The 57,671-nt window shown below is 57.8% G+C and carries 57 protein-coding genes (1 of these 57 running past the window's edge); 8 read left to right on the top strand and 49 right to left on the bottom strand.

All coding sequences use genetic code 11. The annotated features are described in order from the left end of the window. From NMK_RS18380 to NMK_RS16865, 19 genes are all read right to left on the bottom strand, one after another. On the bottom strand, positions 1–1,205 hold a 1,205-nt coding region (locus NMK_RS18380), incomplete at its 3' end, for a M10 family metallopeptidase (protein WP_181376324.1). Between the two features lie 360 nt (positions 1,206–1,565). Continuing rightward, on the bottom strand, positions 1,566–2,285 hold the full coding sequence (fabG, locus tag NMK_RS16780; protein WP_109016930.1) for a 3-oxoacyl-ACP reductase FabG: 720 nt from the start codon (positions 2,283–2,285) through the stop codon (positions 1,566–1,568). A gap of 3 nt (positions 2,286–2,288) precedes the next feature. After that, the gene (locus NMK_RS16785; protein ID WP_109016931.1) at positions 2,289–2,741 is read right to left on the bottom strand and encodes a hotdog family protein; all 453 of its coding nucleotides are present in this window, start codon (positions 2,739–2,741) and stop codon (positions 2,289–2,291) included. Beyond that, positions 2,735–3,538, bottom strand: a complete 804-nt coding sequence (locus NMK_RS16790) for a beta-ketoacyl synthase chain length factor (protein WP_306419353.1) — start codon at positions 3,536–3,538, stop codon at positions 2,735–2,737. The genes NMK_RS16785 and NMK_RS16790 overlap by 7 nt, the downstream gene beginning before the upstream one ends. Continuing rightward, positions 3,535–4,728, bottom strand: coding sequence for a beta-ketoacyl-[acyl-carrier-protein] synthase family protein (locus tag NMK_RS16795; protein WP_109016932.1), 1,194 nt, complete (start codon positions 4,726–4,728; stop codon positions 3,535–3,537). Before NMK_RS16795 ends, NMK_RS16790 begins: the two co-directional genes overlap by 4 nt. Positions 4,729–4,803: 75 nt before the next feature. Beyond that, positions 4,804–5,661 (bottom strand): polysaccharide deacetylase family protein, encoded by an 858-nt coding sequence (locus NMK_RS16800; RefSeq protein WP_109016933.1) that lies wholly within the window; start codon positions 5,659–5,661, stop codon positions 4,804–4,806. Continuing rightward, positions 5,651–7,969, bottom strand: coding sequence for an MMPL family transporter (locus NMK_RS16805; protein ID WP_109016934.1), 2,319 nt, complete (start codon positions 7,967–7,969; stop codon positions 5,651–5,653). The genes NMK_RS16800 and NMK_RS16805 overlap by 11 nt, the downstream gene beginning before the upstream one ends. Continuing rightward, entirely contained in the window at positions 7,966–8,538 is a 573-nt protein-coding gene (locus NMK_RS16810; protein ID WP_109016935.1) for a LolA-related protein, read from the bottom strand. The genes NMK_RS16805 and NMK_RS16810 overlap by 4 nt, the downstream gene beginning before the upstream one ends. Before the next feature lie 8 nt (positions 8,539–8,546). Next, positions 8,547–9,512, bottom strand: coding sequence for a lysophospholipid acyltransferase family protein (locus tag NMK_RS16815; RefSeq protein WP_109016936.1), 966 nt, complete (start codon positions 9,510–9,512; stop codon positions 8,547–8,549). Further along, complete coding sequence (locus tag NMK_RS16820; RefSeq protein ID WP_109016937.1) at positions 9,509–9,808, bottom strand: ApeI family dehydratase; 300 nt, start codon at positions 9,806–9,808, stop codon at positions 9,509–9,511. The genes NMK_RS16815 and NMK_RS16820 overlap by 4 nt, the downstream gene beginning before the upstream one ends. Continuing rightward, positions 9,805–11,148, bottom strand: a complete 1,344-nt coding sequence (locus NMK_RS16825) for an AMP-binding protein (protein ID WP_109016938.1) — start codon at positions 11,146–11,148, stop codon at positions 9,805–9,807. The genes NMK_RS16820 and NMK_RS16825 overlap by 4 nt, the downstream gene beginning before the upstream one ends. A 10-nt stretch (positions 11,149–11,158) precedes the next feature. Beyond that, positions 11,159–11,794 (bottom strand): COG4648 family protein, encoded by a 636-nt coding sequence (locus tag NMK_RS16830; RefSeq protein ID WP_109016939.1) that lies wholly within the window; start codon positions 11,792–11,794, stop codon positions 11,159–11,161. Next, a complete protein-coding gene (locus NMK_RS16835) occupies positions 11,794–12,075 on the bottom strand; it encodes a phosphopantetheine-binding protein (RefSeq protein WP_181376325.1) in 282 nt (93 codons plus the stop codon). Before NMK_RS16835 ends, NMK_RS16830 begins: the two co-directional genes overlap by 1 nt. Before the next feature lie 121 nt (positions 12,076–12,196). Further along, positions 12,197–13,156, bottom strand: a complete 960-nt coding sequence (locus NMK_RS16840; protein WP_109016940.1) for an alpha/beta hydrolase — start codon at positions 13,154–13,156, stop codon at positions 12,197–12,199. 20 nt (positions 13,157–13,176) lie between these two features. Beyond that, positions 13,177–14,154 carry a cysteine synthase A gene (gene cysK / locus NMK_RS16845; protein WP_109016941.1) on the bottom strand — a complete coding sequence of 326 codons (978 nt, stop codon included), beginning with the start codon at positions 14,152–14,154 and terminating at the stop codon, positions 13,177–13,179. A 374-nt stretch (positions 14,155–14,528) separates the two neighbouring features. After that, positions 14,529–14,903, bottom strand: a complete 375-nt coding sequence (locus NMK_RS16850) for an MliC family protein (protein ID WP_109016942.1) — start codon at positions 14,901–14,903, stop codon at positions 14,529–14,531. A gap of 82 nt (positions 14,904–14,985) precedes the next feature. Then, a complete protein-coding gene (locus NMK_RS16855; RefSeq protein ID WP_181376326.1) occupies positions 14,986–15,288 on the bottom strand; it encodes an STAS domain-containing protein in 303 nt (100 codons plus the stop codon). 130 nt (positions 15,289–15,418) lie between these two features. Next, positions 15,419–16,054, bottom strand: coding sequence for a response regulator (locus NMK_RS16860; protein WP_109016944.1), 636 nt, complete (start codon positions 16,052–16,054; stop codon positions 15,419–15,421). 31 nt (positions 16,055–16,085) lie between these two features. After that, on the bottom strand, positions 16,086–17,720 hold the full coding sequence (locus tag NMK_RS16865) for a histidine kinase (protein ID WP_109016945.1): 1,635 nt from the start codon (positions 17,718–17,720) through the stop codon (positions 16,086–16,088). A 96-nt stretch (positions 17,721–17,816) separates the two neighbouring features. Here NMK_RS16865 and ald point away from each other — a divergent pair, with 96 nt between their 5' ends. From ald to NMK_RS16890, 4 genes are all read left to right on the top strand, one after another. Next, positions 17,817–18,938, top strand: a complete 1,122-nt coding sequence (gene ald, locus NMK_RS16870) for an alanine dehydrogenase (RefSeq protein WP_109016946.1) — start codon at positions 17,817–17,819, stop codon at positions 18,936–18,938. 458 nt (positions 18,939–19,396) lie between these two features. Then, positions 19,397–19,585, top strand: coding sequence for a hypothetical protein (locus tag NMK_RS16875; RefSeq protein ID WP_109016947.1), 189 nt, complete (start codon positions 19,397–19,399; stop codon positions 19,583–19,585). 245 nt (positions 19,586–19,830) lie between these two features. Next, a complete protein-coding gene (locus tag NMK_RS16885; RefSeq protein WP_109016949.1) occupies positions 19,831–21,753 on the top strand; it encodes a peptidase U32 family protein in 1,923 nt (640 codons plus the stop codon). 115 nt (positions 21,754–21,868) lie between these two features. Beyond that, on the top strand, positions 21,869–23,728 hold the full coding sequence (locus NMK_RS16890) for an ABC transporter ATP-binding protein (RefSeq protein WP_181376327.1): 1,860 nt from the start codon (positions 21,869–21,871) through the stop codon (positions 23,726–23,728). 2 nt (positions 23,729–23,730) lie between these two features. On the opposite strand, the gene NMK_RS16895 is transcribed toward NMK_RS16890, so the two are convergent. From NMK_RS16895 to NMK_RS16905, 3 genes are all read right to left on the bottom strand, one after another. Continuing rightward, positions 23,731–24,033, bottom strand: a complete 303-nt coding sequence (locus NMK_RS16895; RefSeq protein WP_109016950.1) for a DUF2325 domain-containing protein — start codon at positions 24,031–24,033, stop codon at positions 23,731–23,733. 90 nt (positions 24,034–24,123) lie between these two features. Beyond that, positions 24,124–25,131, bottom strand: coding sequence for a sulfate ABC transporter substrate-binding protein (locus NMK_RS16900; protein WP_109016951.1), 1,008 nt, complete (start codon positions 25,129–25,131; stop codon positions 24,124–24,126). 27 nt (positions 25,132–25,158) lie between these two features. After that, positions 25,159–26,697 (bottom strand): OprO/OprP family phosphate-selective porin, encoded by a 1,539-nt coding sequence (locus NMK_RS16905; RefSeq protein WP_109016952.1) that lies wholly within the window; start codon positions 26,695–26,697, stop codon positions 25,159–25,161. A 189-nt stretch (positions 26,698–26,886) separates the two neighbouring features. On the opposite strand from NMK_RS16905, the gene tldD reads away from it, so the two are divergent. The 3 genes from tldD to NMK_RS16920 all read left to right on the top strand — a co-directional run bounded on the left by tldD (position 26,887) and on the right by NMK_RS16920 (position 29,450). Continuing rightward, the gene (gene tldD, locus NMK_RS16910; RefSeq protein WP_109017014.1) at positions 26,887–28,368 is read left to right on the top strand and encodes a metalloprotease TldD; all 1,482 of its coding nucleotides are present in this window, start codon (positions 26,887–26,889) and stop codon (positions 28,366–28,368) included. 109 nt (positions 28,369–28,477) lie between these two features. After that, a complete protein-coding gene (locus NMK_RS16915; RefSeq protein ID WP_109016953.1) occupies positions 28,478–28,822 on the top strand; it encodes a DUF2934 domain-containing protein in 345 nt (114 codons plus the stop codon). Between the two features lie 61 nt (positions 28,823–28,883). Next, positions 28,884–29,450: a hypothetical protein gene (locus NMK_RS16920; RefSeq protein ID WP_181376328.1), complete on the top strand. Its 567-nt coding sequence runs from the start codon at positions 28,884–28,886 to the stop codon at positions 29,448–29,450. Positions 29,451–29,815: 365 nt separating this feature from the next. Here NMK_RS16920 and NMK_RS16925 read toward each other — a convergent pair whose 3' ends face one another. The 24 genes from NMK_RS16925 to NMK_RS17040 form a co-directional block, all read right to left on the bottom strand. Next, positions 29,816–30,874, bottom strand: coding sequence for an acetate/propionate family kinase (locus NMK_RS16925; protein ID WP_109016955.1), 1,059 nt, complete (start codon positions 30,872–30,874; stop codon positions 29,816–29,818). A 63-nt stretch (positions 30,875–30,937) separates the two neighbouring features. Further along, positions 30,938–33,310, bottom strand: coding sequence for a phosphoketolase family protein (locus tag NMK_RS16930; RefSeq protein ID WP_109016956.1), 2,373 nt, complete (start codon positions 33,308–33,310; stop codon positions 30,938–30,940). 239 nt (positions 33,311–33,549) lie between these two features. Next, entirely contained in the window at positions 33,550–33,873 is a 324-nt protein-coding gene (locus NMK_RS16935; protein WP_109016957.1) for a hypothetical protein, read from the bottom strand. 100 nt (positions 33,874–33,973) lie between these two features. Continuing rightward, positions 33,974–35,878 (bottom strand): molecular chaperone HtpG, encoded by a 1,905-nt coding sequence (gene htpG, locus NMK_RS16940; RefSeq protein ID WP_109016958.1) that lies wholly within the window; start codon positions 35,876–35,878, stop codon positions 33,974–33,976. A 97-nt stretch (positions 35,879–35,975) separates the two neighbouring features. Then, positions 35,976–36,353: a holo-ACP synthase gene (gene acpS, locus NMK_RS16945; RefSeq protein ID WP_109016959.1), complete on the bottom strand. Its 378-nt coding sequence runs from the start codon at positions 36,351–36,353 to the stop codon at positions 35,976–35,978. Next, complete coding sequence (pdxJ, locus tag NMK_RS16950) at positions 36,350–37,120, bottom strand: pyridoxine 5'-phosphate synthase (protein ID WP_109016960.1); 771 nt, start codon at positions 37,118–37,120, stop codon at positions 36,350–36,352. Before pdxJ ends, acpS begins: the two co-directional genes overlap by 4 nt. After that, complete coding sequence (gene recO / locus NMK_RS16955) at positions 37,117–37,833, bottom strand: DNA repair protein RecO (protein WP_109016961.1); 717 nt, start codon at positions 37,831–37,833, stop codon at positions 37,117–37,119. The genes pdxJ and recO overlap by 4 nt, the downstream gene beginning before the upstream one ends. Positions 37,834–37,970: 137 nt before the next feature. Further along, positions 37,971–38,858 (bottom strand): GTPase Era, encoded by an 888-nt coding sequence (gene era, locus NMK_RS16960; protein WP_109016962.1) that lies wholly within the window; start codon positions 38,856–38,858, stop codon positions 37,971–37,973. Continuing rightward, positions 38,851–39,525, bottom strand: a complete 675-nt coding sequence (gene rnc / locus NMK_RS16965; protein WP_109016963.1) for a ribonuclease III — start codon at positions 39,523–39,525, stop codon at positions 38,851–38,853. The genes era and rnc overlap by 8 nt, the downstream gene beginning before the upstream one ends. Before the next feature lie 28 nt (positions 39,526–39,553). After that, positions 39,554–39,931 (bottom strand): DUF4845 domain-containing protein, encoded by a 378-nt coding sequence (locus NMK_RS16970; RefSeq protein WP_109016964.1) that lies wholly within the window; start codon positions 39,929–39,931, stop codon positions 39,554–39,556. Between the two features lie 11 nt (positions 39,932–39,942). Continuing rightward, on the bottom strand, positions 39,943–40,689 hold the full coding sequence (gene lepB / locus NMK_RS16975; RefSeq protein ID WP_109016965.1) for a signal peptidase I: 747 nt from the start codon (positions 40,687–40,689) through the stop codon (positions 39,943–39,945). Further along, entirely contained in the window at positions 40,689–42,482 is a 1,794-nt protein-coding gene (gene lepA / locus NMK_RS16980; protein ID WP_109017015.1) for a translation elongation factor 4, read from the bottom strand. The genes lepB and lepA overlap by 1 nt, the downstream gene beginning before the upstream one ends. Before the next feature lie 109 nt (positions 42,483–42,591). Continuing rightward, complete coding sequence (gene flgL / locus NMK_RS16985; RefSeq protein WP_109016966.1) at positions 42,592–43,905, bottom strand: flagellar hook-associated protein FlgL; 1,314 nt, start codon at positions 43,903–43,905, stop codon at positions 42,592–42,594. A 2-nt stretch (positions 43,906–43,907) separates the two neighbouring features. Continuing rightward, positions 43,908–45,842, bottom strand: a complete 1,935-nt coding sequence (flgK, locus tag NMK_RS16990; RefSeq protein ID WP_109016967.1) for a flagellar hook-associated protein FlgK — start codon at positions 45,840–45,842, stop codon at positions 43,908–43,910. 67 nt (positions 45,843–45,909) lie between these two features. Next, the gene (gene flgJ / locus NMK_RS16995) at positions 45,910–46,800 is read right to left on the bottom strand and encodes a flagellar assembly peptidoglycan hydrolase FlgJ (protein ID WP_109016968.1); all 891 of its coding nucleotides are present in this window, start codon (positions 46,798–46,800) and stop codon (positions 45,910–45,912) included. 3 nt (positions 46,801–46,803) lie between these two features. Then, positions 46,804–47,907 carry a flagellar basal body P-ring protein FlgI gene (locus NMK_RS17000; protein WP_109016969.1) on the bottom strand — a complete coding sequence of 368 codons (1,104 nt, stop codon included), beginning with the start codon at positions 47,905–47,907 and terminating at the stop codon, positions 46,804–46,806. Positions 47,908–47,917: 10 nt separating this feature from the next. Continuing rightward, entirely contained in the window at positions 47,918–48,646 is a 729-nt protein-coding gene (locus NMK_RS17005) for a flagellar basal body L-ring protein FlgH (protein ID WP_109016970.1), read from the bottom strand. Between the two features lie 36 nt (positions 48,647–48,682). Then, entirely contained in the window at positions 48,683–49,462 is a 780-nt protein-coding gene (flgG, locus tag NMK_RS17010; protein ID WP_109016971.1) for a flagellar basal-body rod protein FlgG, read from the bottom strand. Positions 49,463–49,481: 19 nt separating this feature from the next. After that, on the bottom strand, positions 49,482–50,222 hold the full coding sequence (gene flgF / locus NMK_RS17015; protein ID WP_109016972.1) for a flagellar basal-body rod protein FlgF: 741 nt from the start codon (positions 50,220–50,222) through the stop codon (positions 49,482–49,484). A gap of 21 nt (positions 50,223–50,243) precedes the next feature. Beyond that, entirely contained in the window at positions 50,244–51,515 is a 1,272-nt protein-coding gene (gene flgE, locus NMK_RS17020) for a flagellar hook protein FlgE (RefSeq protein WP_109016973.1), read from the bottom strand. A gap of 15 nt (positions 51,516–51,530) precedes the next feature. Next, positions 51,531–52,178 carry a flagellar hook assembly protein FlgD gene (locus tag NMK_RS17025; protein WP_109016974.1) on the bottom strand — a complete coding sequence of 216 codons (648 nt, stop codon included), beginning with the start codon at positions 52,176–52,178 and terminating at the stop codon, positions 51,531–51,533. A gap of 23 nt (positions 52,179–52,201) precedes the next feature. Continuing rightward, positions 52,202–52,615, bottom strand: coding sequence for a flagellar basal body rod protein FlgC (gene flgC, locus NMK_RS17030; protein WP_109016975.1), 414 nt, complete (start codon positions 52,613–52,615; stop codon positions 52,202–52,204). Then, a complete protein-coding gene (gene flgB / locus NMK_RS17035) occupies positions 52,615–53,028 on the bottom strand; it encodes a flagellar basal body rod protein FlgB (protein WP_227871548.1) in 414 nt (137 codons plus the stop codon). Before flgB ends, flgC begins: the two co-directional genes overlap by 1 nt. Before the next feature lie 147 nt (positions 53,029–53,175). Continuing rightward, positions 53,176–54,942: a GGDEF domain-containing protein gene (locus NMK_RS17040; RefSeq protein WP_109016976.1), complete on the bottom strand. Its 1,767-nt coding sequence runs from the start codon at positions 54,940–54,942 to the stop codon at positions 53,176–53,178. A 106-nt stretch (positions 54,943–55,048) separates the two neighbouring features. On the opposite strand from NMK_RS17040, the gene flgA reads away from it, so the two are divergent. Then, positions 55,049–55,741 carry a flagellar basal body P-ring formation chaperone FlgA gene (gene flgA / locus NMK_RS17045; protein ID WP_109016977.1) on the top strand — a complete coding sequence of 231 codons (693 nt, stop codon included), beginning with the start codon at positions 55,049–55,051 and terminating at the stop codon, positions 55,739–55,741. A gap of 3 nt (positions 55,742–55,744) precedes the next feature. Here flgA and NMK_RS17050 read toward each other — a convergent pair whose 3' ends face one another. The 3 genes in view from NMK_RS17050 to NMK_RS17060 are tightly spaced (at most 21 nt apart) and all read right to left on the bottom strand, a layout consistent with a single transcriptional unit that may run on beyond the window. After that, entirely contained in the window at positions 55,745–56,590 is an 846-nt protein-coding gene (locus NMK_RS17050) for an SMP-30/gluconolactonase/LRE family protein (RefSeq protein WP_109016978.1), read from the bottom strand. A gap of 21 nt (positions 56,591–56,611) precedes the next feature. Then, on the bottom strand, positions 56,612–57,175 hold the full coding sequence (locus NMK_RS17055) for a hypothetical protein (RefSeq protein WP_109016979.1): 564 nt from the start codon (positions 57,173–57,175) through the stop codon (positions 56,612–56,614). Further along, on the bottom strand, positions 57,172–57,671 hold the 3' portion of the coding sequence (locus tag NMK_RS17060; RefSeq protein WP_109016980.1) for a PQQ-dependent sugar dehydrogenase. 724 nt of this gene lie beyond the right edge of the window; the window shows 500 of its 1,224 coding nt (coding positions 725–1,224); the start codon falls outside the window, past its right edge; its stop codon occupies positions 57,172–57,174. Before NMK_RS17060 ends, NMK_RS17055 begins: the two co-directional genes overlap by 4 nt.

Genomic DNA, 57,671 nt, shown 5'->3' on the forward strand with positions numbered 1-57,671 from the left:
AGGTTGGCCCCCAGCGTGAAGCTGACGCTGGATTTGACGAGGTCGATCCCGCCGCCCTGGGCGTAGGTGTAGGCCTCCGTCACGGTGTCTCCGGCGTTATCGACGATGTAGACGTCGTTGCCAAGACCGCCGTTCATGCTGTCGGCACCTAGGCCGCCGTCCAGAAGGTTGGCGGCGGCGTTGCCGATGAGGGTGTTGTCGAGTTCGTTACCGGTGCCGTTAAGGGCGGCGCCTATGAGGGTGAGGTTCTCGACGTTAGTCCCCTGGATGGCCAAATTGAAGCTGATGCTGGAGAGGATCTTGTCCGTGCCTTCGGCCGCGTTCTCGGTGACTACGTCGAGGACGTTGTCTACGTAGTAGGTGTCGTCGCCTACTCCGCCTGCCATGCTGTCCGCACCGGTGCCGCCGTTCAGGGTGTCGTTGCCTAACCCTCCCGACAATGTGTCCACACCACTACCGCCGTTGAGAACATTGGCTACATCATTGCCGATGATCTTATCGTTTCCGCTACCGCCAATGGCATTCTCAATAATTGCACCATCTGCAATCCAAACGTTGCCTACCGAATAAAGATTGTGACCGTTTGAGTCCTGCACATAGACGGCATTCCCCATTCTGCTCCCGCCATTGACGCCGGACCGGAGATCGATGGTTCCACCCGTGGTGGAGGTATATTGAATAGTGTCGTTACCGCCAGCATCCCAAATGGTTTGATGATAATTACCCGTGCCGCCAAAGGAATAAAGATTATCGCCAGCATGAAACTGCGTATTCACCCCGTATAGGGATTGAATGGCAGCGATATCCAGAATCATCGGTGTCGTAGGCTCATACGAGAAATAGGTCGATGAGTTTCCGGGCTGTGCCGAATAACTCATGACTGTGAATGAGCGGGAGTCAAGTGATGGATCGATGGTTTGGCTGTTAAGTGTCGAAGCCTCGAAAGGATGCTTGAGCCCTAATGCGTGGCCGATCTCATGGATAGCAGTTTGATATTCGTATGAGCCAAGGGTCCAAGGATAGATATAGGAAGTCGTGTAGCGCCCGAACCATACGTCTCCGGCATATGCCGCATTATCAGGGGTGTAGGCCCAGGCCTGAGCGCTAGGAGTATCCGTATAGGCGAATCTCAAATCGCCTACATTCGTAGCACTTTCTGTCACCTGAGTGAAATGCAGGTTGGCGACATTAGCCCAAGACGTCAAGGCTTGCCTGACATAGGATTGATCAGAGCTAGTAAGGGGCTGATATACGCTTGACCAAGGCTCGCCCGAGCCAAGTACCGATCCGTAACCGGTAAATGGATCCGTCGACCATACCGAGGAATAGGTAGGAAAACTGAACGTTAAATTACCTAACGCCCAGTTCATGCCCTCAATCAACGAGTTTGCTGCAGTATCTCCAGTATTGAGATTGCTAAGAACCGCCGTGCTCGATCCGGTAGGCGTAGGCATGATGAATTCTTGTTATTCCTGTTATCTAATCATGGCTATATTGACACTACAACTCACTCGTTTCAATCAGGAAAAACTTTGCTTTGATCCTTGTATGAGAGCTCAGCATTATCACAACATCCCCCCATTCACCGAAATCACCTGCCCGCTGATGTAAGCAGCTTCTTCGGAACACAAATAAGCCACCAAACTCGCCACTTCTTCCGGCTTGCCGGCGCGTTTCATGGGCACCATGTTGGCGATGGCTTCCTGGTTGAAAGTATTCTCGGTCATACTCGTTTCGATGATGCCGGGGGCGACGGCGTTGACGGTGATGCCTCGGCTGGCGACTTCTTGCGAGAGCGATTTGGTTGCGGCGTTGAGTGCGCCCTTGGCAGCGGAGTAATTGGTCTGACCGCGGTTGCCGGCAATGCCGGAGATGGAAGAGATGTTGACGATACGGCCCCAGCGGCTGCGGATCATGGGCATCATCAAGGGCTGGGTGACATTGAAAAAGCCGTTGAGCGAGACATCGATGACGCGATGCCATTGCTCCGGCCGCATGCCGGGGAAGACCGCGTCGTCGTGGATCCCGGCGTTGTTCACGACAATCTGGATCGGCTCGTTTTCGATCAGCGGTTGCAGCGCGGCGTTGACGGCCGCGGCATCGGTGACGTCGAAGGCAATCGCCTCGGCGCTGCCGCCTTCTGCCCGAATTTCCTCCACCAGCCGCTGCGCGGCTTCCAGGCCCCGATTGGCATGCACGTAGACATGGCAGCCGTTTGCCGCGAGACGATGGCAAATCGCCGCGCCGATACCGCCGCTGCCGCCGGTAACCAAAGCTCTTTTCATGATTTATTGCGCTCCGGGGATCAGGCCTTCGGCATTGGTCACCACCGCGGCGCGACCGGCCAGCAGCAGGCGTCCGCCGGCACTGATGTTGAATTGATAGAGGATATTGTTTTCGTTGCGCATGACGCATTCGGCCTCGACGTCGAGGTCATCGGCAATATCGTCCAGCCGGTCAGCGTGCATTTCCACGCCGCGCACGCTGACCAGGAACCCGGCCTTGGACTGGGGTTGGTCGCTGGAAGCTTGCACCGCGCCGTGCACCGCCATCGCTTGCGCGGCATATTCGATACCGCAAGCGATGCCAAGACGACCATGCGCTCGCAGCGGATTGGCCGCATCGCGATGACTCGCGGCACGGCAGCGGATGCGCTCGGCATCCCATGCTTCCACCGTCTCCAACAAACACATGCTGCCTTGGTGCGGAATGCGGCTCGCAATCCAGGCGCGGTCTAGCATGGCGTCACCTCCGCCGCGATGTGCGTCCCGTCGAGATAATCCAACACCACACGCCCGGATTGCCCCAGGGCGACTTGCCGCAGCAGCGGCAGCCCGCGTGCCGAAGCGATGTTCAAGCGGAGTTGTTCGAGCACCGCATCAGTAAAACGATCTGCAGCCTCATGGGTCAGCCCGATGTCGATTCGGGCGACAGATTGCGGCCTGGGTTGCGGCGACAATACCAGCGCGATGCCCAGCAGGCCGTCCTTGGGCCGGATATCCTTGATCAATTCCGGCCCTTCGGTGTCGATGGCCATCAGCAGGCAGCGCGTGCCGTCTACCGCCACTTGCGTCATTGCTTCCAGCAGTCCAGCGCCGAAACTGGCGTCGAAACCGCACAGCACCGAAGCCGGCGCCATGGCACGGGTAGCGATGCTCCAGTAGCCGGACGCCGCGTTATGTACCGAATTGTGGAAGCGCGTAGGCGAGATCAACTTGTCGTCAGTGGCCAGCTGATCGCAAATCGCATGGCAGTTTTCCGCATCTCCGTGGGACGAGGTGAATACGCTGGGCAAGGTCGATGCATCCGCTTGCGCCATCGCCACGGCTTCAGACGAAACTGCCAGGGTCAGCTTGACGATGTTGCCGCAGCGGCGGCGTTCGGCGGGGGGCAGCAACTGCGGGGCCGGCACGACGGCAGGCTGCAGCTCATAAGGCATGCGGCCTGCGAGCACTTCGCGGGCGATAGTCCAATCGGGCAACCCCCGGCCGATCAGGCCGATGCCTTCGATGTAGGCGGTTAAAGCCTTGCTCATCATGCAGCCCTCCCGAACACCAAACTGCAATTGGTGCCGCCGAAGCCGAAGGAATTGCTGAGCACGTACCGTACCGGCACTTTGCGGTTGTCCAGCAGGTAATCCAGCGAAATGGCCGGATCCAGCGTTTGCGTATTGGCGCCGGCTGGCATCAAGCCATGTTGCAACGCAAGGGCGCTGACGACGGCTTCTATCGCCCCCGCGGCGCCTAGGGTATGGCCCGTCAGCCCCTTGGTCGAGCTGCATGGCGTATGGCTGCCGAAAAGGTCCAGCACGGCCTTACCCTCTGCTGCGTCATTACTCGGCGTGGCGGTCCCGTGCAGGTTGATGTAATCGATGTCCTGCGGTCGCAGCCCGGCACTGCCGAGCGCCTGCTCCATCGCCATGCGCGCGCCCAACCCCTCGGGATGGGGCGAGGACATATGGTAGGCATCGCTGGATTCGCCGATTCCCGCCAGCAGCACGGCATCCTTCGGCAATTCACCTTGCGGCCACTCCAGGAGCGCGAAGGCCCCCGCCTCGCCGATGCTGATCCCGTCGCGCCGCGCGTCGAACGGACGGCAGGCTTGCGGCGAGCACAGTCCCAGCGAATTGAAACCGTACAGCGTGGTGAGGCACAAGCTGTCCACGCCGCCTACCACAGCCGCGTCAATCAATCCGGCTTCCATCATGCGGCGAGCCGAGGCGAACACCTTGGCGCTGGACGAACAGGCGGAGGAAATGGCCACGGCCGGGCCTTGAATCCCGAAGAAGTGGCGCGTGAAATCGGCGACAGAGAAGGTGTTTTGCGTGCGGTCGTAATCAAAGTCGTGCGGGAGTTCGCCGCTTGATGAATCCCTGCGGCGGTAGGCCAACTCGGTCTGCAAGATGCCGGAAGTACTGGTTCCGACGAACACGCCCACCCGCTCCGTCCCGTATTTCGCCACCGCAGTGCGCACAGCATCGGCAAATCCGTCCTGCTCCAGCGCCAGCTGGGCGAGACGGTTGTTGCGGCAGTCATAGACCTTGAGGGCCGGTGCCAATTGGACTTCTTCCAAGCCCGACACCTCGCCGATATAGGTCGGCAAATCCACGATGTCGAAATCGCAAGGTTTAAGTCCCGACTTGCGTTCCCGCAACGCTTGCAAGGTAGCTTCAAGACCACGGCCGAGGCAGCTCGTTGCGGTGAAATGGGAAAGATGTAGCGGCTTCAAGAGAGATAGGTTCGATTCAAAATTTGATTATAGCTGGCGTTCTATTGGACTGTAGCGCAGGCGGCCTCGCTTGCATCAAAGGCCAGTTGATTCGGTTAATGCAGGCGCGGCCGCCTGCGCTACGGGCCTGGCATCTCGCAACCGGATGAAATGAAGTCCTCGTCGACCAGCCTCATCGATGATGCGTGGCAGCACGTCGAGAATAACCGGCCGACCTTGCGCCGTTCTCGCAGCATGGCCGTCGTGCAGCAGCAGGATGGCACCCGGCCGCAGCTTCGCGAGCAGTCGTGTCGTCACCTTTCCGGCATCGCCCGTTTGCGTGTCGAAGCCGCGCACCGTCCAGCTTGCAAGCTGCAACCCCAGCTTCACCAACACCGGCGCCAGGAAAGGATTGCGCAAACCGGCCGGCGCCCGGAAAAACTGCGGGGGCTGCCCGGTAATATCGGTCAAGGTTTGCTGCGCCGCCCGGATTTCGCGCATGACCCCGGCCGGTCCCAGCAGCGAAAAATGGTGGCGATGATACTGGCTGTGGTTTTCCACCGCGTGGCCGCGCCGCACAATGTCGCGGCAGAGCTCCGCATGCCGTTCAGCGAGCACCCCTATGCAGAAAAAAGTCGCTTTGACCCCGTATCGATCCAGCACGTCCAGCACTTGCGGCGTGACTTCAGGGTCAGGGCCGTCGTCGATAGTCAGGGCGATTTGATTGCGCGGCGCGGCGTCCTCGGGAAGTTCCACCCAATTGGCGCCCAGCCACCGGCTCCGCGGCCATAGGCCGACGGCGGTGATGAGCAGGTGATTGGCGATGACAATGCCCAAGGCCCACGGCCAAATACTCGGTCGAATCAGCACCGCGACCAGGGCAAGCAGGTGCAAGGCCAGCGAGGCCTGCACAAAGCGTGTCGGACGCCAGGCGTATTCCGAACTACCGTGCATCGTCCCGTCTCGCAAACACCGCCGAAAACACCAGCGCCAGTACCACGCCCGGCGCCACCGTCATACCCATGGCGCGCAGGACGGGCACGGTGGAAAACGCGAGCAGGCCGAAACCCAGCACGGTCGCCGCATTGGCAAAGACCAGCGAGGCCAGCGTGCGCGGCGTCACTGTTCCATTGAAGAACAAGGCGTAATTGGAACCGATGGCGACGATGAGCAGCATGCCGATCAAATGCAAAATAATGAGCTGTTGCCCCGCCAAGGCCAAGCCTGCGGTCACCACCAGCACGGCTGCGCCGAGCGGCAGGATCACCGCTGCCACCTGCCGCGGCGAACGCAGCGCGGCGAACAGCAAGGCCACGATGGCTCCGACACCAGCGAGCGACAGGCCGATGGCTTCCGACAAATAGCCCGAATACAGCTTGTCCGATTCATGCTTCAGGTCGATAAAAAATACGTCGTGCGGCAGCACGCGCTTCACCTTGGCTGCATCGATCTCGCCGTGTTCAGGCGCGCTCAGTGGCAGCAGCGCCGCCCAATTAGCGCCCCGCCGAACCAGCATGCCATCGACCGCCATCGCCATGGCCGTGCCTTCCAAATCGGAACGCTGCAAGAGCAAGCGCGTCCGGGCGGCTTCGACATCTTCCAGGAACGGTTCGAACAGTGCCGCCTTGACCGGCAGGCCTTGTACCGCGGCCCCCAGGCGCTGCTTCAGGATTTCCGGTTCGGGCAAGCTGTCTTGCCGCGCTTGTTGTGCGGCCTCGCTGGGCAGGTAGCGGCTGGGGCTCTCGAACGCCGCCAGCACGCCCTGCTCCACCAGCGGCTGCAAGGTCAGTGCAACTTGCTCGGAGGCCTGCAAGGCCCCCTGCCAACTCTCTGACGACACCGCCACCATGTAGCGCACATCCGGCGCACCCATGCCGGAACGCAGGCGTTTATCCAGCGCCTGGTCGGTGGCAGAGACCGGGCTTAGTGCAGCAAGCTCGCGGTTCCAGAGATGATCGCGGTGCAGGAACAAGACAGCCACAGCGACGACCAGCAATCCTGCCGCCAGCCAACGCAGACGCGGGGCCATCGCGGCAAATTTCGCGAGATGCATCCCGGCCGAGGACACATCCCGCACCTTGAAACCGGATGGCAGCAAATGCGGCAGCACGAAGCGCGTCATCGCAGCAGCCGCGAGCAATCCGGCAATCGAATACAACCCAAGTTGCGCCAACCCAGGGAATCCCGACATCAGCAGCGCGGCAAAACCGAATACCGAGGTGAACACCCCCAGCCGCATGGTCGGCCATACCCGCGCCATCCAATCGCGCCGGTCGGCTTCGCCCTGCTCGGCTTGCATGAAGAGATAAATCGAATAATCGACCGCCTCGCCGATCAAGGCCGTCCCGAAACCCAGCGTCACGCCGTGCACCACGCCGAAGCCGAGACCGACCGCGGCGATGCCTGCGACGATGCCGGTGGCCACGGGCAGGAAGCCCAGCACCAGCGCGGCGATGTAACGATACGCCGCCCACAGCAGCAAGGCGATCAGCACCGAACTCACGATGAAGATCACCCGCACCTGGTGCTTGATGCTATCGCGCGACAGCACCGAGAACACGCCGGGGCCGGTCATGCGCAGTTGCGCGGCCGAGGTCGCGGCCACTTCGTTGAAGGTGTCACGCACGATCTGCATGGCGGCCTGCTGGCCGTCGGTATCGGAACCGGCGGCATGCGTTTGCAGCAGCAGCAAAGCCGTCTGGCCGTCCTGGGAAGCCCAGGCGCCGTCGACGATTTGCGGCTTGCCGGCACTGTTCATCTGGTCGAGCAGTTGCATCATTTCGCCCGTCGGATCGTGCGGCAGCAGCGATTTCATGAGCAATCCGGCCGGAGAAGCCAGTTGCTCGATGCTGTCGGCGATGGCTTGGTGCAAGCCTTCCGCAGTAAAGCGTTGCGGCGTGACCGAAGGGCTCAGCAGGTAGCGGTTGCCGAACAGATATTCGCGGTCGCGTGCCGCGGTAATGTCCTCGCCGTTGTTGACGGTTGCAAAGGCCTCGTTTCCGCGCAGGCGATAGGCCATTTCCTTGGAGATACGGGCGCGGGTCGCGGGGTCGGCGCCTTCGATGCCCACCAGGATCAGGCGCGACGCCAGACCGTCGCGCAGCTGGTCGATGAGAAACTGCTGCTCGGACGTGGGCGAACGCGGCAAAAAGGCCGAAAGATCGGCGGTGTAATGCCCGCGCACGATAACCACGGCACAGGCCAGCAGCACCGCCAGCCAGACGGCGATAGCGAATCTTGCGGATTGGAGGAAGCGGCTCACGGCGGGGATAGCTGGGTGATCGTCATGAGCGAACTGTCACCGTCTGCCTGCTTGATCTCGATGCTGCGGAGCTCATTGCCGATGCCGGCGATACGGATTTTTTCCACGATCTTTTTCATTTTTGCATCGATGGGCGTCAAGAGCAGCGTCCAAGCTTGCTGGTCGCCGCTAAGGTTCAATTGATAAGTACGCTCCAGTGCCGATTTATCGCCCGCCAACGTACCGCGGATGCTGTCGATGAAGGCTGCCACTTCCGGGTAGTTTTGCAACGGCAGCACGTGCTTGCGGCCTTTCTGCTCCACCGTCAGCGTGCCGCGGTCCAGCACCATGCTCTCGGGACGCGGCTTGAGCGTGCGCTTTTCCAGACGATCCGGCGCGGTGTAAAACAATTCACCGGAGGATTCGACCGGCTTCTCCAGCATTGCGATGGACTTTTTCTCGACGAAACTGGCATGGCCCACCTTGGTCTGAGCCAGGGTTCGCATGAGCTGGTCGAGGCTCCATTCGTCAGCATGAGCCGAAGCCGAGACGCCCATCAACAGGCAAGCCAAAAATTGAAGAATGTTCATCTGCGCTCTTATCCGAAATTCTTATCCGAATTTTTGTCCGTATGCTTATCCAGAGAGGCCGGCACCGACTGCCAGTAATCGAAAAAGTTGAACCAATTGTAAGGCGCGAAACGGCAGTAATAGTTCAGCAGTTCGGTATAGCGCCGGACCGCATCCTGCACTGCGGCGTCGCGTCCGCCGCGTGGAATATCAGTGAAATCGGCTAACGGCTGGAAATGCACCTGATAGCGGTTGCCGCCCATGTAGAGCCCGGTCATGAACAACACCGGACGCCGTAACAGCGCCGCCATGCGGAACGGCCCCACCGGCATCGCCGCCGGGCCATCAAGCAGTTCGACCATAGTCATGGGTTCGTCGCCCAGCGTACGGTCGGACAACATGCCCACGAGCATGCCCAGGTCGAGTTTTTCCTGCACCTTGAGCATCGAATCGATGCGGCCCAGGGGAATGATGTCCATCGCCGCCTCGGGGTTGATGGCGGCCAGCATGGCGTTGACCTTTTGCGCATTGTCTTGATGCATCACCATCGCCACGCGCAGCCCCGGCACCTGGCGGCCGATGGCGCGGATCACCTCGAAACTGCCGAGATGCGCCCCCATGAGGAACACGCCGTTGCCCTGGTCGATGAGTGGACGGATATGTGGGATGCCATGGATTTCGATGTCGAACCTGTCGTACTGCTTAGCGACGAGGTAAATACGGTCGTGGATGGTGGCGGCAAAGCAGAAGAAATGCCGGTACAGGTCGAGAAAACGGGCCGGTCGACCCAGGGCGCGCGGCAGGTAAGACTGGGAGGCACGCCGCGCGGCCGGCGCGAACAGCACGAAATACAACGCGATGAGATGCAGCACGATACGTCCCGCCTGGCGTCCGAGCCGCAGGGAAATCCAGCTCATGATGCGCATCATCGTCATATTGCTGCGTTCCGGGGTGCGTGCCCACGTCGCACTCTTCTTGGCGTTTTCTGTTGTCATTGGGTTGGCGTCAGGCTACCGGTAGCGATGCGGCGTTCGCCGTCGACGATGTCGAACTGCACGCTACCGCTTTCCTGGATGTCGAATTCGATGATGACAGTCGTCTCGGGCCCGAGCGGACTCAAGAATTTGGCAGAAGCGATTTTCCAAGCCTTTGGAACGCTTCCCAGATCTTGCATGATGGCGTAGATAGCCTCATCCAGCAGCACGACGCCGGGCACGATAGGTAAGCCAGGAAAGTGTCCCGCGAAGGCGGGATGATCGGCAGGAATATGCAAGGTCGCCTGGCGTTTCATGCCGTTTCCGATCGGGTAAGACTATGGATAAGCTGTTTCAACGCTTCGCGCGGCAACTTACCGGTGCTGTTGCGCGGCAATTCGTCCACGAACAGCAAGGGGCGCGGCAGGAATACGGGATCGATGCACTGGCGCAAGGCATCCAGGACGTCGTGCGCCGACAAACCGGGGGCGACCACACAGGCCGCCAGCCGGGTGACTTGCTCGTGCGAGGCGTCGTCCGGCATGAAAAACGCCCCGTCCAGCACGCCTGGGATGGCCGTCAGATGATGGTTGAGGCTGGCGAGCGAATTGCGCTTACCGGCGATATTGACCAGATCCTGCAAGCGGCCGTGCAGCAAAAAGCGCGCGTCCGGCAGCAGCTCGATCTTGTCGTTGAGCGACACCGGCTGTTCGATATGGCCGCCCTCGGCCCAAAAGCGTTCGTCGCGCTCGACCAAGCGCACTTCGGGGAACAACTGCCAGGATTCACCTGCAGTCGTGCGGCGGATAGCGATCTGCCCGGTTTCGGTACTGCCGTAGATTTCTAACAATGGTACACCGAACGCCGATTCCACCTGCCCGGCGAGTTGTAGCGACAGCGGCGATGTAGCCGAGAGCACGCGCTCCACCGACGGCAGATTCAATCCGGCTTCGAGCAGCAAACGCAGATGCAAAGGCGTGGAAACCAGCATGCGCGGCACCGGGTTGTTTTCCAGAGCGGAGACGATGTCAGCGGGATAAAACGGTTGTATGCCGCACAGCACATTGCCGCTTTGTAAGGGCAGCAGCACGGTAGATTCGAAGCCGTACATGTGCTGAGGTGGAACGGTGCCGATCACGGCGCATCCTGAATTCTGCTTGAGTCCGATGCACTCGGCTTGCGCGCGCACGTTAAGCACCAATTTGCCCCAGGTCTTAGGATGCGGCACCGGAGCACCGGTCGAGCCGGAGGTAAAGACGATGGCGACTTGCCGGTCGTCTTCGATAGTCGGAATTCGTGTCGCCCCAATAGTTTTGCCATTCAACACCGGGAAAAGCACGCGCGGTAAATCGATATCGCAATCGGGGTTGTCGTGCAGGCAGAACACGTCGGGCGCAAAGGCCTTAAGGCGCTGCACCATTTCCAGAGTATGCGTGGGCGGCAGCAGGCTGACCTTGTCCGCCGTGATTGCAGCTGCCAAACCGACGGCGAAACGATACCGATCGCGACATACGTTAAGCACGTGGTCGCCGCTCGGTAGCATAGCGGCCACTTGCGCCACATCGGCGAGGAAACGGCTGACAGAGATGCTCTCCCCGTCGAACCAGGCCAGGGGCTGTTCGAGCGCAGTATGGGAAACCAGTGGGGATGAACTCATCGCAGCAGCATTAATGTGACTTGAGGTAGGCGCGCAGACCGTCGAATACACCGCCGGTGGCGGCTTGCGGTAGTACGATGCGACGCACGAGGAATTCGCCCACAAACATTAGGCCGATCAGCGGCAATACGAGAAAATTGGCGTAGAACGACCATACCGGCAGCGGCGCAAGGAAAAACAATACGGTCGACGCCAGCGCCAACAAGGCGAAATACAGCGTCCAGGCGAGAGTCACCCGCCACGCGTAACGTTCATGATCTGCGGCCAGCCCCCCCCCATGCAACATCTCGGCAAACCCTACACAAAGGGGTTTCTGACCGGGCAACAAACTGCGTCCGAAGCCCGTTGCCAGCACCAGTACGAGGCCGACATCTTGCAGGTAGAACAACAGCCCGGCATGACTGGCGATCAACCACCACCATTGCCCTACCAGCCACGTGCTTCCACCCATGAGCGCAACTCCGGCCCACCGCGTGACGGCATTTACCGCCAAGGCGAAGCCGAAACCGAACACGGGCAGGAGCGCTAGCGCTGCGCCTAGTAGGCTGGGACGACCGGTGACATTAACGTGGTGAACCAGCAGAGCGTATCCCGCGATCAGCGTCGCAACGCCAATCCACCGGAAACGCTGGAAATGAGGGAACATCAGGCGGCTTTGTGCGCGGCGACGTAATCCGAAAGGCTGCGCAGGGAACCGAAAATGCGGTGATTATCCTCGCTGTCGGCCTTGAGTTGCAGCCCGTAGTGCTTGGAAACCACGAGGGCGATTTCGAGGATATCGATGGAATCCAACCCCAGCCCCTTACCGTACAACGGCTGATCGGGATCGATCTCGTCGGCGGAAACCTCTAGGTTCAGCGCCTTGACCATCAATTGGGCGATTTCGCGTTGCAACGCGTCGAGGTTTTGAATGTTACCTTGTGTCATAGCTCTTGTTCTGTGGACTGAAAATCGGAAGCATCCTGTGGAAAGCCTGAAACCAGACCCTGCTCTTCAACGGGAACAACCGTTATTTTAACTCAACCGACAAACACCTTGAGTAAGGGATTCATTGCAATCGTGAGTGAAGTTGCCCGGGTGCCAGCTTCTCCATGAACTGCTCTACGGCTTCTGTGTAATCACCTTGCAGGCCGAGATCCTGGTTGATTGCCTTGTGGGACAGCGGTTGCGCAAGAAGTTCCGCACGGACACCGATAGTGCTTGCGCGCTCGACGTATCGACGGGAAGCATCGCAGGGATGATCGCTGCGAATCGAGGAGCACACCAGCAGCAACGGGCGGGATTTCGACGACAACTGCTGCATGGGCGAAGCCGCTTTCCAGTAGTCTTCATCATTCCCGAATGCCGGATCGTAAAGCCGATAGTGGCGTCCTTTCATGACGTCAACCACATCGATGGCCGCGCTATCCAGCGATACCGTGCCCAACCATGGCTTAGCACCCTGGGCATAGGCTAAATCGGGCGAGGCCGTTAGCAACGCAACCAAGTGCGCCCCGGCGGAATGCCCCATGAGGATCACTTTATGCGGATCGCCGCCCCATTGCTTCGCTCGGGATTGCACTTCAGCCAGCGCACGCGCCACATCTTCGCCCTGTTTCAAGGGATCGGCTTGAGGCAGAAGCCGGTAGTTTGCCGATACGAAAATAAACCCTTGTGGCAGCCAATGCCGGACCTTGTTCTCGACGACGGTCGCCATCGCCTTGTCCCCACGCCGCCAGCCGCCGCCGTGGATCATCAGGATGACAGGCGCGTCGATGGCCTGCGATGGGAGATAGACATCCATGCGCTGCAACGGATCGCCGCCGTAAGATAAATCTTTCAATACCTTCGAGCCGGAAGGCAAGGCAACCGTTGCCGAGGATGCTTCCTCAGCGAAAGGATCGCGATCAAACAGCTGATTCGCCAGCCGATCGCGTAAGGTACCGGCCTGGGCTTGGGCTCCTGACAGCAATGTCAGGAGCAAGATCAGGATTGGGGTGAGCGTGGCTGGCGAGCGGAATAGTCGCATGCAATGCAAGCGCAAATTGCCTACGCCGTGGCCAGCCCTTTATCGTCGAACAATCCTTCGAATAATACCGTGCTGAGGTAGCGCTCGCCCGAGTCGGGCAGGATGACGACGATGGTCTTGCCGGCGTTCTCAGGGCGCTTGGCCTGGCGAACGGCAGCCGCCACAGCGGCCCCGCAGGAAATCCCCGCGAGAATACCCTCCTCGCGTGCGAGGCGACGTGCATATTCCACGGCATCTTCGTTGCTGACCTGTTCGACCTCGTCGATCAGCGACAGGTCGACGTTGTCCGGCACAAAACCGGCACCGATGCCTTGAATCTTGTGCGGCGCAGGCTTGAGTTCCTGTCCTGCCAGTTTTTGCGACAGGATGGGGCTCGCGGAAGGCTCGACGGCCACGGTCTTGATGGCCTTGCCTTGAGTGTTCTTGATAAACCGCGAAACACCGGTAATGGTGCCGCCGGTACCTACCCCCGAGACAAAAATATCGACCGCACCGGCCGTGTCCTCCCAGATTTCCGGACCGGTCGTGGTTTCGTGGATGGCAGGGTTGGCCGGGTTCTTGAACTGTTGCAACAGCACGTAGCGGTTGGGATCGGAGGCCGCGATTTCTTCAGCCTTTTCAATCGCCCCCTTCATGCCCTTGGCACCTTCGGTCAACACCAACTTGGCGCCATAAACGGCCAGCAGCTTGCGGCGCTCGATACTCATGGTTTCCGGCATAGTCAGGGTAATGGGGATACCGCGGGCCGCAGCGACGAAAGCCAGCGCAATGCCGGTATTGCCGCTGGTCGGCTCGACGATCTCCTTACCCGGGCCGAGCAAGCCGCGTTTTTCAGCATCCCAGATCATGGCAGCACCGATACGGCATTTGACGGAATAAGCCGGGTTGCGTCCTTCTATCTTGGCCAGCACGGTCGCACCGGCGCCATCTGTAACACGATTGAGCCGGACCAAAGGTGTACGGCCGATGGAAAGTGAATTGTCGTTATAGATCGCCATACATGCTCCCGCAGAGAGAAAGTCGGTTATAGGTTAAGCGGCTGCGCTTAGGAAGCGCGGACCACTCTTGGTCGTATTCGCAAAATGGAATTATTTTGCACTTATTTCAATCATCCGGCCAATCTGGCGGTATTAGGCTTCACTACTAGCGGCGCACCAACCTTCATCGGTTTCCATACACGTTCCCAGCCGCGACAACCGGAAAACTGATGCAGTATAAGAACCTACAAAGGCTGGGTAAAAGACCTATTTCGAATATCGCTATAACCACCGGGCATGAAACGCTAACTCAAGGAGCCTTTTGCCGGAAAAGCAGCTGGCAAGTAAAAACGGCGAGCATGCTCGCCGTCATTAAAACATCTGCCCTGCTTAGTTTATTTGGCTTTCGCCGGCATCTTGCAGCCGCTGTAATTGATGTTCGGCCCATCCTTGAGGCTGGCCTCGGCCCCATTAACCTCTAACACCGCAACACCGTTGGTATAGCGTGTGCCAGTCGCCCCCTTGGTCAGGGCCACTTCACGATCGGGATAGATCACCCAGGCGGTACTGCCGTTATCGGCATACCGGACAAAAAAACGCTTGTTGCCGTCGCATTGATATTCGGTGGCATTGGGAGGACCGGAACGCCCTGCCGGCTGGTCGCTACCGAAAGGCCAGAGATCAACATTGCTGACGCTGGCACAGCCGTTCAGTAACGCCATTGCCCCAATCAGCGCAGCCCACGTCGGGCGCAAAAAACTCGTGCTCATTTAATCCATGCTCCTAGGGTTGAACGGCGCAATATTACCGCAGCTCTCACCGTTAAGCAGGCATTGAAAAGGGATAAGGACGCTAGAGGGATTTCTCGAGAAAAGCTTGCAGCTCGGACAACGACATAATCTCATCAAGCTTGCTGTTGTGACTGATCAGTTCCAGCCTGTTGCCGCGCAGATACGATTCGAGCTTGAGCATCACCAGCAAGCGGACACCGCTGACGTCGATATCGTCTACCTTGGTGAGATCGATCACGAAGGCATGATCGGCGGACAGCGGCGAAAACAAAGCGCGGCGCAACTGCTCCGCACAGTCTTCGGTCATTTTGCCTTCGATGTCGATCAGGCACTGCCTTTCGGTACATTCCATCCTGATGTTCATGATGTTCCCTGTTCCAATGAGCGAGGGGCTCAGCAAACAGGGAGTATCGCGAATAACTACCCTCGGAACCATAAGACGGGACCGAGCATATTGTAGGATTCATCCTACAAAGCGGTCATCAGCGACTGACTCAATCGCAAAGACCGTGAGAAATGGCGTAACGAATCAATTTGGCGTTAGAGTCGATGTCCATTTTCTTCATGATCCGGGTCTTGTGGGTGCTGACCGTCTTGTTGCTGATACTCAAGACCTCAGCGATTTCGATGATCGATTTACCGTTGGCAAGCATGCGCAATACTTGCTGCTCACGACGGCTCAGTCGTTCGTGTGGCGGTGCATCGCCCTTGCCATCGCCATCGAGAAAAATCAGTTGCTCTGCCAATTGGCCCGAAATATAGCGGCGACCATTTGCCACGGCCCGTACCGCAGTAACCAGTTCCGTAGGTTCGCAATCCTTGCACAAGTAGCCCGATGCCCCGGCCTTGATCATGTTCATGGCCATTTGCGGTTCGTTGTGCATGCTTAGCACCAGGGTCGGCAAAGCTGGGTAAAGGTTGCGAAGTTTGGGCACCAAGTCGATACCGCCAAGCGTCGGCATGGAAACATCGAGAATCAAGGCATCCACCTTGATCTTGCGGAGAGATTCCAGGACTTGCGGGCCGTCGCCGGCTTCGGCCACGACCTCCATATCTCCCGAATGGGAAAACAACTGTTTGAGACCGTCGCGCAGGATGGCGTGGTCATCGGCGATCATGAGTCGAAGCATGATGTTCCTTTATTATTGATTCTTGTATTTATTAATTCTTATATTCCCAGGGAATCTCAACGTGCACCCGAGCCCCCTGCCCTGTAGCACTGTCGATCTGGAGGCGCCCTTTCAACATTTCGACGCGTTCCTTGATTCCCAGAATTCCGAACGTCTTTTTACGTGCAGATTGTACAGGGTCGAAGCCGCGTCCGTTATCCTGCACCTCGAGCACGATGTATTTCGGCGCTTCCTGAAGCGTCAGGCTCACCTGCGTGGCGCCCGCATGCTTGACCACGTTGTTCAACGACTCTTGCGCAATGCGGAACAGCGCGACCGAGAGCCCATCGTCTACCTTGCAAATTCCCGGCGGCACATTCACCCGGCAAGGCACACCGTAGGTATTGGAGAACCCTTGCCCCAGCCATTGCAAAGCCGAGCAAATATCCAGGTCGAGAATGCCTGGCCGCAAGTTGGTCACAAATCGGCGCACCATTTCAACCGCGTTATCGATGATCTTGAGCATGGCATCGGTACGTTCGCGCAAGAGCTTCCTGTCATCGCCGATGTATTCCGGCTGCAACAGGCGCGTGCGCATACGCAAGGTGCTCAACAACTGCCCCAACTCGTCGTGCAACTCCCGCGCCAAATGCTTGCGTTCTTCTTCGCGTGCCGCTTCGATGTGGGTCGCCAGATCGCGCAACTGCGCTCGGGATTCCTCCAGATAGCGCTCGGCTTGCTTTAGGGGAGAAATATTGCGGCCGACGGCGAGTACGCTCATCACCTTGCCGTTACGGTCGAATTCGGCTACGACCCGCATCTGGTAATAGTTTACGTTGCCGTCATCCTCGATCAATTCAGCCAGGGTGTCGGCATTGATGCCGGTCGTAATGACGCGCTCCAACACGGCCTGATATTCCGCCGCGTTCCTTAACGTCGTAGCGAATCCCACGGGAGACTGCCCGATCAATTGCGAGGATTTGAGCTTGATGATCCGCTCGAAGGCCGGATTAACATACAGTCGCCTACAAGCGGTGCTGTAGCGGATGATGATGTCGGAAGCGTTTTCCGCTAGGGTGCGATATTGCTCCTCGCGGGAGCGGAGGATGGTCTCGGTATTCAAACGCTCGCCGATTTCGCGCCGCAACTGATAGTTCTTGCGACTGAGCTCGAAGGTACGCAACCGAGCCTGCTCTTCCATGCTGTAGAGCTGCGCGCGCATCTCGTCGAGTTGACGCTGCTGCTGCCTCAGCCGCAGGCGCCGCTCAAGATGAATATTGAATCGGGGCTCGATTTCCGTCACCTGTTCGGGCAAGCTCAGGCAATCGGCGCAGCCGCATTCCAGCAGTTTCTTCTTTGACTCTGCAGTGCAAGAAGCCGCCAGCAAGATGACCGGAATATTTGGCGCAATATCGTTGAGCGTGCGGCAAAACGTGGTGGCATCATCCACTGCCGCATCGAGCAGGATCAGGTCCGGACAGTGATTCAAAACGCTATCCACGAGCCCATCGCCACCCTGCCATACGCAGGTGCGGAAATGCACGGCGGGCAAATGACTAATCACGTCTGCGCTGACCGCAAGCGACCCGGCCAGCATCACTAACGGATCGCTTTGTGCGTCCTGATGCGCGTCCTGCAATGCAGTGCGGGAAGGGAGTCCCTCAGCCGGGATGGCGGGGTTTTTCATCGGTCCAACCTATTCTTGCTTTTTTACTTTTATTTTTGGTAGGGGGATATGATACATCGTTAAATCCCCGGCGATGTCCAGCTAGGAGTATCCGTCATGAAAATCGGCGTCCCCAAGGAAATCAAAGTCCGTGAATACCGGGTAGGTTTGGTCCCCGCCAACGTGCATGAAATCGTCAAGCGCGGTCATGCGGTTTGGGTAGAAAAGAATGCCGGCGCCGGCATCGGGGCAAGCGACGATGCATACCGCGCCGCGGGCGCAACGATCGTCGAGGATGCCGAAGCGATTTATGCCGCTGCCGACCTCATCGTCAAGGTCAAGGAACCCCAACGCAACGAGCGCCGCATGCTTAAGCTCGGGCAAATCCTGTTCACCTACCTGCACCTCGCCCCCGATCCGGATCAAACGCGCGATCTTGTCACTTCGGGCGCCACCTGTATCGGTTATGAGACCGTCACCTCGCCCCATGGCGGCTTGCCACTGCTGGCCCCCATGTCCGAAGTGGCTGGGCGACTCGCAGTACAAGCCGGGGCCTATTTCCTGGAAGAAGCCCACGGCGGACGTGGCATCTTGCTGGGCGGCGTTCCCGGTGTAGCGCCTGCCAAAGTCGTTATCCTGGGTGGCGGCGTAGTCGGAGCGCAAGCAGCGGATGTTGCCCTCGGCATGGGGGCAGACGTCTGCGTTCTCGACCGCAACCTCGACGTATTACGACGCTTGCAGCAGCAATTCGGCCATTCGCTGAAGACCGTCTTTTCCACCCACAACACCATCACGCAGCATTGCTGCGAGGCCGACCTCGTCATCGGCAGCATCCTCGTTCCAGGCGCCGAAGCCCCCAAGCTCATCAGCAGGGAAACAGTAAAACAAATGCAACCCGGCAGCGTCATCGTCGACGTCGCCATTGACCAAGGCGGCTGCTGCGAAACTTCCCGCCCCACCACCCACGACGCACCGACTTACATCGTGGACGGCGTCATCCACTACTGCGTCGCCAACATGCCCGGCTCAGTCCCCCGCACCTCCACCTACGCCCTTAACAACGCCACGCTACCCTATGTACTAGCTTTGGCGGACAAGGGCTTGCACGCCCTAAGGGACGATCCATTCCTAAGGGAAGGTTTGAATGTGTATCGAGGAAAGGTCACAAACCGAGCCGTTGCAGAAGCCTTGGGGTATGGGTTTGAGGATGCGCTAACGGCGTTGGATGCCATTGAGTAAAAAGCTGGGTTCGATCCCGAAATAGCGAACAGCCAAAGCTCTCGGCCTCTAATTTTAAGAGATCCTCGCTGTCGCAAGTGAAAGGCCCCCATTCCCCCTCGACGTCCCGCCGAGCAGCACAGCCAAGTCGGGAGCAGTCGGCGAGGACTGTCTGAGGGCTGCAAGCCCGAGTTCCGCAGCCGCCCGGCTTGGCGCGCAGCGCAGGGAAGCCCGAAGGACCGGGGCGTGGGGATGTCTTTTCCTTTGGTTACTTTCGTTTGGACAAGCAAACGAAAGTAACTCGGCTGTCGGCCGAGACCGACGGTTTTAATACCATTTCAAATTCATCAACAATGAAACTAGCTTTGATGCAAGCGAGGCCCCCTGCGCTACATACCTAGCTCCTGAGGTGACGGAGCCAGGTAAGGCAAAAAGAACCGTATTGCCTCCCCATCCCGACATCGACTATAGTGCCGACCATGATCGAAATTAAACAAACCAGCGAAAAACAGTACGAAGTCTACGACCAAACCGGCACGCTCCGTGGCTTGATTGTGGAAAGCGTGGGCTTCTGGGTCGTGCAGTTGGGCTACAACACGGCCAAGGCTTGTGAAAGCTACGAACGTGCCGTGTTCCTGGCCAAGGAACACTGCGAGTGTCAGGAATGACGCAGTCGCGCATTCCTCGTCAGCGGTAACTCATCCGCTAATCTAAAATTCTTAACTTGGAATTCTGATTCCAAGTTCTTCAAAGCATCAAAACCGTCGGCCTTAACCGCGCCCTCTGCCTGCCCCAAGTTCGTCATAAGTAACTCCTGGCAATGGAATTTCCCGTCAGCATTGCCGTCATAGCCTAGCAAGCATGCTATAGTGCGCACCGCTTTGATTTCATAGAATTAAACAGGTGTTCCCCCATGACTGACAGTCGCCGCCATCTCGAACTGCTCGCTCCTGCCCGCAATGCCGATATCGGCATCGAAGCGGTGAATCACGGTGCGGATGCGGTGTATATCGGCGGGCCGTCATTCGGGGCGCGAGCCGGGGCAGGAAACGAGATCGGCGATATCGCTCGCTTGGTGGAACATGCTCACAAGTTCAACGCCAAAATCTTTGTCACGCTCAACACCATCCTGCACGACAACGAGCTGGATGCCGCACACGCCCTGGTGTGGCAGATTTACGAAGCCGGTGCCGATGCGCTCATCGTGCAGGACATGGGGCTGCTTGAGATGGACCTGCCGCCAATTCAACTGCATGCCAGCACCCAGACGGACATTCGGACGGTAGAAAAGGCAGCGTTCCTCGACCAGGTCGGTTTTTCGCAGATCGTATTGGCGCGTGAACTGGACTTGCCGACGATCAAGAAAATCGCCGGTGCGACCACCTGCAATCTGGAGTTCTTCATCCACGGCGCGCTGTGCGTGGCCTTTAGCGGCCAGTGTTTCATCAGCCACGCCCATACCGGCCGCAGCGCCAACCGCGGCGAATGCTCGCAGGCTTGCCGCCTGCCCTACACGCTGGAGGATTCGCAAGGACGCATCCTCGCCAACGACAAGCATCTGTTGTCGGTCAAAGACAACGACCAGAGCGCCAACCTGCGCGCCTTGATCGACGCCGGCATCAGCTCGTTCAAGATCGAGGGGCGTTACAAGGACGCAGCCTACGTCAAGAACGCCACGGCGCATTATCGCCAGCTCCTGGATGAAATTCTGGAAGACTTGCCCGGCTACGGCCGCAGTTCCAGCGGCAAAAGCACCTACACCTTCACGCCCCAGCCGGAAAAAACTTTCAATCGCAGCGCGACGGATTACTTCGTCAATGGCCGTCAGGCCGGTATCGGCGCGTTCGATACACCCAAGTTCGCGGGCGAGGAAATCGGCCGCGTCACCAAGGTGGGCAAGGATTTCATCGAGGTCGAAACCGCCGTGGAGCTGCATAACGGCGACGGCATCAGCTTTTTCGACAGCCACAAGGAACTGGTCGGCCTGCGCATCAACACCGTCGAGAACAATCGCATCCGCCCGGACGAAATGCCGGCCGACGTACGGCGGGGCATGACCGTCTACCGCAATCGCGACCACGCTTTCCTGCGCTTGCTGGAAAAACCCTCAGCCGAGCGCAAGATCGGTGTGTCCGTGCGTTTTTTCGAGACTCCGCAGGGCTATACGCTCATGCTCACCGATGAGGATGGTTATGTGGGGATGGCGGAACTCGTTCAGGATAAGCAGCCCGCGCAGAATGCAGAACGCGCTGAATCAGGCTTGCGCGAAGGTCTCGCCAAGCTGGGCAACACAGATTTCGTCGCCGAAGAAGTTACCCTGGACTGGACTCAACCCTGGTTCATCCCCGCGTCTGGCATCAATGCGCTACGCCGCGAAGCGGTAAAGAGCTTGCAGACCGCACGCCAGTCGGCCTATCAGCGCCCGCAGCGTCGCGAGCCGGTCGAACCACCGGTGGCCTATCCGGAAGAAACCCTGGATTACCTCGCCAATGTTTACAACCAGAAGGCGCGCGACTTCTACGCCAAGCACGGCGTGAAAGCCATCGCCGCCGCATACGAGGCCAACGAGGAACAGGGCGAAGTCTCGCTCATGATCACCAAGCACTGCCTGCGCTACAGCTTCGCCATGTGCCCAAAGGAAGCCAAGGGCGTGATCGGTGTACAAGGGACGATTACCGCTGAGCCGATGACGCTGGTCAACGGCAAAGAGCGGCTGACCTTGCGCTTCGATTGCAAGAAGTGCGAAATGCACGTGATGGGAAAAATCCGTAAATCAGTACTGCAAATGCCGCAACCGCAGCCGATGCAGTTCTTTTCCAAGCGGCCTAGCGCATAGCCGTCAGCCGCTACTGATCCATCGTTCCCTGATCCCGCTTTTATCGAGTTGCAGCGCAATCGGCGTGCAACTGGTATAACAGAAGCGGGTCATATCGCTTTTGCCGAGTCGCATCATGCTCCACTGGTTCGAAAATATTCTCTCGCCTTTTCCCGACACGCCGATCTCTCCGCCGCCGCGTCGTTTCTTCGCCTTCGTTTGGGCGTGCACCGAAGGGCTGCGCGTTTACCTGTTCGCGATGACGCTGCTCACCATGGTGATTGGGGCGTTCGAGGCATTGCTGTTCGCGATGATGGGCAAGATCGTGGATCGTCTGTCGCAGGTGTCGCCATCGCTGTTGTGGTCACAGGAGCACACGCACCTGATCCTGCTCGCCGTTATTTTGATGCTGAGTACCGGCCTGGTGAGCTTGCATACCTTTATCAAGCACCAGACGCTGGCGGGCAACTTCCCTATGCGGCTGCGCTGGAACTTCCATCGGCTGATGCTGAGCCAGAGCATGGATTTTTTCCAGGACGAATTCGCAGGTCGCGTCTCCGCCAAGGTCATGCAAACAGCGCTGGCAGTACGTGAGATGTGGTTCATCCTGGCAGACATCATGGTCTACGTGACCATTTATTTTGCGACCCTGGTTGGCGTAGTGGGCAGTTTCCACCCTTGGATGATGCTGCCGTTCATGGGCTGGCTCGCGTGTTATAGCGTCTCGTTGGTGTACTTCATTCCGCGGCTGAGCGAAGTCTCTCAATCCCAGGCCGACGCCCGGGCGATGATGACAGGCCGCATCACCGACGCCTACGCCAACATCGCTACTGTCAAATTGTTTTCCCACGCCGGGCGCGAAGCTGGCTATGCTAAATCGGCGATGCAGGATTTCGTCGGCGTGGTGCACAAGCAAATGCGCTACGTAAGCGCCGTGGAAATCCTCAATCATTTCCTCAACATGACCTTGATCGTCCTGAGCGGCGGCGCGGCGCTCTGGCTATGGGCGCATGGCGAAGTGGGCGCCGGTGGGGTGGCGGCGGTCACGGCGATGGCCTTGCGGCTCAACGGGATTTCGCACTGGGTCATGTGGGAGATGACATCCCTCTTCGAACAGGTCGGTACGGTGCAGGACGGTATCAACACCCTCTCGCTCGCCCATACCGTTCAAGATAAACCGGACGCCCAGCCTTTGACGGTCACGCGCGGCGAAATCCGCTTCGAACAAGTCGGATTCGCCTATACCGGCGCGCAGCGCGTGCTCGACCATTTTTCGCTGACCATCCGCCCCGGCGAGAAAATCGGCCTGGTCGGCCGTTCCGGCGCGGGCAAGTCCACCATCGTCAACCTGCTGCTGCGGTTCTACGACTTGCAGGAAGGCCGCATTCTCATCGACGGCCAGGACATCGTCCTTGTGAAACAAGATAGCCTACGCGCCAATATCGGCATGGTGACGCAGGATACTTCCCTGCTGCATCGCTCGGTGCGCGAAAACATTCTCTACGGCAAGCCCGACGCGACGGACGAGGAAATGCGCTCTGCCGCGCTACGCGCCGAAGCCCACGGCTTCGTCGAAACCCTGCGCGACCCACTGGGAAATACCGGCTACGAGGCCCATGTGGGCGAACGCGGCGTCAAACTTTCCGGCGGCCAACGCCAGCGCATCGCCATCGCCCGCGTCATGCTGAAGGACGCGCCGATCCTGCTGTTGGACGAAGCCACCAGCGCGCTCGATTCTGAGGTGGAAGCCGCCATCCAGGGCAGCTTGTACCAGCTCATGGAAGGCAAGACCGTGGTGGCGATCGCGCATCGGCTTTCCACCATCGCCGCCATGGACAGGCTCATCGTGCTGGATAAGGGACGCATCGTCGAAGAAGGCGACCATGCCACGCTGCTGCGCAAAGGCGGCCTCTATGCCCGGCTGTGGGCGCACCAGAGCGGCGGTTTCCTGGGAGAAGACCTGGACGAACAGGAGGTGGAAGAAATTTCGTCCTGACATCAGGCAACCAGGCGCTTGTCTTCCGCCAGCCTTGCCAGCGCGGCTGATAAATTCCCGCCGTTGCCTCGCACGTACACCACCCGCACGCCTTGCCTTTCCGCCGTGCGTTTCACCTTGCCGGCTACCGAATGATTGACCCAGTCGGTCATCATGACGACCACACCGGTGTCGCGAGGAATGGCCTGCCTCGCGTCGCCGGGCTTGCGACCGCCCCAATGGGTAATCTGGTCAATGCCGAAACTATGCAAAGTCTGCTTGATGGCGGTGACGTAATCGCCGCCGACAATGAGTGCTGCGGTCATGTCGATATTCCCTTCACGGCTACCTTTTCATTTCTCAACCCGCCCATGCGGACTCAGAAATGAAAAGGGGCCAATCGGCCCCTTCCCTGCTTACTTCGCGTAAATCTGGTCGAACACGCCGCCATCGGCAAAGTGCGTCTTCTGGGCTTTTTGCCAGCCGCCGAACACGTCGTCGATGGTGATCAGGTTAACCTTGGGAAACTGCTTCTCGTACTTCTTGGCCACAGATTCGAGACGTGGACGGTAGAAGTTCTTGGCAGCGATTTCCTGGCCTTCCTCGCTGTAGAGATAGTTCACGTAGGCTTCCGCCACTGCACGAGTCTTGCGCTTGTCGACCACCTTGTCGACGATGGAAACGGGCGGCTCTGCCAGGATGGAAAGCGAAGGCACCACGATCTCGAACTTGCCCGGATCTTCCTTTAGCGCCAGGAACGCTTCATTTTCCCAAGCCAGCAACACGTCGCCGATACCGCGCTCGACGAAGGTCGTGGTCGCACCGCGAGCGCCGGAATCCAGCACCGGCACGTTCTTGTACAACTGGCTCACGAACGCCTTGGCCTTGGCTTCATCGTTGCCGTTCTTCTTCAGCGCATAGCCCCAGGCCGCCAGGTAATTCCAGCGCGCACCGCCAGAAGTCTTGGGGTTAGGCGTGATGACCGAAACACCAGGCTTCACCACATCATCCCAATCCTTGATGTGCTTGGGATTGCCCTTGCGCACCAGGAACACGATGGTCGAGGTATACGGCGAGCTGTTGTTAGCCAAGCGCTTCTGCCAGTTGGCCGGAATCAGCTTGGCCTTTTCCGACAGGGCGTCGATGTCATAAGCCAGCGCGAGCGTCACCACGTCGGCATCCAGCCCGTCGATGACGGAACGCGCCTGCTTGCCGGAGCCGCCGTGCGAAGCCTTCACTGTGACGTTATCGCCTGTCTTGGCTTTCCAGTACTTGGCGAAAGCCGCGTTGTAATCCTGGTACAGCTCACGCGTCGGGTCGTATGAGACGTTGAGCAGGCTGATATCGGCGGCACGGGCTGCCACTGGGGCTGCAAAAACCAGTGCAATCAATGCTGCGCCCAACAGGGAGTTAAAGGGTTTCATGCAAAATTCTCCTTGTGTATTTCCAGCTTAAAACGCGACTTGCAAGCGGGTAGACAAAACCTTTTCCGTCGGCCGGTCGAGGTAAGCAGACCCTGCCTTATCCGTCCAGCCACCATCGAAAGAGGTTTCCTCATAATCCAGCGCCAGCTTGATGTTCTTGTTCAGGTACCAGTTAACGCCGCCCGCCCAAGCCGATGCTTTACGCACAGCTGCTCTCGGGTCGGCGTACGAACGCCCTTGCGTGGTAGAAGCGCTGCCAGTACCGAACGGATCGAATGCCTTATCGTCCACGTTGACTTCGCTGTAGCGCGCCACCAGTTCCCACGCACCGAGCCCCGTGCCCTTCTCAAGGTCGAAAGGACGCTTAGGCAAAGGGTTGGTATAGCCCGCGACTTCGCCCGTTAGCAACCAGGAAGCGACTATCTGCCAAGCATCGTTGTCCAGGGTATCGTGACGATGGATGTTTCCGCTGAGATTGCGGCTCACGTCCTGACTCACGCGCACGTACTCGCCCAGCAAGCCGAACGGACCATTGTAGTAATAGAACTGGGGCGACCAGCGGAGGCGCTCGCCATCGCCATAGGTACCGTCGGCAGCGCCTGCGGAAGCAGTACGGTACTTGAAGAACGTCAGTTGACCCAATGCGCTCTTGAAGCTGGGCAACAGGCTCTCGGTCGAGGTTTGCGCCGCCGTGGACGAAGCCCCCGTACCCGATCCGCGCTGGTCGCCATAAGTCGCGGCGATACCAAAGCCCAACCCTTGCAGGAAGCCCGGTTCGTTCTTGAACGGGGTAGTGAATACACGGGCCACGAAATCCTTGTCCGTGTTGTTATCGGTATCGCTGTTGGAGAAGCTATCGCTGCTGCCGCCGTCGATCACGCCGTTGAAATATCCCAGCGCATATTCGACGGTATCGTTCGCCACTTTGCCGTGTACCTGAACGCCGATATCGCGGTTGGGTACCAGATCGTTGGGTAGCGCGCGCTCGATGAACTTGCCGTCCGATTCGCCTTGGAGCCGCTCGATGCCGAACGGCGTCTTCTGCTTACCTGCTTTAAGCTGGAACCAAGGGACGAACTTGGCGTCGACATAAGCATCTTGCACTACTGTTTTGCCGCCGGCGAAATCGGACAACAGAAGAAAGTCGTACTTACCCCAAAGCGCGCCCTGCAATGCAGGACGGAACTGCTTAAGTAAAAAGGTATTGGGCGCTTGTTGGGCGGTAGCATCGGAGTTACCGCTGGCAAATCCGTCGCCCCCCGGATAGTAACGCCCGTCGGTTTGAACCTGACCGCGCAGGCGCAGCTCGAAATTGCCGTCGACGGACTTGATGCCGAAACCCTGGTCGCTGGCGGAAACAATCGGCGTTTGATTCTTCTTGGCCGCAGCTTCTTCTTCCGCGATTTCGCTCTTGCGGTCCAGCACGCTGATCTTTTGATCCAGCTCTTGCACCAGCGCCCGCAACTTCTCCAGTTCATCGCTGTCATTCGCTAAGGCAGGCGATGTCGCCGCCAAGGCTCCCCCGCCTACGATCAGCGATGCGATGATTTTTTGTTTGAATGCCATGTTGCTTCCCCCACCGTTCGCATTGATGTTTAAAAGTACGGAACGAACTATAGGAATTGGCCAAAATAATGTAAAAGAATTATTTTAAATAAACTTATTATTTTTAAATATATACAAACCGGGCTTGAACCCGCATGGCGGGTTAAAATGAAACCTGTTTTTAACGCAGCAGTGTTTAAGGTCGTTCCGATGAAACCCGACAATCTCCCCGAAGCTTCCAGTCCCGAACCCGGCACCTTGTTCACCGTAGCGAACAGTGCGCTGCTCACGCCGTATGGACTGGATTATTCCGCCCTGCAATCCGTACTCGGCGGCATCATGTCGCACAAGGTGAATTACGCCGATCTGTACTTTCAATACAGCCGCGCCGAAAGCTGGGGATTGGAAGAAGGCCAGGTCAAGTCGGGCAGCTTCAACATCGACCAAGGCGTAGGCGTGCGCGCCGTATCCGGCGAAAAAACGGCCTTTGCCTATTCCGACGACATCAGCCTGCCTGCGTTGACCCAAGCGGCCGAAGCCACTCGCGCTATTGCAGCACGCGGGGGCGACGCCTCTGCGGGCTCTATCGTCCAACGCAGCGGCAGCACCCAGCTTTACCTGCCCAACGACCCCATCGCCAGTTTGAGCGACGACCAGAAAGTAAAGCTGCTGGAGCGGCTCGAATCTTATGCTCGCGCCTTGGATACCCGCGTCACGCAAGTCACGGCTTCGCTCGCGGCCGAATATGAAGTGGTGTTGATCGCCCGTCACGACGGCATGATGGCGGCGGATATTCGCCCCTTGGTACGTGTTTCCGTGCAGGTCATCGCCGAGCAGAACGGTCGCCGCGAGCAAGGCGGCTCGGGCGGCGGCGGGCGCTTCGACTACAGCTATTTCACCGACGAAGTGCTACAAGACTACGCCAGGAAAGCCGTGCACCAAGCCGTCACCAATCTCGACGCACGACCTGCGCCGGCGGGCAACATGACCGTCGTACTCGGCTCCGGCTGGCCCGGCATTCTGTTGCATGAAGCTATCGGCCACGGGCTGGAAGGCGACTTCAACCGCAAGGGTAGTTCCGCCTTCTCCGGTCGCATCGGCGAAAGGGTTGCTTCCGAAGGGGTAACCGTGATCGACAACGGTACTATTGCCAATCGACGCGGCTCACTCAACATCGACGATGAAGGCACGCCGACGCAATCGACCATGCTGATCGAAAACGGCATCCTAAAGGGTTATTTGCAAGACTCGCTCAACGCCCGTCTCATGGGCATGGGCCTCACCGGCAACGCCCGCCGCGAATCCTATGCCCACATTCCCATGCCGCGCATGACCAATACCTGCATGCTGAACGGCGACAAGGATCCGGAAGAAATCATCAAATCGGTGAAGCGCGGCCTTTATGCCGTCAACTTCGGCGGCGGCCAGGTCGATATCACCAGCGGCAAATTCGTGTTCTCCGCCGCAGAAGCCTGGATGATCGAAGACGGCAAGCTGGCCTACCCCGTCAAAGGCGCCACTCTCATCGGCAACGGCCCGGACGTGCTAACCCGCGTCTCCATGATCGGCAACGACATGTCGCTGGATTCCGGCGTCGGCACCTGCGGCAAGGAAGGCCAAAGCGTGCCGGTCGGCGTGGGACAGCCGACGGTACGCATTGACGGCTTGACCGTGGGCGGCACCGGAACTTGATGACAGTTTGATTAATCGTGTGGTGCGGCGGGGTTATTCCATTGATAAAGGATTGATCTTTAATTAATATCAGCCATAGCGACTTCTCAACATCAGAAAGGAAGCAACCATGGCTGAAGCCAAGACCAAGACGACCGCCCAAAAGGCGGCCCCCAAGTCTACCGCCGCTCCCAAAAAGAGCCCCGCAACCAAACCCGCTGCAGCACCAAAAACCGCCACCAAGGCCGCAACCGCCAAGAAACCCGCTGCCGAAAAACCTGCAGCCGCAGCCAAAAAAGCGACCACCACCCGCACCAAGAAATCCGCCCCCGCCAAGCTAAAACCCGGTCCCGAAGAACTCTACCGCATGATCCAAACCGCGGCGTATTTCATCGCCGAGCGAAATGGGTTTGCTGGGGATTCAAAGGAATACTGGGCGCAGGCAGAGGCTCAGATTTTGAGTTTGGTTGGATAAGTAAGAACGACCGCTGCCGGCTTTAAAACGATTTCATAAGTCGGCAGCAACGTAGCACAACTTGCCATATGCTTTTTCTTTGCCCGTTGCTGGGACAGGTGTATTCAACTTCAGCCTCATGGATAAGCTGAAACTTAGGCTTATGTATCAGGAGGCATTGCAGCGTCTCAAAGATGCCGAAACACTGTCACAAGTAATTCCCCTTGGCGAACGCACTGATTCAGCTTACATACTCCAACTTCTCGGCCTAGAACTTTTACTTAAGATCGTTTTTGAGACCGCACTTAGCAAACCTGGTGTAGGGCACAAGTATGAGAAGCTGTTTGGCGAGTTACCACAGAGCCTACAAACAAGGTTGCTCGCTTCGGCCAACAAGCGAGTTCAGCATTCTGAGTTAGCAATAAATCATGAGAGAGTTCTGGAAGAATGGGGGAAAAACTTTGTTGATTTGCGCTACCCATGGGAGCGATATGCAACGCTTTCCGAAGAACAGTATTCATCCCTCGGTGAAGAGTGGGTCTCCAAAGGGGCTCCATTAGAAGAGGCAACGTTTCGGTATCATCCAGAAGAGCTGTTTAGCTTTATTGAGGCGTTGCGCATTGTTGCGGCCGAGGTGGCCAATCTCTAATTCAACGGGACGTCTGGCGGCACCTGTTAATTCGCTTTGCGCTTGCCACCAGCTCCCCCTTCTGCCGCGCTGAGCAGCACAGCCAAGACGGGGGCTTTCGGCGAGGACTGTTTGAGGGCATAGCCCGAGTTCCGCAGCCGCCCGGCTTGGCGAGCAGCGCAAGGGAGTCCGAAGGATCGCGGCAGGGGGCGCCTTTTCCTTTGGTTACTTTCGTTTGGGCGAGCAAACGAAAGTAACTAGCTGTCGGGCTACCCCCGACATATAAAAACAAAAGCCGGTTTCCCGGCTTTTAACATCACAACTTTCTGGATTACAAGTTATCCCGCACCGCCAGAAATGACGGTCTCAAACGCGGAGGAGTCCGCTTAGTCCAACAGCACCTCCAAACACAACTCCCGAATCATCCCCTCCTCATCCGCCGGCACAATCACCACCGGCTTGCCGCCCGCCTTTTCAATCCGCTGCGCATGCCCAAGATTCGCCCCCTCATCCAGCACAAACCCCATAAACCCCAATTCCCCACAAATCGCGCTCCGCACCGCAGCCGCATGTTCGCCAATCCCGCCGGTGAATACCAAAGCATCCAACCCACCCACCATCGCCGCATAACTGCCAATGGCCGCCCGTACCTGGCGGCAGAAATAATCAACCGCAAACGCCGCTTGCCCGGTCGTACTTTCCAGCAAATCCTGCATCTCGAAGCTCTCGCCTTCGGATAGCGCCAGCAATCCCATCTGGTGGTAGACCATGTCGAACATCTGTTCCGGCGTGTATTTCAGCGCCAGTTCCAGCATCACGCCTGGATCGAGGTCGCCGCTGCGGGTGCCCATGACGATACCGCCGGCCGGAGTGCAGCCCATGGTGGTATCGATGGATTGCAGGTTGTCCATCAGGCACAAGCTCGCGCCGCTGCCCAAGTGGGCGACGACGATTTTGCCACGCGCTGCATCACTCAATATCCGAGGAAGCTGTCGTGCCACGTGCGAGTAATTGAGACCGTGGAAACCGTAGCGCCGCATGCCGAGCGACGACGGAATCGGCAAGCGCTTCGCCCAATCCGGCATGGTGGCGTGAAAAGCGGTGTCGAAGCAGGCGATTTGCGGCACGGGGAAGCGTTCGCGGCACAAATCCACGCCCAGCAGGTTGCCGGGCATATGCAGGGGTGCCAGGTGCACCAGGTCTTCCAAGCGAGCACGCTCCGCCGCGTCGATCACTCGCGCTGGTTCCGCGGCATCGCCGCCATGCACGAAGCGATGCCCGACCAGCGCGGGCATTTCCCCGCCCAGGTCGTGCATGAGCCGGTCGAAGCCCACGGCGGGTTCGTGCACGTGGCCGTAGCGGAAGTTGCGGCGCTCGCCGTCGGCCGTAAAAAAGCTGGCCTTGAGCGAGGATGAGCCGCTGTTGATGGTGAGGATTGGACGCATGGTTACCGATCTATCTGGGCATGAATGACGAGGAGGTTCGAGTCCTCTTCGCAGCACCCAGCCTCAATACGGCCACGTCCAATGATCCACCTCGGGCAAATCCACCCCATGTTCGTAGGCGTAATTGCGGCAATCAATCTGCATGTTGCGCATTTTTTCTTTCACGTGCGCCCCGGCCACTTGCAGTCTGGGGATGCGGTCGATGGCGTCGATGACCAAACTGAAACGATCGATCTCGTTCTGGATCGCAAGCTCCAACGGAGTGTTGATGCTGCCTTTTTCCTTGTAGCCGCGCACGTGCCAGTTGCCGTGGTTGTGGCGGCGATAGGCCAGGCGGTGGATCAATTGCGGATAACCGTGGAAGTTGAACACGACCGGCTTGTCCAGCGTAAACAGGCTGTCGAAATCCTTGTCGGATAACCCATGCGGATGCTCGGACTGCGGCGTGAGCTTGTAGAGGTCGACCACGTTGACGTAGCGCACCTTGATATCCGGGAAATGCTCGCGCAGCAGCACCACGGCGGCCAGCGCCTCCTTGGTAGGAATATCGCCTGCGCTCGCCATCACGATATCCGGCTCGTAACCCGCGTCGTTGCTGGCCCAATCCCAGATGCCGATGCCCTTGGTGCAATGCTTGATAGCGGACTCCATGTCCAGGTATTGCAGGTGCTTCTGCTTGTCGCTCACGATCACGTTGATGTAATCGGTGCTCTTCAGGCAATGCGCCCCCACCGAGAGCAGGCAGTTCACATCGGGCGGGAGATAGATGCGTGTCACGTCCGGGCTCTTGTTCACGACGAGGTCGAGGAAGCCCGGATCCTGGTGGGTAAAGCCATTGTGGTCCTGCCGCCATACAGTCGAGGTAATCAGCAGATTGAGCGACGAAATCGGCGCGCGCCACGAGACGGCCTTGGACATCGCCAGCCACTTGGCGTGTTGGTTGAACATGGAATCGATGACATGAACGAAGGCTTCATAGGTCGAGAAGAAGCCGTGGCGGCCGGTCAAGAGGTAGCCTTCCAGCCAGCCCTCCAGCGTGTGCTCGGACAGCATTTCCATCACGCGGCCGTCAGGCGAAAGCTCGCCGCCATCCGCGTCTTCGGGCAGATAGTCAGCCATCCACACTTTTTTGCTGACGGCATAGACGTCATCCAGCTTGTTGGAGGAATTCTCGTCCGGGCCGAATACGCGGAAATTGGTCATGTTCTCGCGCATCACGTCGCGCAGCAGCTTGCCCAGCGGCCGGGTGTTCTCGGCGCTTACGGTGCCCGGCTTGTCGATTGCAGCGCCATACTCACGAAAATCCGGCATGCACAAGGCACGTCGCAACATGCCCCCATTGGCGTGCAAGTTGGCGCTCATGCGGCGCTGGCCCTTGGGTGCAAGCTGTTTCAGTTCTGGGAGTAATTTGCCGGTGGCGTCGAACAACTCCTCCGGCTTGTAGCTGCGCAGCCAGGATTCAAGCTGGGCCAAATGCTGCGGATTTTCCTGCACGCTGCCGAGCGGCACCTGGTGGGCGCGCCAAAAGCCCTCCACCTTGTGGCCGTCCACTTTGTGCGGGCCGGTCCAGCCCTTGGGCGAACGCAGCACGATCATCGGCCAGCGTGGCCGCACCGGCTTGCCGCTGCTGCGGGCTTCCTGCTGCAAGCGGCGGATTTCCTGCACGCAGGTTTCCATGGTTGCGGCCATCTTCTGGTGCATTTCCAGCGGGTCGGAACCCTCGACAAAATACGGCTGCCAGCCGTAGCCCTTGAACAACGCCTCTAGCTCCTCATGCGAAATGCGCGAGAGGATGGTCGGATTGTTAATCTTGTAACCGTTGAGGTGCAGCACGGGCAGCACTGCGCCGTCGCGGATGGGGTTGAGGAATTTGTTGGAATGCCAGGAAGTCGCCAGTGCGCCCGTTTCCGATTCGCCGTCGCCTACCATCACCGTGACGATCAAATCCGGATTGTCATAGGCCGCGCCGAATGCGTGCGACACGCTGTAGCCCAGTTCGCCGCCCTCGTGAATCGAGCCCGGCGTTTCAGGCGTGCAGTGGCTGCCGATGCCGCCGGGGAAGGAAAACTCCTTGAAGAAATGGCCCATGCCCTCTTCATCTTCGCCCTTGTTGGGATAGATCTCGCTGTAAGTGCCTTCAAGGTACACCGGCGCCAGCACGCCCGGCGCGCCATGGCCGGGGCCGGCGAGGAAAATCGCGTCGAGGTCGTATTTATTGATGAGCCGGTTCATGTGAATGTAGGTGAAGCTCAAACCCGGACTGGCACCCCAGTGGCCGAGCAAGCGTTTTTTCACATGCTCGGGCTTGAGCGGCTCTTTCAACAATGGATTCGCCCGCAGGTAGATCATGCCGGCTGCCAGGTAATTGCAGGCACGCCAATACGCATGCATGGATTGCAACTCTTGCTGGGTGAGCGCTTGGTCAACGGAGCTCATCGCGTATTCCTTTCCTCAAGTGGTGGCTGCACAACAGGCCATCCGGTAAAAACTCGACAATAGAGGACATTATCCTCCAGTTATGTGACGGTTGCTCGATGGCAGCGCACATATGGATCAAGCCTGCGATACGTTGCTTCACGTCAGAGTCGATAACGATTGATAGGTAATTGGGGCAGGAGCGACGCTTGTGGTCGTCGCCCTCAGGATAGCCGAATGATTGCACTATCCGATCAGAATCATTTCCCGATATCCTGGCTGAGGCGACTATGATGAGCATCGTCAGCGCCGCTGGCCCAGAGATCGTTGTCCTGTTTGGATTGCTGGGATTCGCGCAATGCAGAGTGAATTTGGTGCAGGCCCCAGATTTCGACAGTGGCTTCCGGAGGAAAACCCAAACGGCCAGCACGTTTGCTCAGCATGAGTTCGTCGAAATAACGCTCGCCATCGACGGTATTCCAGAGTTCCAACAGTTTTTGGAACACATGAGGGTATTGGGTTTCGAGGATGGTTGGGTATTTACCCGGCTGGTTGCCCAGCAGTTCCAGCATGCGTGTATTCATGGCGATCTCCCCAGAATGTAAGCCTTTTCCTACACTATAGCCCCAAAAAAAGAAGGCTGCCAATCAGGCAGCCTTCTATGTGGGAACTACTTGGCGCAGCTTACTTCAACAAAGCCAACAAACCGTTCAAGCGGCGAACAAAACTTGCCGGGTCTTCCAGCTGTCCGCCTTCCGCGAGCAGGGCTTGTTCGAACAGCAGGTTTACCCAATCAGCGAAACGCCCTTCGTCGGATTCATCTTTTAGACGCGACACCAATGCATGCTGAGGGTTGATCTCGAGGATGGGCTTGGTGTTGGGCGACTTCTGACCGGCAGCCTTGAGCAGGCGCTCCAGGTTGGCGCTCATGTCGTTTTCACCGGTGACAAGGCAAGCTGGGGAATCGGTGAGTCGATGGGTCACACGGACTTCGCGTACTTTCTCGTCGCCCAAAGTCGTCTTGATCTTGTCGACCAGATCCTTGAATGCGTCCTCGGCTTTCTTCTGCTCTTCCTTCTCGGCTTCGTCTTCCAGTTTGCCCAAGTCCAAATCACCCTTGGCCACGGATTGCAGCTTCTTGCCGTCGAACTCGGTCAGGCTAGACATCAACCATTCGTCCACACGATCGGACAGCAGCAGCACTTCAATACCCTTCTTACGGAAGATTTCGAGGTGCGGGCTGTGCTTGGCCGCGGCAAAGCTGTCGGCGGTGACGTAGTAAATCTTGTCCTGGCCTTCCTTCATGCGGCCAATGTAGTCCTTGAGCGAGACCACTTCCTCGTCGGTATCGGCATGGGTGGAAGCGAAACGCAGCAAGCCGGCAATCTTCTCCTTGTTGCCGAAATCCTCGCCCGGGCCTTCCTTGAGCACGCGGCCGAACTCCTTCCAGAAGGTCTGGTACTTCTCGGCGTCGTTCTCGGCCATGTCTTCCAGCAGCCCCAGCACCTTCTTCACCGAACCGGCCTTGATGCCGTCGATTTCACGGCTGGCCTGGAGGATTTCGCGCGAGACATTCAAGGGCAGATCAGCGGAGTCGATCACCCCGCGCACGAAGCGCAGGTATTGCGGCATGAGCTGTTCGGCGTCGTCCATGATGAACACGCGCTTCACATACAGCTTGATGCCGTGACGACGGTCGCGGTCATAGAGATCAAAAGGCGCACGGCCCGGCACGTAGAGCAGCGAGATATATTCCTGCTTGCCTTCGACGCGGTTGTGCGACCATGCCAGAGGCTTTTCGAAATCGTGCGCGACGTGCTTGTAGAACTCCTCGTACTGCTCGTCGGTGACTTCGCTCTTGGGGCGTGCCCACAGCGCGGAGGCCTGGTTGACAGTCTCGTCCTCGTCGGTGGGGACTTCCTCGCCGTCCTTCCACTCGGATTTTTTCATCACGATAGGCAGCGTGATGTGGTCGGAATACTTGCGGATGATGGACTTGATCTTCCAGTCGCTGAGAAACTCGTCCTCGCCTTCGCGCAGATGCAGCACGATCTCGGTTCCGCGCGCGGTTTTCTCGACGGTTTCCAGCGTGTAATCGCCCTCGCCTGCGGATTCCCAACGCACGCCGTGTTCGGCGGTCAGACCGGCGCGGCGAGTGGTTAGCGTCACCTTGTCGGCGATGATGAAGGCGGAATAGAAGCCGACCCCGAACTGGCCGATCAGCGTCGCGTCCTTCTTCTGGTCGCCGGAGAGTTGGGCGAAGAATTCGCGCGTGCCGGACTTGGCGATAGTGCCGATGTTATCGACGACTTCCTGGCGATTCATACCGATGCCGTTGTCGCTGATGGTCAACGTGCGAGCGGCCTTGTCGTAGCTGACGCGGATCTTGAGCTCGCTATCGCTTTCAAACAGCGCGGCATCGGCCAGCGCCTCGAAGCGCAGCTTGTCGGCAGCGTCGCTGGCATTGGAGATCAGCTCGCGTAGGACGATTTCCTTGTTGGAGTACAAGGAATGGATCATCAAATGCAGCAGCTGTTTGACTTCGGCCTGGAAGCCCAGGGTTTCTTTATTTACGGTTTCTGTGGTCATGGGTTCCCCTTGTTGAACATGGTGGATGGCCCATAAATAGGGGCGGCGCGCTCGAATTCAAGAGCAGGCCGAAGGCGAATGGTGGATTTAGCTTGCGTCAGCTTTCCAGGACGACGAAGGCAACCGCCAGGGCTTTTTCGTCGCTGATGGAAATATGCTGGAAATGGATGCCGCGCTGGTCGAGGTAGTCCTGCAATTCAGGCGCGAAGTCGAACAACGGCTTGCCGAGATCGTCATGCGTGACACCGATGTTCTGGAAGGTGGCCGGGGCGCGAATGCCGGTGCCCAGCGCCTTGGAGAAAGCCTCCTTGGCGGCGAAGCGTTTGGCCAGGAAGCGGGCTTTGGTGTTGCTGTGCTGGTAGGCCATCCACTCGGGGATGGTCAGGATGCGGTTGGCAAAGGCATCGCCGAACTTGTCCAGCGAATCCTGGATACGTGCGACTTCGACGATGTCTGTGCCTATGCCGTAAATCATGCGGTTTTGATCGACTGCCGAGCTGGAAGTTGCAGGTTGCCCATGTCGCTCACGGCCACCATCAGCGTCTTCATTTCGCGCACCGCGTTGTCCCAGCCGACGAACAAGGCATGGGCGACGATGGCGTGGCCGATGTTGAGCTCCTCGACGCCGGGAATAGAGGCGATCTGCTGCACGTTGTGATAGTGCAAGCCGTGGCCGGCATTGACCGACAAGCCCAGCGATGTGCCGTGCACGACTGCGTTCTTGATGCGGGCCAGTTCCAGTTCGCGCTCATGCTCGGTTTCGGCATCGGCAAAGGCGCCGGTGTGGATTTCCACCACGGGCGCACCGGCGGCCTTGGAAGCGTCCAGTTGTTTTTCGTCCGGGTCGATGAACAGGGAAACGCGAATGCCGGCGTCGCCCAGGCGCTGGCAGGCATCCTTCACCTTGTCGAAATATTTCACGATATCGAGACCGCCTTCGGTGGTCAGTTCCTCGCGGCGCTCCGGCACCAGGCAGACGTCCTGCGGCTTGACCTGCAAGGCGATGCCGATCATTTCCTCGGTCACGGCCATTTCCAGGTTCATGCGGGTTTGCAGCAGGCCGCGCAGGGTGTGGACGTCCACGTCCTGGATGTGGCGGCGGTCTTCGCGCAGATGCAGGGTGATGGCGTCGGCCCCGGCCTGCTCTGCGCGGAGCGCGGCCTGGACCACGCTGGGATAACGGGTGCCGCGGGCCTGGCGGATGGTTGCGACGTGGTCGATGTTGACGCCTAAACGAATCATAGTTGCTGTAAATCGATTAAAAGTTGTCGGGTATGTAGCGGTTTATCGCCCAGATAGTGGCTGACGAGGGCGCGCATGAGTTGTTTGCTTTGCAGTTGGGTCTGCGGATCGGAGTAATCGTCGAGCCCCATGTCCAGCAGGGTTTTACCTAGCAATTGTACACCGGATTCCCCTGCTTCCAGCCGTACCGGGCCACGCTCGAGGACGAAGCAATACCATTGTTCCGGCTCGATCGGCGTTGCACTTTCTGCCTCGTGGTCCAGCGGCAGTGCATAGCCCAGTTCTTGCAACAGGCGCGTTTCGAAGCGCCGCAACACGATACTTTGTTCTTCGTCCCGAGCAAGGGCGCGCAGAGCTTCTTCGTAGTGTTCGAATAGCGCTTCATGGGCGTCTTCGCGCGGCAATAGGCGCAGCATCAGCTCATTGAGGTAAAACCCGCAGATCAGCGCCTGGCCGTGCAGCACATGCAGGCCGCCTCGCCATTCGACCCCATGCAGGTTTTTTAATTCCGCCTTGCCGGACCAGGTTGCGATGAGAGGCTGGAACGATTGCAGCATGCCACGCATCGCCGCCCGTGGACGCCGTGCGCCCTTGGCTAGCGCGGAAATGCGGCCGAATTCGCGGGTGAACAGTTCCACCACCAGGCTGGTTTCACGGAAAGGATAAGTATGCAGGACGTAGACTGGCTTGTTGTCCTGGCGGATGACGGCCACGCGTAACTGCCTTTAGTAGCGAGCCACGTTTGGAGAGAGAAACCCTCGCGCCTCGTCTCTCTTCCATAGTGCAGCGCAAAGAGGCGCATATCGCCCCTTCCACATCACTTTTCCATTTTCACCTATTGACCTGGACATCAGAATCCCAGGCTCTTCAAAGCGTGTTCGTCGTCGGCCCAGCCGCTGCGGACCTTGACCCAGGTTTCGAGGTAAACCTTGCCGTCGAACAGCTTTTCCATGTCCTGTCGGGCTTCGGTGGAGATGCGCTTGAGCTTTTCGCCGCCCTTGCCGATCAGGATGGGCTTCTGGTTTTCCTTGTCGACGATGATGGCAGCAAAGATGCGGCGCAGGGCGCCGACTTCCTCGAACTTCTCAATTTCGACGGCAATGGCATACGGCACTTCTTCACCCAACAGGCGGAACACCTTTTCGCGCAGGATTTCGGCGGCGAGAAAGCGCTCATTGCGATCGGTCAGCTCGTCTTCGCCATAGATCGCGGGCTGCTCGGGCAAATGCTTGCGGGTAGCGCTTAGAAGCTCATCCAATGCCAGAAGGCGCTTGGCACTGACCGGTACGACTTCGGTGAATTCGAATTCCTTGGCGATTTCCTGGATAAACGGCAGCAGCTTGGACTTGTCGTCGAGCTTGTCGGCCTTGTTGATGACCAGTACCACCGGACGATTCTTGGGCAACAGCGCCAGCACCTTGCGGTCAGCATCGCCGAATTGCGTGGCTTCCACCACGAATAGCACGACATCCACCTCGGCCAGCACTTGCTGCACGGTTTTATTGAGGGTGCGGTTGAGCGCGTTGATATGACGCGTCTGAAAACCCGGCGTATCGACGAACAGGTATTGCGTGTCGTCGGTGGTGTGAATGCCCAGCATACGGTAGCGCGTGGTCTGAGCCTTGCGCGAGGTAATGCTGAGCTTGACGCCGAGAATATGGTTGAGCAGCGTGGACTTGCCGACGTTGGGGCGACCGACGATGGCGATGGTGCCGCAGCGAAAATCTTGTTCAGGCATGGGTTGCAGTCTTGTAAGCGGCTTCGGCCGCGAGTTGTTCGGCGGCACGGCGGCTGCCGCCCTCGCCATGAGTACGAATGCCGAGCGCAGGAATACTGCACTCGACGCGGAAAGTTTGACAATGCGCCTCGCCCTCGGTTGCCAGCACCGTATATTGCGGCAGCGCGAGCTTGCGGCCTTGCAGGAACTCTTGCAGCAAGGTCTTGGGATCTTTGCCCAAGGTGCTGGGGTCCAGACCAGTCATGCGATTCTGGTAAAGCCGTGTCACCACAGCCTCGGCTGCGCTAAAACCGGCATCCAAGAAAATCGCGCCAATAATGGCTTCCAGGGCATCAGCAAGGACAGACGGGCGCCGCCAGCCGCCGCTCTTGAGTTCGCCCTCGCCCAGCAGCAAACAACTGCCGACATCAAGCTTGGTCGCAATCTCGCTCAAGGTCGCTTCCTTGACCAGATGCGAACGCATGCGGCTCAAGTCACCTTCGGGTATGTTGGGAAAATTGCGATACAACAGCTGCGCAACGATGCAATTAAGCACGCTGTCGCCAAGGAATTCCAGGCGTTCGTTGTTGCTGCTACTGTGACTACGGTGGGTAAGTGCCTGCCGCAACAAGGCGGCCTGCTGGAAGGTATGGCCGAGACGGGCGGCCAGGTGCGGCAGCCCGTTCATGCCGGAAGCGAGAGTACTACGGTCACGCCTAATGCGCCTTCAGGGACTTGTCGTCGGTGGAGAGCTTGAAATCGACCAAAGCGCTAACATTGCCCATGATGGGCTCGACGGCCGAATACTCGACGCTGACTACGGTATGGCCGCCGTCCTGGCTAATCACGAGATCCTTGGCCTGCACGCTTTTGAAATCGTCGATAGCTTGTTGGCGATCGAACGCATCCTTGATTTCCTTCGGCGTGATGTTTTCGTTCGATTCGATTTGGCTCTTGAGGGAAGCGAAAGCTCGCTTGAGCTCGAAATATTCGCTATAAGCCGGCCAAATTTTCATGGCGACGATTGCGATGAACACAATACCGGCCACGGTCAATACCGTGCCGATGAACGTCATGCCGCGTTGTTTTTGCATGCTGGCTCCCCTTAATTAATGTGTGTGCCAATTCTGCCGAATTTATCGAAATTCCACCAGATGAGGAACGCGCGGCCGACGATGTTCTGATCCGGCACGAACCCCCAGAAACGGCTGTCGTTGCTGTTGTCGCGATTATCGCCCATCACGAAATAATGTCCTTGCGGCACCACAACTTCGCCGTCCACAGCGGGGTTGTGATCGTCCAGGAGAATGTCGTGCTTGTGGTCGCCCAGTTGCTCGATCACGCGGCGCACGCTCATCTGGTTGAGGCCTGGGGCCACGTAGTCGTAATAACCGTTTTCCTGCTGCTCCACGGCCTTGCCGTTGACGAAAATCTGCTTGTTCCGATACTCGACATGATCCCCCGGCACGCCCACTACGCGCTTGATGTAATCGAGCGAGGGGTCCTTGGGGAAACGGAACACAACGACTTCGCCACGTTGCGGATGATTGACCTCGATGAAGGTGTTGTTGGCCACAGGAACACGCAAACCGTAGGTGAATTTATTGACCAGGATAAAATCGCCTACGAGCAGCGTCGGCATCATGGAACCGGAAGGAATCTTGAACGGTTCGACCAGGAAAGATCGGATCAGGAACACTGCCAGGATGACCGGGAAGAAACTCTTGGAGTATTCCACCAGGATGGGCTCCTTGGCGCCACTGGCGCGGCTCTTGCGGAGCACCAGGGAATCGATCAACCACACCAGGCCGGTCAGCGCCAGGGCAACCAGCATGAACAGGGCGAAATTCATTATTTGTCCTCAACTCTCAAAATGGCCAGGAAGGCTTCCTGCGGGATTTCCACGTTGCCGACCTGCTTCATGCGCTTCTTACCCTCTTTCTGCTTCTCGAGAAGCTTTTTCTTTCGGGTAATGTCGCCGCCGTAGCATTTTGCCAACACATTCTTACGCATCGCTTTCACCGTCTCGCGGGCGATGATGTTGGCGCCGATAGAGGCCTGGATCGCCACGTCGAACATCTGGCGCGGGATCAATTCGCGCATCTTGGAGGCCAGTTCGCGACCTCGGTGAATGCTATTGGCGCGGTGCACGATCAACGACAGCGCATCGACACGCTCACCGCTCACCATGATATCGAGCTTGACCAGATCGGATGGACGGAACTCCAGAAACTCGTAATCCAGCGAAGCGTAGCCGCGCGAGGTCGATTTAAGCTTGTCGAAGAAATCCATCACCACTTCGTTGAGCGGCATTTCATAGGTCAGCATCACCTGCCGGCCCATGTACTGCATGTTCCGCTGCACGCCGCGCTTGTTGTTGCACAAGGTCATGACCGGGCCGACATATTCCTGCGGCATGAGGATGGTCGTGGTGATGATGGGCTCGCGAATCTCTTCGATACGCGAGGGTTCTGGCAGCTTGGAGGGATTCTCGACCTGAATCACGTCGCCGGCCTTGGTCAGGACTTCATAAACCACGGTCGGCGCCGTGGTGATCAAGTCCATATCGTATTCGCGCTCCAGGCGTTCCTGCACGATTTCCATGTGCAACAAACCGAGGAAGCCGCAGCGGAAGCCGAAACCCAGCGCCTGAGAGACTTCCGGCTCGAATTGCAATGAAGCATCGTTCAAACGCAGCTTTTCCAGCGCGTCGCGCAAGGCCTCGTACTGGTTGGACTCCACCGGATACAGGCCGGCGAACACCTGCGGCTTGATTTCCTTGAAACCGGGCAGCGGCGCTTCGGCCGGTGCTGTAGCGAGCGTAATGGTATCGCCCACTTTGGCGCTGGCGAGTTCCTTGATGCCGGCAATGACGAAGCCCACTTCACCGGCAGAGAGATTTTCACGTTGGCGCGACTTGGGCGTGAACACCCCGACCTGCTCGCACAAATATTGTGCCCCTGTCGCCATAAAGCGAATTTTATCCTTGGGCTTGAGCTTTCCGTCCACCACCCGCACCAGCATGATGACGCCGACGTAGTTATCGAACCAGGAATCGATGATGAGCGCCTTGAGCGGGGCACTTTCATCGCCCGTCGGAGGTGGAATCTTGGCGACGACGGCTTCGAGCACGTCCTCCACGCCCACGCCGGTCTTGGCCGAACAGCGCACGGCATCAGTCGCCTCAACCCCGATGATGTCTTCGATTTCCTGGATGACGCGCTCCGGGTCGGCAGAAGGCAAATCGATCTTGTTGAGCACCGACACCACTTCCACGCCCTGCTCGATCGCCGTGTAGCAGTTGGCCACGCTCTGTGCTTCCACGCCCTGGGAGGCGTCTACCACCAGCAACGCGCCTTCACAAGCCGCCAGGGAACGGCTGACTTCGTAGGAGAAGTCGACGTGCCCTGGGGTGTCGATCAGGTTGAGGTTGTAGATCTGACCGTCGCGCGCCTTGTAATTGAGTGCCGCGGTCTGAGCCTTAATGGTGATGCCGCGCTCGCGCTCCAGGTCCATGGAATCAAGCACTTGCGCTTCCATTTCACGGTCGGATAAGCCGCCACAGAGCTGAATGATGCGGTCGGCCAGGGTCGACTTGCCATGGTCGATGTGGGCAATAATGGAAAAATTGCGGATATTCTTCATGTAAGCCAACAAGAAGGGCGCCGAGGCGCCCTTATCGTGTATGTAGTTGCAAGGTAACGGATTGTTCGGGTGGGATTTTACCCCAATCAGCCCTAACCCGCTAAGCAAATCAAGAGATGTAATTGAACAAGGACAACCCTTGCACCTTGATGAAGGATTTTTGAGCAGCTTCCAGCGCCGTCTGCTTCATGGTCATGTCGCTGATGGCCTTGGTGTAATCGAGATCCTGCAAATTGCTTCGCGTCGTCTGGTATTGCAGCACCAAATCGTCGTTGACGGAGCTCTGGGTGTCGACTTCTTTCATTGAAGCCCCTACAGATGCTCGAATTTTCAGGATATTCTCTTCCGCCGAAGCGATATTGGACAATGCCGTATTGTTGTTGTTCGTGATTGCGGCATTGCTGTAATGAGATGTGGTTAACGAGGTGATCAGATCATTCAGTGTCGTAAAAATATCCTGATTCGTGCTCGCTTTCACCGTAAACGTATCGCCAGTGGCTGGATCTCCGCTAATACTCAGTTCCGCACCGAAGTCGAAGGGCGTCGGGTTGGTATCCGGGGGGGAGACAGTCTTAAGGCTGATGGTGCTACCGCTGGTATAAGTTCTGGGGTACGGCCCAGCCCCGGACGCCGCTCCAGTCAGTAACGAATTGCCACTGACGTTGTCGACGATGTCGTAAGTCGTTACAGAAGGGACCTGCGTGGTGTCAACATTAAACTTGATGGTGAAATCCTGGCTGTTGGCAGGATTGTTCCATGCCGCAGGGTTCAATACGACGCCCGGACTGATGACGCCGGTGCCAGTATTAGTAGCAACACTGCCGGCCATTGCTTGAGCAGTAACGAAAGTACCGTTGCCGTTGAGTATCTGCTGGAACACTTGCGCGCCCGATGAACTTACGGGTACTTGGCGAGAGGCGCTGATCTGGATTTGGCGCTGCCCCTGGTCACCGTTGTAGGCCACCGAACCGGGTGTCGTTTCAGAAAACGCCTGGGTGTTGCCTTTGAAACCCGAGAAGATGTATTGCCCGTTGCCGTCCGTGGTATTGGCAAAGCCCAGGAGTTGGTTGTAATCACTTTGCAGTTCGGAAGCCAGGCTCTTACGATCAGCAGAGCTCAAACCCGGATTGCCCGCATTGACCGCGAGCACTCGGACGTTCTGCAACAAGGTGTTGACACTGTCCAAGATGGAATCCTGCAAACCAAGCGAGTCCGTCGCAGATTGGCCATTCCGCGTAAATTGTTCCGTTGTCGATTGCGATTGAGAAACGTCGAGAACGCGCGAGGCTGCAATGGGATCATCCGATGGCGTCAGGACCCGGCGGCCGGTCGACATCTGCTGCTGAATCTTAAGTAAGTCGGCCGTCTGGGACTGCACCCCGCGCGTGCCGATGTCATAAATCATGTTAGTGCTGATACGCATGATTAACGTCCAATCGCCAGAATCGAATCAAACAACGTCGAGGCAATTTGCAACATTTTGCCCGATGCCTGGTAGGCCTGCTGGTAACGCAGCAGGTTGGCAGCCTCTTCATCGAGATTAACGCCCGACAAGCCTTGCTGCGCATTTTTGGTTTGGTCCAGCAAGGCTGCTTGCGCCTTGCTGGTAACCTGAAGCTCTGCGGATTTATTACCCACCTGGCTCACGATTTGGCTGTAGGCACCTTGGTACGATGCCGAGCCGCCGATCAATGTATTCTTGGTTTGCAGCTGTGCCAGCGCCAGCATGTTGCGGTTATCGGAAACTCCGTTAACGTTGGGGCCGATCGTGAATTTGTCTCCGGACGACGGCGTGCCGGTAATGGAAACCGTCCAGCCGTTGTAGCTGATGTTGCCGCCCGCGGTAAAACTGACACCAGAAGCCAGCGTCCCGAGATTGGCATCCACCACATCGAAAGTCGTAGGTGGATTATTGAACGTGATCGTGACCGGATTCTTCAGGTTGAGATCGGTCGTCGGATGGCTGGGGTCCGGCGTGGTCGGCACGGCATCGACGGATCCTCCACTGACAACCCCGGTGCCTTTGTTGGAAGTGCCTGCGCCGGTCACGATAGGCGCTGCTGCGGCAATGGTATCGATACCGATGGTATTACTTAGGGCGATATCGCGAGCCGCGTATCGAGTGGGCTGCACGGTAAAGACATCGCCTGCATTGGGTGGCGCAACTTCGGTCAATGTGATCCCGGGAATAAAGGTCGACAGAGAACCAGCCGACACCCCTGTCGTCGTGACATGCGTCGTGAGATTAGTGACGGAATAATTGGCCCCGTCATAAAGAATCCGGAAATCGTCCACCCCTAATGCGGACACATTGGACAGGGCCGCGGTGATAGAACCGGTGCCGGTATTGTTGGTGCTTGGCAGGACACTAGGCCCAGGCACGGCAAAAAAGTCTTGCCCCAAATTGCCCGAGAGATCTTGTCCGAGTTGATGCTGCGCGTTGAAAGTCTCGGCCACCCCCATGGCAACGCGGCCAAGTTCGTTCTGGGCTGGGATGAGGGATTTATCACGAAAATCGAGCAAGCCGCTCAAGTTACCGCCGCTCAGGCTGCCGGTACCTAGCAACGTTGTCTTGCTGCCGTATTGGTAGGCAACTTCGACGCGCTGCTGGTCCTCCGGCGAGCGCACGGTGGTAAGTTGATAAACCGTGTTTCCCACGATCAACGGTTGACCGTTGCCGATGAACACATTGAGGCTTCCGTCGCTCTGCTTGATCACAGTGGCACCCACCTGAGCGTTCAACTGGGAGATCAGGTTATCGCGCTGGTCCAGCAAGTCGTTGGGCGGCTGGTTCGTGCTGCTGCCTTGAATAGTGATCTGGTCGTTCAGCTTTGCAATCTGTTGCGCGTAGGAATTAATCAGCGAAACACTGTCTGTAATTTGCGTATTGACGCCGCCCTGCAAGTCGGTAAGTCGAGCCGAAATAGCCTGGAACCGCGAGATCAGAGCACTTGCGCCGCTCAACATGGATTGACGCGATGCGACGGATTGCGGATTGGAACTCACATCCCCCACGGCACTGAAAAAATCCTGCAATGCGGGGGAAAGACCGGAATTAGGGTCGGCCAGCATGTTATCGATCTGGCTGATCTGACCGTAATAGGTATCCATATAAGAGCTTTGCGTCTGGACGCGCTGCAATTGCGTATCGAGAAACTGGCTGTAAACGCGCTTGACGGTCTCGACATTGGTGCCCTGGCCGATAAAGCCCGACCCGCTGGGCGTTGCCAGATTGGTACCCTGTACGATGGTCTGACGATGATAGCCTTCGGTATCGGCATTGGTAATGTTGTGCCCAGCCGTAGCCAGTCCGATCTGGGCGGCATTCAGTCCGGTAACGCCTACGCTAAACAAACTCATGATTCAGTCTTCCGTTGCATGTGTTGTTATCGGCTCATGCTGCGCAAACTTAACCCCACTTTGCAGGTCAAGCAGCATCTGCGGAGGCCAATTGATTGCGGAACGCCGGGCTGCTGATCACGCGCATCAGCTTGTTGCCGTAGTCCGGATCGGTGGCATAGCCGCCCTGCTGCAAACCGCGCGCAAATCCAGCGGCATCCTGGTTCAAGGCACCGGCGTAACGCGGGCTACCGGAGATCAGCTTGGCGTAATCGGCAAAGCTCTCTTTATATGAACCATAGGCACGGAATTTTTCGGTGGATTGCACCGGTTTACCGTTGACGTACTCCGTGACTTGTTTTTCCACCGTGGGGCCGTGCCAATTGCTGCCGGCCTTGAGGTTGAACAGGTTGTGGCTATTACTGCCGTCCGCAGATTTCAATTCGTGCTTGCCCCAGCCGCTTTCGAGTGCGGCTTGGCCCAGCAAGAGATGCGGGGCAACGCCTAGCGATTTGGCAGCATCTACGGCGTGAGGCCACAATTTGTCGAGGAATCCGCCGGAGGTACCATTCACGTCAGGTGCTGAAGTTTCCGCAGCCTTTTCAACGACACCAGCCGCAGTAACTGCAGGCGTTTGCGCGGCAGGCTGTTGCTTGGACAACGCAATCAAGTTCATCTGCTGCTCGATCTGTGCAGTCAGTGCATCGCCCAGTCCCATGCCGCGGCTTTGCGAGATGGACTGAGCGACCTGCTGGTCGAACATGTCGGTGAATGTCTTGGTTTCCTGGCTATCGAAAGGACCGTCCTGGGAGACGGTCTCGCGCATGCTGCGCAGCATCATTTGCAGGAAATATGCTTCGAACTGCTTGGCGGCGGCCTTGATACCTTCCTTGGTATCCGTCCCATTCGTCAGCTTGTGCAGGCTTCCGAGCGACTGGGGGTCGATCGCAAGCTGGTTGGAAAACGGGATGGACGTCATGGCTTAGATGATTTCCAGGTTGGCCTTGAGTGCGCCGGCGGCCTTCATGGCCTGGAGAATGGCGAGCAAGTCCTGAGGCGTAGCGCCGACAGCGTTGAGCGCCTTCACAACTTCGCCCAGCGTAGCGCCGGAGCGCAGCATCACCAGCTCGCCCTTCTTTTCCTTGATTTCCACTTGGGCCTGGTCGGTTGCGACAGTCTGGCCTTGCGACAGAGCATTCGGCTGGCTGACCAAGGGCTCGCTGCTGATAATCACGGACAAGCTGCCATGCGCGACAGCCACCGTATCAAGCGATACTTCCTTGTTCATCACGATGGAGCCGGTGCGGGCATTAAGAATCACGCGGGCGATGTCTTCGCCGGGCGATACGGACAGATTCTCGACGCGAGACAGGAAAGCCACGCGCTGATTGTTGTCCAGCGGGGCAGCCACGCGAATTTGGCGGCCATCCACGGCAACTGCGGTACCTGGACCGAAATTACGGTTGATGGCATCGACCATGCGAGCAGCCGTGGTGAAATCGGAGGCATTGAGTTCGTAGTTGACGTATTCGCCCTGCCCCAGTGCTGTCGGTACCGCACGTTCCACCGTAGCACCGCCCGGTACACGCCCGACCGCAAGCTGGTTAACCTGCACGCTGGAACCACCAGCTGCAGCACCGGCCCCGGCCACCACCAGATTGCCCTGCGCCATCGCGTACACCTGTCCGTCAGCGCCTTTCAAGGGCGTCATCAGCAGGGTGCCACCACGCAAGCTCTTGGCGTTACCGATGGATGAAACGGTCACATCGATCGGCTGCCCACCCTTGGCGAACGGCGGTAGCGTCGCAGTCACCATGACGGCAGCCACATTCTTGAGCTGCAGGCTGGTACCCGTGGGAATATTGATGCCCATCTGGCCCAGCATGCTAATAATGCTGCTGACGGTGAACGGCGTTTGTGTCGTCTGGTCGCCCGTTCCGTCGAGTCCCACCACGATCCCGTAGCCCGCCAGTTGGTTGCTACGCACGCCCTGAAGGGTGGCGATCTCCTTGATGCGCTCGGCCTGTGCCGGCATCACGGCCGTCAGGCTGAGCAAGGCGATAACGATGCGTGCGACGATTTTCATGATCCGATTCCTAGAACGGCAGCAAGGCCACGAAGAAGCGCGATAACAGACTCATGACTTGCGCAGTATCCATGCTTTGCTTGCCTTTGTCCTCGATGCGGGCGTCGGCAATCTGGGTCGAGCTCACCACATTGCCGGAAGTGATGTTCATTGGGTTTACAACGCCGGAAAGGCGGATGAATTCGGTATTGTTGTTGACCGAAATCTGCTTCTCGCCGCTCACCACCAGATTACCGTTGGGCAGAACTTCGATAACAGTAACAGTGATGCTGCCGGTAAAGCTGTTGCTGTTCGAATTGTTGTCCTTGTTATCGCTCTTGAGCGATGAACTGGCAGTAAAAGCAGAATTGAAGTTGGTGCCGGTGCCGAAATTGTTGTTTCCGCCAGGAATCGGCACGTTAATGCCGGGTTTGGGCGTATACCCGAGAATCGTTGGGGTTCCGATATTCACATTGGCGGAGCCCGTACGGGTAAAATTATCCGCATTACTGGTACTGCCTGCCGTTTTTTCAATCAAGGTGACCGTAATCGTATCCCCGACGAAACGAGCACGTCTGTCCTCGAACAATGGCCGGCTATTGGCAGCGTGATAAATTGCCCCGTCCGCAGGCAGCGCCGCAGGCTGGGGATTGGGGCGCATGGTCATGGGCTGCTGGACGGATGTGGACGGATCGGTATTGCACCCCGTCAGCATCACCACGGCAGCCAGAATCGAACATTTAACCAAGCTTTGCATCATAAACTCCTTACCTCTGCACCAGTTACTCCGCACCAATTACATCTGTACCAGGCGCTGCAGCATTTGATCCGAAGCGGTAATCGCCTTGGAATTGATTTCATACGCGCGTTGCGCAGTAATCATGTTGACCAGTTCTTCCGTCACATTGACGTTGGAGGTTTCCACGAAACCCTGGTTGAGCGAACCTAAGCCATTGGAACCGGGGTTGGAAGTATTGGGCGTACCCGAAGCCACCGTTTCCAGGTACAAATTGTCGCCCACGCTTTGCAAGCCGGCCGGATTGATGAAATTGCTCAACTGGATCGGTCCCTGGGTCGAGGTCACGTTCCCGGTCTGCACAATGGTCACGGTGCCGTCCTTGGCGACGGTCACGGAAATAGCATCGTTCGGGATCGTAATCTGCGGTTGCAGGATATCGCCGTTGGCGGTCACCACGGTACCTTCGCTGTTGACCTGAAAAGAACCGTCGCGTGTATAAGCCAGCGTACCGTCAGAAAGCTGGACCTGGAAAAAACCGTTGCCGCTGACGGCGAGATCGAGCGAATTGCCGGTCTGTTGCAGGTTACCCTGGATATGGATGCGCTCGGTCGCTACCGGGCGAGCACCGGTACCCAACTGCAGACCGGACGGAATCTGGTTTTGCTGGGAAGCCTGGGCACCAGGCTGGCGCAAGGTTTGGTAGATCAGGTCCTCGAACACCGGACGCGAGCGTTTGAAACCATTGGTCGCTACGTTGGCCAAGTTATGGGAGATGACGTCAATATTGGTTTGCTGGGACTCCATCCCGGTTTTGGCAATCCAAAGCGATCTAAGCATGGTTGGCTATCCTCGTTCGTTAAGACGTCAGGCTCATGACCTGCGACGCGCGGTTGGCGTTCTCGTCGGCCGTCTGCATCAATTTGATCTGCATATCGAAAAAGCGCGATTGGTCGATGATGCCGATCAAGGCATCGACCGCGCTCACGTTACTCGACTCCAGCACGCCGGCTGCAAGGTTTACACCGGCATCCGCCTGAGCGGCCTGGCCGTTGCTTTGGCGGAACAAGCCGTCATCGCCCCGTACCATATTGGCATCGGGAGGACTGACCAGCTTGATGCGACCGATGGTCACGGCAGCGTTGTACTGGTTATTGGTAATGACGGAAATCGTGCCGTCCTTGCCGATGTTGATTTCAGAATCGGCAGGCACCGTGATCGGGCCGTCCTGGCCTACAACAGTCTGGCCATTGCTGGTGATCAGGAGACCGCTGGAGGTCATCTGCAAACTGCCGTTGCGGGTATAAGCCTCTTTGCCCTTGGCGTCCTGCACTGCGATCCAACCGCTGCCTTGAATCGCCACGTCCAGCGGACGGCCCGTGGTACGCAGCACGCCGCTCGACAAATTGGCCGTAGGGGTGGAATCGACAACGAAAGTGCGCGTGGCCTCGCCCGGACCGAACACCGGTAAGGCACGGAAAGCACCGTTCTGCGCCTTGTACCCGTTGGTGGATACGTTCGCCAGGTTGTGCGAAGTCACTGCCTGTTGATACAGGCTGTGCTTGGCACCGTTCATGGCGATGTAGAGCAGTCGATCCATTACCGTTCGGCCCTATCCCGGTTAACGCAGGTTCACCAGCGTTTGCATGACCTGATCCTGCGTCTTGATGGTCTGCGCGTTGGCCTGGTAGTTGCGCTGGGCGGTGATCATATTGACCAGTTCACCAGTCAAGTCGACGTTGGAATCTTCGACTGCCGACGATTGCAGCGCGCCGAAGGAGCCTGAAGAACCTGGTGTACCGATCAACGGGATACCAGAGGTCGAAGTTTCCGCCCACTGGTTGTCGCCCAACGGCTGCAAGCCTTGCGGGTTGCGGAACGAGGTCAACACGACTTGCCCCAGGTTCTTGGATTGGCCGTTGGTGTATCGGCCCTGGATGATGCCGTCCTTGCTGATGGAAAAGCCGCTTAGCTGCCCCATTCCGTAGCCATCCTGCGTCAAGGAGTTGACGCTGAAACTGCCGCCGAACTGCGTGGTACCGGTGAAATCGACCGGGAAAGTAAGATCCGCAGCCCCGGTTTGCAAAACGGTTGCATCGGGAATAGTGGCTTGAGTAGCCGGCATCGCCGCAGTCAACACGCCCGCCGTATCGAACGTCAACGTCGTCAGCGGTGCGGTACCGCCCGCGGAAAGGTCTGTCGTCACACCGGCCGGATTGGTCAGCGTGGTATTGACTTGCCAGGTATTGGAAGCGGTTTTTACGAAATACATCGAATACGTGTGTGCCGATCCCAGAGTGTCGTAAACAGTCAACGAGGTCGACTTGGTGTAAGTCGTCGGGTCCGTGTAATCAAAGGTCGAGGTATTGATCGGCGCACTGGAATCGAGGTTAAGCAAAGCCTGGATCCCCTTGGCTCCGCTAGTCGCCCCGCCGGTCACCTGCGGTGAAATGCTGGCAGTATTAACTTGAAGGTTGGTGAGCGCACCCGTGTTGATCAATCCGGAGGGCGTCACTGCATAACCCGTCAGGTTTTGTCCCGTGCTGGTGACAATGAATCCGTTTTTATCGAGCTCGAACTGGCCGTTACGCGTGTAGGTCACGGCGCCACCGTTGCTGACCCGATAAAAGCCGCCGCCGTTGATGGCAACATCGAGCGGATTGTTGGTCGTGGTCACGTTACCTTGGGTAAATTGCTGCACCACCGTGGCCAACTTCGCGCCCAAGCCCACAGGAGAAGCGCCGGCACCAACGAGAGACGCCGCAAACACGTCGGCAAATTGCGCCTCGCCCGACTTAAAGCCCACCGTACTCGAGTTGGCAACGTTGTGCCCGATGACGTCCAAATCCTTGGATGCCACATTCAAACCGCTCAATGCCTGCTGGAAACCCATGCTGTTTCTCCTTGGTTACATCACTTGACGCACGTCGCTCAGGTTAACTTCACCCAAGCCGGTCACATTCAACGTCGACCCCGTGCTGCTCATCAGCACGCTGTTGACAGGACCGACAGCCAACGCTGTCGAGCTTACGGCCTGGCCGTCCAGCGTAGCCTTGACCTTGAAAGAGTAGTTGCCGGTAGCCGCCTGCGCGCCATCGGTCTTCTTGCCGTCCCAGGTGAATGCGAACGTACCCGAATCCTTTTTACCAAGCTCCATGGTGCGGACGACATTATTTTTGTCGTCCATGATGCTGACAGTCACCTTATCGGCCGCAGTATCAAGATCGGCACCTGCCACTGCGCCCGCCGTGGTCAAGGTGAGGAAGCTGCCGGGCGCCAACACGGTATGCCCGATGAGGCTAGCCGATTGGAAAGACTGGGCTTCGCTGTAGGCCGACAAGGTTGCGTTGAGTTTTTCGATCCCGGTCACGGTGCTCAACTGCGCCATTTGCGAGGTCACCTGAGCGTTATCCAGGGGATTAAGCGGATCCTGGTTCTTCATTTGCGTCACCAGCAACTTGAGGAAGCGATCCTCCTGCTCCTGCGCAGCGCTTTTGGTCGTGCTGGTCGTGGCGCTCGACGAGGTACCCGTGGTTCCCGTTACGGCAGCTGTCATGATTTATTTACCTCCTAAAAACCTTATTGACCCAGCGTCAAGGTGCGCTGAATCATGGATTTGGCCGTATTCATCATTTCGACATCCGCCTGGTAGGAGCGGGAAGCCGAAATCATGTTGGTCATCTCTTCCACCACGTTCACATTGGGCATGGTGACGTAACCATCGCCGTTGGCGTACGGATTCTTGGGGTCGTAGACCATCTTCATGGGAGACGGGTCGTCGACGACCTTGGCGACTGCTACCGAAGCCACCCCTTTGGGAGCAGCACTGTTAAGCGGACGAGCTTCAAACACCACCTGCTTGGCACGATACGGTTGGCCGTTGGAGCTGGTCACGCTATCGGCGTTGGCCATGTTACTGGCCACCACGTTGAGTCGCATGGACTGCGCCGTCATTGCAGACCCCGCGATATCGAATACCCGGAAGAGAGCCATTAGTTATTTCCTCGCAGCGCTTCCTGCATATCCTTGAACTGACCGTTCACGAATTGCAGCGTCGCCATGTAATTCAATGCATTCTCGGAGAATTGGGCCTGCTCGATGTTGCTATCCACCGTGTTGCCGTCGATGCTGGGCTGCACAGAGGTGCGATACATGGGCTTAACATCCCCCATCGCCGTATTGTTGCCGTCGAGATGCATGGGCGAAGTCTTAGTGAGATCCACGCTCATGCCGCGGCCGGCCTGGGCCTGTTGCAGCGTCTTGGCAAAATCGATATCCACAGCCTTGTAGTTGGGAGTATCGGCATTAGCGATGTTGGAAGCCAACAACTGCTGGCGATAGGTACGCAGATTCAGGGCTTTTTCCTGAAAAGAGAGCGTCTTGTCCAATGCCGTCATGATTGCCATGTCACTACTATTCCCGATTACGGATAGGCAGTCACAAGCAGATACTGTGCCATCCATCAAGAATGGCGTCAGATCTAGGTTTTGAGGGGAGAAAAGAAAAGAATCGGCAAGAAAAACGGCAAGCCCTTGCCGGAGAGCGGCAAACGCTTACGCAGCCGCTCCGATCACGCGATTGCGGCCAGCATGCTTGGCCTCGTACAACGCCAGGTCGGCACGTTTGATGACATCTTCCGGCTGTTCCTGGCCCTGCCGCTCGGCGACCCCGGCGCTGAAAGTGATCAACACTTTCTGGTTATTGTGCAGGAAGAAATTCTTGGTCAGCTCGCGCTGCACCCGAGACATGATGGCAATGGCGCCGTCCTGGTCGGTTTGCGGCAGGATGATGACGAACTCCTCGCCGCCGTACCGGGCGAGCACATCTGTGGGACGCAGCGTGCTTTTGACTACCTTGGCGAGATGAATCAACGCCACGTCGCCGGCGTCATGCCCTAGGGAGTCGTTAAGCTTCTTGAAGTGATCCACGTCAAGCAAAGCGATACTGATGGGCTGACTGGCGCGCTCTGCTCGGCTGAATTCGCGCATGAACGCCTCTTCCATACCGCGTCGATTGAGCGTACCGGTGAGGAAGTCCTGATGCGCCACCTCACTCAGTTGCATCAACTCGGTGGTAAGTTGCTCGATACGTTGTTCGGCATCGCGTACTTCTTTTTGCGAAGCCTGCAAGTGATCCCGGGCTCGTAACGCGTCGAGCTGCATAGCCCGGGTATCCTGCATGATGCTGTCGAGGATAACGTTAAGCTCCGCAATATCTTCCGTCTTGCTGAGACGCTGCTGATAACCGCCGATCTTGTCGTGAAACTCTCCGGTGTTCTCGGTCATTTCAGCTAGGCGCTCGACGAAGCTCGCCGCCATTTGCTTCAATGTCTCGCGCGCCTCGATCAGCCCGTGCTTCAGCTTGCCCTGCTTGAAGATCAGCTCCTTCAAGCTGCTTTCGGCGTCGTAGAGCACTTCGATGTCGAGCGGCTTTTCGATGATCTCGCGCAACATTTGCGTCTGACCGCGCAGCCATTGGTCGTCCACCACTAGCTCGCTCATATTGTCGACCAGCAGGCGCATCACCTGCAGCAATTCCTCGTGCAGACGGAATTGGGCATCGCTGTTCATTTCCAGCTTGTACCAGAACGCCTTGAAGTCCTCGGCCAGCTTGGTAACCTGCTTATCAGTCGCGGCGGCCTTGGCTTGTTCTAATAATTGTTGGGCATTGCGGGCGAGTTCGGGCAGATATTTAAGCTGCGAAAGCAGGCCGAATTCGAGTGTCTTAACCAGCAAGTCCCGCCATTGTCCAGCAAGCGAAGACGAGGGTAACGGAGCGCCGGTTGTTGTCGGCTGCGCTGCGGCAGCGGCCACGGGTTCACTCTCTTCAACCAGCGGCTCTGCTGCTTTTCCGCCGCTTTTCCAGGAGGCAACCAGGGCTAGAATTTTTTCCTCCAGCACATTGACGTCAGCGCCAAAATTAGTCAGCAGACGCTCCAGCCCGTCCTTCTTCTTGCTGATGCTCATGCCAGGGCGGCTAATTTCCAATTCCCGAATCAGGTCGCGCAGCAACTCACCCCAATGGCCGGGCTCCCCATCCTTGCCGCTCGGTAACAATTGCCGCAGCAGGGCCTCAATATCGGCGAGATTGGACGCACTTGAAGCTTGCTGCAACTGGGTCGAAAGCTTGGCGAATTTGGGACGGCCTCGGCCGGCTTCCTTCAGCAGCCGAATCAAGACCTGAACCGGATCCTCTGACTTGATGCCGCTAATTTCTTCATACGCGCGACGGAAATTGTCAGGGGTGGGAGGTACCTTGCTGAGAGCGAGATTCTTGAGAGTCTGGCGGGCAATTTCTATTGGAGTTTGTGTATTTGCCATTGTGATACGCTGCGAGGGAGCCTGGTTCGGGTTAGAATCAATTTCCGCCGATGCTTGACGACGGAAAGCCTTATATGCGGAATGACTTAAAGATTGTCATGAAACAATGACCTCGTGCAAGCCCTTTATTGCGCTGGCCTTCAGCTTACTCTTCACCACAGCCGCGGCAGGCGAATTGCAATCTCATGACGCCATTGTCGCCGCCGTCGAACGTTTCGTATTACAGAGCGCAACAGGCGCCGGCAACACCGTCAACGTCTCTGTAACGCCGCTGGACTCGCGGCTTCGTCTCGGCAAATGCGACAACCTGGAAACCTGGCTGCCTAGCGGCAATAAGCTTTGGGGTCGGGCCAGCATCGGCGTGCGTTGCCGTGCGCCATCCAGTTGGTCGATCTATGTCCCGGTCACGGTCCGCGTTTCGGGAAACGCTCTGGTCGCCGCCCACCCCATCGCTCGCGGGCAAGCCATTGCCCAGGACGATCTCGAATTGCAAATGCGCGATTTGACGCAGTATCCCAACGGCGCGTTCAGCAATCCCGATCAGATCATCGGCCGTACTGCTACGCTCAACATCCAGGCCGGCGAAGTGCTAAGGCCCGAGCAACTCAAGGCAGCACTCATTATCCGTCAAGGGCAACAGGTGACGCTCGTGGCGCAGGGCGCCGGTTTCAAGGTCAGTTCGGAAGGTACGGCGATGGGAAACGCCGCGACCGGGCAAGTCGTTGCCGTCAAAACCCGGTCGGGGCAGATCATCAAGGGCATCGCCAAGAGCGATGGTGTCGTGGAAGTGTATTTCTGATACTTATTTTGCCGGCAGCCACACCAGTTCGCCGGCCTTCATATCCGGCACCAGGATGTATTTGCCGTCTTGCGACAAGGCGATATCGGCAGAAGCCTTGAAGCCGTCCTTGACCAGCTTGAGCTCACCGTCCGACTTGAGCATGAACACCCGGCCGTTTTTCCAGTCGCTCACCCAGATGCGGTTTTCACGGTCACGCACTACCCCATCGCCACCACCGAAGCCCTCGGCCACTTCCACCATCTTGCCGGTCTTGATGGTGATCCGGTAAAGCACGCCGGAGAAGAAATCGACCATCAGCAAGTTGCCTTCACCGTCCGGAAGCAATCCGTTTGGCGCCAGCACCCGCTTGTCTTCCGAGTCCACCACGGTGCTCACCTTGCCGGACGGCGTTACCTTGAATACCGCGCCGCCCTTGCCTTTGAGGTCACCGCTGTCCGAGACATACAAATTCCCGGCTTTATCGAATGTCAGGTCATTGAGGAACTGTGGTTTAACCGGAAAAGCTTCTGCTGCTGCAAAAACTTTCCACTTGCCGTTAGGCTCAACGCTCAGGATGCGCATCTTGTCGGCCACATATAGCTTACCCTTGTTGTAGGCCAAACCCTTGGGATCGTCCATCCCGGTTGCAAACGGCTTGGCTTTGCCGTTTTCGATGACGCTGATCTGGCCATCGCCGTCCTTGCCGAACTCGCCGATTTCCGAGACGTAGATCTTGCCGCCTACGGCCAAGGCCGATTCGGGCGTTTTCAGTCCGGTAACGGTTTCCGGTGCTGCCATCGCGGTTGTGGCAGCGGCAAGGCCGAATGCAGTCAGGATGGATCGAGTAAGGTGTTGAAGTTTGTACATGCGTTTTTTTCCTTTCATCAATTATTTCGTGGGGAGCACACTCGCCATTTCACAAGGCATTTTAGTTTCTGACTCAGGCAAGCCTTTTTGCGCCAGGCTCATCACCGTCGCATCTGCCTGAATATGCTTGACCAGATCGTTCATCGCCTGGCGATACACCTGATGCACCTTGGCGGCCGGCACCACATCGAGGAAACCCAGCGTCTGTGCCTCTCCCTTGTAGATGCCTAGCGGCTTGCCGCTGCCGGAAAACACCGTGGCCTTCACGTCGGCAAAATAAGTCGTCATATGCGGGTTGTAGAAGAGATGCGGCTTGAGCTCGACGACCACATCCGCCGTACCGCGGGCATGGCAGAGATCGGTTTCCGCAAAGGCCGGCTTGAATGCCTCCAGCGCGGGCTGCTCCAGCGCCTGGCCTTGGTTAACCCAGTAGCTGTAGTAGAAATGCCAGAGCTTTACCTCGTGGTCGTAATACTGCGGCGCGATATAGACTGCGACACGTCCTGCCGGATCGGCTTGGGCGACGCCTGAACCGAGCGATGCTGCCAACAGGCCGGCAGCCAAGCCCCAATGGCGGAATTTCATGGTTGAACTCCAGAGTACGTAATACGGTAAATCATACCAGCGCGGTCATCCGATAAATAAACTGCGCCGTCCGGCCCGACGGTGAGATCGACAGGTCTCCCCCAGGCCCCCTTATCTCCCAACCACCCAGTCGCAAAGTCGGCGACGCTAACCGGTTTGCCATCCTTGAAGTGCACGCGAACCACCTTGTAGCCGCTCGGCTGCTTGCGATTCCATGAGCCGTGCAGGGCGACCAAGGCATCGTTCTTGTAGTCCTCTGCCACATTGGCCTTGCCGAGAAAAGTCATGCCGAGCGGCGCTGCATGAGCAGGGAATGTGATCGCCGGTGGCGTCATTTTTTCGCAAAAACCGGTCGGACCTGGGAAGTTAGGGTCGGAAAAACGATTTCCCCAACAATACGGCCAGCCGTACTGACCGCCCCCTTCGATCAAGTTGAAATGCTCCGGCGGCAAATCGTCCATAGGCACCCCGCCCTTCTTGTCCGAGCGCATGTCGC

Origin of the sequence: Novimethylophilus kurashikiensis, from assembly GCF_003112435.1 — a bacterium.
In the GTDB taxonomy this organism is placed as follows: domain Bacteria; phylum Pseudomonadota; class Gammaproteobacteria; order Burkholderiales; family Methylophilaceae; genus Novimethylophilus; species Novimethylophilus kurashikiensis.

Coding starts and splice junctions, on each gene's coding strand:
- lepB (WP_109016965.1), bottom strand. CDS start 40,689: ATGAATTTCGCCCTGTTCATGCTGGTTGCCCTGGCGCTGACCGGCCTG.
- flgB (WP_227871548.1), bottom strand. CDS start 53,028: ATGGCAATCATGACGGCATTGGACAAGACGCTCTCTTTTCAGGAAAAA.
- NMK_RS16855 (WP_181376326.1), bottom strand. CDS start 15,288: ATGAACATCAGGATGGAATGTACCGAAAGGCAGTGCCTGATCGACATC.
- NMK_RS16925 (WP_109016955.1), bottom strand. CDS start 30,874: ATGCGTCCAATCCTCACCATCAACAGCGGCTCATCCTCGCTCAAGGCC.
- flgK (WP_109016967.1), bottom strand. CDS start 45,842: ATGAGTTTGTTTAGCGTAGGCGTTACCGGACTGAATGCCGCCCAGATC.
- NMK_RS16900 (WP_109016951.1), bottom strand. CDS start 25,131: ATGAAACCCTTTAACTCCCTGTTGGGCGCAGCATTGATTGCACTGGTT.
- pdxJ (WP_109016960.1), bottom strand. CDS start 37,120: ATGATTCGTTTAGGCGTCAACATCGACCACGTCGCAACCATCCGCCAG.
- NMK_RS16875 (WP_109016947.1), top strand. CDS start 19,397: ATGATCGAAATTAAACAAACCAGCGAAAAACAGTACGAAGTCTACGAC.
- NMK_RS16970 (WP_109016964.1), bottom strand. CDS start 39,931: ATGCAAAAACAACGCGGCATGACGTTCATCGGCACGGTATTGACCGTG.
- NMK_RS16825 (WP_109016938.1), bottom strand. CDS start 11,148: ATGAGTTCATCCCCACTGGTTTCCCATACTGCGCTCGAACAGCCCCTG.
- NMK_RS16935 (WP_109016957.1), bottom strand. CDS start 33,873: ATGAATACACGCATGCTGGAACTGCTGGGCAACCAGCCGGGTAAATAC.
- flgJ (WP_109016968.1), bottom strand. CDS start 46,800: ATGACGTCCATCCCGTTTTCCAACCAGCTTGCGATCGACCCCCAGTCG.
- NMK_RS17025 (WP_109016974.1), bottom strand. CDS start 52,178: ATGACAGCTGCCGTAACGGGAACCACGGGTACCTCGTCGAGCGCCACG.
- flgE (WP_109016973.1), bottom strand. CDS start 51,515: ATGGGTTTCCAGCAGGCATTGAGCGGTTTGAATGTGGCATCCAAGGAT.
- rnc (WP_109016963.1), bottom strand. CDS start 39,525: ATGAACGGGCTGCCGCACCTGGCCGCCCGTCTCGGCCATACCTTCCAG.
- tldD (WP_109017014.1), top strand. CDS start 26,887: ATGAAACCCGACAATCTCCCCGAAGCTTCCAGTCCCGAACCCGGCACC.
- NMK_RS16830 (WP_109016939.1), bottom strand. CDS start 11,794: ATGTTCCCTCATTTCCAGCGTTTCCGGTGGATTGGCGTTGCGACGCTG.
- NMK_RS16820 (WP_109016937.1), bottom strand. CDS start 9,808: ATGAAACGCCAGGCGACCTTGCATATTCCTGCCGATCATCCCGCCTTC.
- NMK_RS16865 (WP_109016945.1), bottom strand. CDS start 17,720: ATGAAAAACCCCGCCATCCCGGCTGAGGGACTCCCTTCCCGCACTGCA.
- flgF (WP_109016972.1), bottom strand. CDS start 50,222: ATGGATCGACTGCTCTACATCGCCATGAACGGTGCCAAGCACAGCCTG.
- flgL (WP_109016966.1), bottom strand. CDS start 43,905: ATGCGTATCAGCACTAACATGATTTATGACATCGGCACGCGCGGGGTG.
- fabG (WP_109016930.1), bottom strand. CDS start 2,285: ATGAAAAGAGCTTTGGTTACCGGCGGCAGCGGCGGTATCGGCGCGGCG.
- NMK_RS16930 (WP_109016956.1), bottom strand. CDS start 33,310: ATGAGCTCCGTTGACCAAGCGCTCACCCAGCAAGAGTTGCAATCCATG.
- NMK_RS16810 (WP_109016935.1), bottom strand. CDS start 8,538: ATGAACATTCTTCAATTTTTGGCTTGCCTGTTGATGGGCGTCTCGGCT.
- NMK_RS16885 (WP_109016949.1), top strand. CDS start 19,831: ATGACTGACAGTCGCCGCCATCTCGAACTGCTCGCTCCTGCCCGCAAT.
- NMK_RS17050 (WP_109016978.1), bottom strand. CDS start 56,590: ATGTACAAACTTCAACACCTTACTCGATCCATCCTGACTGCATTCGGC.
- NMK_RS17000 (WP_109016969.1), bottom strand. CDS start 47,907: ATGAAAATCGTCGCACGCATCGTTATCGCCTTGCTCAGCCTGACGGCC.
- flgG (WP_109016971.1), bottom strand. CDS start 49,462: ATGCTTAGATCGCTTTGGATTGCCAAAACCGGGATGGAGTCCCAGCAA.
- htpG (WP_109016958.1), bottom strand. CDS start 35,878: ATGACCACAGAAACCGTAAATAAAGAAACCCTGGGCTTCCAGGCCGAA.
- NMK_RS17005 (WP_109016970.1), bottom strand. CDS start 48,646: ATGATGCAAAGCTTGGTTAAATGTTCGATTCTGGCTGCCGTGGTGATG.
- lepA (WP_109017015.1), bottom strand. CDS start 42,482: ATGAAGAATATCCGCAATTTTTCCATTATTGCCCACATCGACCATGGC.
- NMK_RS16835 (WP_181376325.1), bottom strand. CDS start 12,075: ATGACACAAGGTAACATTCAAAACCTCGACGCGTTGCAACGCGAAATC.
- era (WP_109016962.1), bottom strand. CDS start 38,858: ATGCCTGAACAAGATTTTCGCTGCGGCACCATCGCCATCGTCGGTCGC.
- ald (WP_109016946.1), top strand. CDS start 17,817: ATGAAAATCGGCGTCCCCAAGGAAATCAAAGTCCGTGAATACCGGGTA.
- NMK_RS17040 (WP_109016976.1), bottom strand. CDS start 54,942: ATGGCAAATACACAAACTCCAATAGAAATTGCCCGCCAGACTCTCAAG.
- NMK_RS16860 (WP_109016944.1), bottom strand. CDS start 16,054: ATGCTTCGACTCATGATCGCCGATGACCACGCCATCCTGCGCGACGGT.
- NMK_RS16850 (WP_109016942.1), bottom strand. CDS start 14,903: ATGAGCACGAGTTTTTTGCGCCCGACGTGGGCTGCGCTGATTGGGGCA.
- NMK_RS16790 (WP_306419353.1), bottom strand. CDS start 3,538: ATGATGAGCAAGGCTTTAACCGCCTACATCGAAGGCATCGGCCTGATC.
- acpS (WP_109016959.1), bottom strand. CDS start 36,353: ATGATTTACGGCATAGGCACAGACATCGTCGAAGTCGCACGTATCCAG.
- NMK_RS16915 (WP_109016953.1), top strand. CDS start 28,478: ATGGCTGAAGCCAAGACCAAGACGACCGCCCAAAAGGCGGCCCCCAAG.
- cysK (WP_109016941.1), bottom strand. CDS start 14,154: ATGGCGATCTATAACGACAATTCACTTTCCATCGGCCGTACACCTTTG.
- NMK_RS16905 (WP_109016952.1), bottom strand. CDS start 26,697: ATGGCATTCAAACAAAAAATCATCGCATCGCTGATCGTAGGCGGGGGA.
- NMK_RS16785 (WP_109016931.1), bottom strand. CDS start 2,741: ATGCTAGACCGCGCCTGGATTGCGAGCCGCATTCCGCACCAAGGCAGC.
- flgC (WP_109016975.1), bottom strand. CDS start 52,615: ATGGCTCTCTTCCGGGTATTCGATATCGCGGGGTCTGCAATGACGGCG.
- NMK_RS16840 (WP_109016940.1), bottom strand. CDS start 13,156: ATGCGACTATTCCGCTCGCCAGCCACGCTCACCCCAATCCTGATCTTG.
- NMK_RS16890 (WP_181376327.1), top strand. CDS start 21,869: ATGCTCCACTGGTTCGAAAATATTCTCTCGCCTTTTCCCGACACGCCG.
- NMK_RS16800 (WP_109016933.1), bottom strand. CDS start 5,661: ATGCACGGTAGTTCGGAATACGCCTGGCGTCCGACACGCTTTGTGCAG.
- flgA (WP_109016977.1), top strand. CDS start 55,049: ATGACCTCGTGCAAGCCCTTTATTGCGCTGGCCTTCAGCTTACTCTTC.
- NMK_RS16895 (WP_109016950.1), bottom strand. CDS start 24,033: ATGACCGCAGCACTCATTGTCGGCGGCGATTACGTCACCGCCATCAAG.
- NMK_RS16815 (WP_109016936.1), bottom strand. CDS start 9,512: ATGACAACAGAAAACGCCAAGAAGAGTGCGACGTGGGCACGCACCCCG.
- NMK_RS17055 (WP_109016979.1), bottom strand. CDS start 57,175: ATGAAATTCCGCCATTGGGGCTTGGCTGCCGGCCTGTTGGCAGCATCG.